The organism is Streptomyces sp. NPDC006339 (assembly GCF_040612775.1).
Lineage (GTDB): Bacteria > Actinomycetota > Actinomycetes > Streptomycetales > Streptomycetaceae > Streptomyces.
In genome coordinates, this window is record NZ_JBEXQW010000015.1 from 1 (window position 1) to 55,725 (window position 55,725).

At 74.6% G+C, this 55,725-nt stretch carries 49 protein-coding genes and 2 pseudogenes (1 of these 51 only partly in view); 30 read left to right on the forward strand and 21 right to left on the reverse strand.

Features of this window, described 5'->3' with window-relative positions:
• Positions 1-116: 116 nt before the first annotated feature.
• From ABZ135_RS14250 to ABZ135_RS14265, 4 genes and pseudogenes are all read left to right on the forward strand, one after another.
• Positions 117-356: pseudogene (locus ABZ135_RS14250) on the forward strand (VOC family protein); the annotation flags it as partial.
• A gap of 78 nt (positions 357-434) precedes the next feature.
• Complete coding sequence (locus ABZ135_RS14255; RefSeq protein WP_356695347.1) at positions 435-872, forward strand: GNAT family N-acetyltransferase; 438 nt, start codon at positions 435-437, stop codon at positions 870-872.
• Between the two features lie 198 nt (positions 873-1,070).
• Positions 1,071-2,411 (forward strand): hemolysin family protein, encoded by a 1,341-nt coding sequence (locus ABZ135_RS14260; RefSeq protein ID WP_356695349.1) that lies wholly within the window; start codon positions 1,071-1,073, stop codon positions 2,409-2,411.
• The gene (locus ABZ135_RS14265; RefSeq protein WP_356695351.1) at positions 2,408-3,427 is read left to right on the forward strand and encodes a hemolysin family protein; all 1,020 of its coding nucleotides are present in this window, start codon (positions 2,408-2,410) and stop codon (positions 3,425-3,427) included. The genes ABZ135_RS14260 and ABZ135_RS14265 overlap by 4 nt, the downstream gene beginning before the upstream one ends.
• Positions 3,428-3,650: 223 nt before the next feature.
• Here ABZ135_RS14265 and ABZ135_RS14270 read toward each other — a convergent pair whose 3' ends face one another.
• Positions 3,651-4,667 (reverse strand): maleylpyruvate isomerase family mycothiol-dependent enzyme, encoded by a 1,017-nt coding sequence (locus ABZ135_RS14270; RefSeq protein ID WP_356695353.1) that lies wholly within the window; start codon positions 4,665-4,667, stop codon positions 3,651-3,653.
• A gap of 62 nt (positions 4,668-4,729) precedes the next feature.
• On the opposite strand from ABZ135_RS14270, the gene ABZ135_RS14275 reads away from it, so the two are divergent.
• From ABZ135_RS14275 to mug, 3 genes are all read left to right on the forward strand, one after another.
• Entirely contained in the window at positions 4,730-5,518 is a 789-nt protein-coding gene (locus ABZ135_RS14275) for an SGNH/GDSL hydrolase family protein (protein ID WP_356695355.1), read from the forward strand.
• A 73-nt stretch (positions 5,519-5,591) separates the two neighbouring features.
• On the forward strand, positions 5,592-7,034 hold the full coding sequence (gene purB, locus ABZ135_RS14280) for an adenylosuccinate lyase (protein ID WP_356695357.1): 1,443 nt from the start codon (positions 5,592-5,594) through the stop codon (positions 7,032-7,034).
• Positions 7,031-7,624 carry a G/U mismatch-specific DNA glycosylase gene (mug, locus tag ABZ135_RS14285; RefSeq protein WP_356695647.1) on the forward strand — a complete coding sequence of 198 codons (594 nt, stop codon included), beginning with the start codon at positions 7,031-7,033 and terminating at the stop codon, positions 7,622-7,624. The genes purB and mug overlap by 4 nt, the downstream gene beginning before the upstream one ends.
• A gap of 3 nt (positions 7,625-7,627) precedes the next feature.
• On the opposite strand, the gene ABZ135_RS14290 is transcribed toward mug, so the two are convergent.
• Positions 7,628-7,996, reverse strand: coding sequence for a hypothetical protein (locus ABZ135_RS14290; protein ID WP_356695359.1), 369 nt, complete (start codon positions 7,994-7,996; stop codon positions 7,628-7,630).
• A gap of 163 nt (positions 7,997-8,159) precedes the next feature.
• On the opposite strand from ABZ135_RS14290, the gene ABZ135_RS14295 reads away from it, so the two are divergent.
• A complete protein-coding gene (locus ABZ135_RS14295; protein ID WP_356695361.1) occupies positions 8,160-9,317 on the forward strand; it encodes an ROK family transcriptional regulator in 1,158 nt (385 codons plus the stop codon).
• Between the two features lie 190 nt (positions 9,318-9,507).
• Here ABZ135_RS14295 and ABZ135_RS14300 read toward each other — a convergent pair whose 3' ends face one another.
• Both ABZ135_RS14300 and sigJ read right to left on the reverse strand, forming a co-directional pair.
• Positions 9,508-10,248, reverse strand: a complete 741-nt coding sequence (locus ABZ135_RS14300; RefSeq protein ID WP_356695363.1) for a GntR family transcriptional regulator — start codon at positions 10,246-10,248, stop codon at positions 9,508-9,510.
• A gap of 274 nt (positions 10,249-10,522) precedes the next feature.
• Complete coding sequence (sigJ, locus tag ABZ135_RS14305; protein WP_356695365.1) at positions 10,523-11,404, reverse strand: RNA polymerase sigma factor SigJ; 882 nt, start codon at positions 11,402-11,404, stop codon at positions 10,523-10,525.
• Between the two features lie 152 nt (positions 11,405-11,556).
• Here sigJ and ABZ135_RS14310 point away from each other — a divergent pair, with 152 nt between their 5' ends.
• Positions 11,557-12,495 carry an alpha/beta fold hydrolase gene (locus ABZ135_RS14310; RefSeq protein WP_356695367.1) on the forward strand — a complete coding sequence of 313 codons (939 nt, stop codon included), beginning with the start codon at positions 11,557-11,559 and terminating at the stop codon, positions 12,493-12,495.
• Between the two features lie 48 nt (positions 12,496-12,543).
• Here ABZ135_RS14310 and ABZ135_RS14315 read toward each other — a convergent pair.
• Positions 12,544-13,437, reverse strand: a pseudogene (locus ABZ135_RS14315) (EamA family transporter); the annotation flags it as partial.
• Positions 13,438-13,600: 163 nt separating this feature from the next.
• On the opposite strand from ABZ135_RS14315, the gene ABZ135_RS14320 reads away from it, so the two are divergent.
• The 5 genes from ABZ135_RS14320 (at position 13,601) to ABZ135_RS14340 (ending at position 22,723) form a co-directional block, all read left to right on the forward strand.
• Complete coding sequence (locus tag ABZ135_RS14320; protein ID WP_356695369.1) at positions 13,601-15,001, forward strand: PLP-dependent aminotransferase family protein; 1,401 nt, start codon at positions 13,601-13,603, stop codon at positions 14,999-15,001.
• A 369-nt stretch (positions 15,002-15,370) separates the two neighbouring features.
• Positions 15,371-16,966, forward strand: a complete 1,596-nt coding sequence (locus tag ABZ135_RS14325) for an alkaline phosphatase D family protein (protein ID WP_356695371.1) — start codon at positions 15,371-15,373, stop codon at positions 16,964-16,966.
• Between the two features lie 153 nt (positions 16,967-17,119).
• Positions 17,120-18,505 (forward strand): SWIM zinc finger family protein, encoded by a 1,386-nt coding sequence (locus ABZ135_RS14330; protein WP_356695373.1) that lies wholly within the window; start codon positions 17,120-17,122, stop codon positions 18,503-18,505.
• Positions 18,505-21,186, forward strand: coding sequence for a DUF6493 family protein (locus tag ABZ135_RS14335; RefSeq protein ID WP_356695375.1), 2,682 nt, complete (start codon positions 18,505-18,507; stop codon positions 21,184-21,186). Before ABZ135_RS14330 ends, ABZ135_RS14335 begins: the two co-directional genes overlap by 1 nt.
• A 76-nt stretch (positions 21,187-21,262) precedes the next feature.
• On the forward strand, positions 21,263-22,723 hold the full coding sequence (locus ABZ135_RS14340; protein ID WP_356695377.1) for a GNAT family N-acetyltransferase: 1,461 nt from the start codon (positions 21,263-21,265) through the stop codon (positions 22,721-22,723).
• Here the strand turns inward: ABZ135_RS14340 and ABZ135_RS14345 are convergent.
• Complete coding sequence (locus tag ABZ135_RS14345; protein WP_356695379.1) at positions 22,671-23,876, reverse strand: PLP-dependent transferase; 1,206 nt, start codon at positions 23,874-23,876, stop codon at positions 22,671-22,673. The two genes, ABZ135_RS14340 and ABZ135_RS14345, sit on opposite strands and share 53 nt — an antisense overlap.
• A gap of 60 nt (positions 23,877-23,936) precedes the next feature.
• On the opposite strand from ABZ135_RS14345, the gene ABZ135_RS14350 reads away from it, so the two are divergent.
• The 3 genes from ABZ135_RS14350 (at position 23,937) to ABZ135_RS14360 (ending at position 26,757) form a co-directional block, all read left to right on the forward strand.
• Positions 23,937-24,434, forward strand: coding sequence for an Lrp/AsnC family transcriptional regulator (locus ABZ135_RS14350; RefSeq protein WP_356695381.1), 498 nt, complete (start codon positions 23,937-23,939; stop codon positions 24,432-24,434).
• Positions 24,435-24,493: 59 nt separating this feature from the next.
• The gene (locus ABZ135_RS14355) at positions 24,494-26,224 is read left to right on the forward strand and encodes a DUF885 domain-containing protein (protein WP_356695383.1); all 1,731 of its coding nucleotides are present in this window, start codon (positions 24,494-24,496) and stop codon (positions 26,222-26,224) included.
• Between the two features lie 83 nt (positions 26,225-26,307).
• On the forward strand, positions 26,308-26,757 hold the full coding sequence (locus ABZ135_RS14360) for an Lrp/AsnC family transcriptional regulator (RefSeq protein ID WP_356695385.1): 450 nt from the start codon (positions 26,308-26,310) through the stop codon (positions 26,755-26,757).
• On the opposite strand, the gene ABZ135_RS14365 is transcribed toward ABZ135_RS14360, so the two are convergent.
• The 3 genes from ABZ135_RS14365 to ABZ135_RS14375 are packed head-to-tail and all read right to left on the reverse strand — an operon-like array spanning position 26,747 to position 31,659.
• Positions 26,747-29,809 carry an SMC family ATPase gene (locus ABZ135_RS14365; RefSeq protein WP_356695387.1) on the reverse strand — a complete coding sequence of 1,021 codons (3,063 nt, stop codon included), beginning with the start codon at positions 29,807-29,809 and terminating at the stop codon, positions 26,747-26,749. The genes ABZ135_RS14360 and ABZ135_RS14365 overlap by 11 nt on opposite strands.
• A complete protein-coding gene (locus tag ABZ135_RS14370) occupies positions 29,806-30,978 on the reverse strand; it encodes an exonuclease SbcCD subunit D (RefSeq protein WP_356695389.1) in 1,173 nt (390 codons plus the stop codon). The genes ABZ135_RS14365 and ABZ135_RS14370 overlap by 4 nt, the downstream gene beginning before the upstream one ends.
• Before the next feature lie 54 nt (positions 30,979-31,032).
• Positions 31,033-31,659 (reverse strand): YigZ family protein, encoded by a 627-nt coding sequence (locus tag ABZ135_RS14375; RefSeq protein WP_356695391.1) that lies wholly within the window; start codon positions 31,657-31,659, stop codon positions 31,033-31,035.
• Between the two features lie 136 nt (positions 31,660-31,795).
• Here ABZ135_RS14375 and ABZ135_RS14380 point away from each other — a divergent pair, with 136 nt between their 5' ends.
• Positions 31,796-32,224, forward strand: a complete 429-nt coding sequence (locus ABZ135_RS14380; RefSeq protein ID WP_356695393.1) for a CoA-binding protein — start codon at positions 31,796-31,798, stop codon at positions 32,222-32,224.
• An 80-nt stretch (positions 32,225-32,304) separates the two neighbouring features.
• On the opposite strand, the gene ABZ135_RS14385 is transcribed toward ABZ135_RS14380, so the two are convergent.
• Both ABZ135_RS14385 and ABZ135_RS14390 read right to left on the reverse strand, forming a co-directional pair.
• Positions 32,305-32,865 (reverse strand): YbaK/EbsC family protein, encoded by a 561-nt coding sequence (locus ABZ135_RS14385; RefSeq protein ID WP_356695395.1) that lies wholly within the window; start codon positions 32,863-32,865, stop codon positions 32,305-32,307.
• Between the two features lie 82 nt (positions 32,866-32,947).
• Entirely contained in the window at positions 32,948-33,520 is a 573-nt protein-coding gene (locus ABZ135_RS14390) for an XRE family transcriptional regulator (protein ID WP_356695397.1), read from the reverse strand.
• Between the two features lie 104 nt (positions 33,521-33,624).
• Between ABZ135_RS14390 and ABZ135_RS14395 the strand changes: the two genes are divergently transcribed.
• A complete protein-coding gene (locus tag ABZ135_RS14395) occupies positions 33,625-34,494 on the forward strand; it encodes a DMT family transporter (protein WP_356695649.1) in 870 nt (289 codons plus the stop codon).
• A gap of 120 nt (positions 34,495-34,614) precedes the next feature.
• Here ABZ135_RS14395 and ABZ135_RS14400 read toward each other — a convergent pair whose 3' ends face one another.
• Complete coding sequence (locus tag ABZ135_RS14400; protein WP_356695399.1) at positions 34,615-35,478, reverse strand: acyltransferase; 864 nt, start codon at positions 35,476-35,478, stop codon at positions 34,615-34,617.
• 150 nt (positions 35,479-35,628) lie between these two features.
• On the opposite strand from ABZ135_RS14400, the gene ABZ135_RS14405 reads away from it, so the two are divergent.
• Positions 35,629-36,192, forward strand: a complete 564-nt coding sequence (locus ABZ135_RS14405; protein WP_356695651.1) for a gamma carbonic anhydrase family protein — start codon at positions 35,629-35,631, stop codon at positions 36,190-36,192.
• 154 nt (positions 36,193-36,346) lie between these two features.
• On the opposite strand, the gene ABZ135_RS14410 is transcribed toward ABZ135_RS14405, so the two are convergent.
• From ABZ135_RS14410 to ABZ135_RS14420, 3 genes are all read right to left on the reverse strand, one after another.
• Positions 36,347-37,099 carry a DedA family protein gene (locus ABZ135_RS14410; RefSeq protein ID WP_356695401.1) on the reverse strand — a complete coding sequence of 251 codons (753 nt, stop codon included), beginning with the start codon at positions 37,097-37,099 and terminating at the stop codon, positions 36,347-36,349.
• Between the two features lie 47 nt (positions 37,100-37,146).
• Positions 37,147-39,699, reverse strand: coding sequence for a glycoside hydrolase family 3 C-terminal domain-containing protein (locus ABZ135_RS14415; RefSeq protein ID WP_356695403.1), 2,553 nt, complete (start codon positions 39,697-39,699; stop codon positions 37,147-37,149).
• A gap of 218 nt (positions 39,700-39,917) precedes the next feature.
• Positions 39,918-40,355, reverse strand: a complete 438-nt coding sequence (locus ABZ135_RS14420) for a DUF4442 domain-containing protein (RefSeq protein WP_356695653.1) — start codon at positions 40,353-40,355, stop codon at positions 39,918-39,920.
• Between the two features lie 109 nt (positions 40,356-40,464).
• On the opposite strand from ABZ135_RS14420, the gene ABZ135_RS14425 reads away from it, so the two are divergent.
• The 3 genes from ABZ135_RS14425 (at position 40,465) to ABZ135_RS14435 (ending at position 43,794) form a co-directional block, all read left to right on the forward strand.
• Positions 40,465-41,553, forward strand: coding sequence for a hypothetical protein (locus ABZ135_RS14425; protein WP_356695405.1), 1,089 nt, complete (start codon positions 40,465-40,467; stop codon positions 41,551-41,553).
• Positions 41,550-42,935: an MFS transporter gene (locus tag ABZ135_RS14430; RefSeq protein WP_356695655.1), complete on the forward strand. Its 1,386-nt coding sequence runs from the start codon at positions 41,550-41,552 to the stop codon at positions 42,933-42,935. The genes ABZ135_RS14425 and ABZ135_RS14430 overlap by 4 nt, the downstream gene beginning before the upstream one ends.
• Before the next feature lie 529 nt (positions 42,936-43,464).
• Positions 43,465-43,794, forward strand: a complete 330-nt coding sequence (locus ABZ135_RS14435) for an LUD domain-containing protein (protein ID WP_356695657.1) — start codon at positions 43,465-43,467, stop codon at positions 43,792-43,794.
• Positions 43,795-43,853: 59 nt separating this feature from the next.
• On the opposite strand, the gene ABZ135_RS14440 is transcribed toward ABZ135_RS14435, so the two are convergent.
• The 4 genes from ABZ135_RS14440 to tuf all read right to left on the reverse strand — a co-directional run bounded on the left by ABZ135_RS14440 (position 43,854) and on the right by tuf (position 47,975).
• A complete protein-coding gene (locus tag ABZ135_RS14440) occupies positions 43,854-44,786 on the reverse strand; it encodes a GNAT family N-acetyltransferase (protein ID WP_356695407.1) in 933 nt (310 codons plus the stop codon).
• A 101-nt stretch (positions 44,787-44,887) separates the two neighbouring features.
• Complete coding sequence (locus tag ABZ135_RS14445) at positions 44,888-45,733, reverse strand: fused MFS/spermidine synthase (protein ID WP_356695409.1); 846 nt, start codon at positions 45,731-45,733, stop codon at positions 44,888-44,890.
• 4 nt (positions 45,734-45,737) lie between these two features.
• The gene (locus tag ABZ135_RS14450) at positions 45,738-46,598 is read right to left on the reverse strand and encodes a patatin-like phospholipase family protein (RefSeq protein WP_356695411.1); all 861 of its coding nucleotides are present in this window, start codon (positions 46,596-46,598) and stop codon (positions 45,738-45,740) included.
• Positions 46,599-46,796: 198 nt separating this feature from the next.
• The gene (tuf, locus tag ABZ135_RS14455) at positions 46,797-47,975 is read right to left on the reverse strand and encodes an elongation factor Tu (protein ID WP_356695413.1); all 1,179 of its coding nucleotides are present in this window, start codon (positions 47,973-47,975) and stop codon (positions 46,797-46,799) included.
• Between the two features lie 338 nt (positions 47,976-48,313).
• Between tuf and ABZ135_RS14460 the strand changes: the two genes are divergently transcribed.
• Both ABZ135_RS14460 and ABZ135_RS14465 read left to right on the forward strand, forming a co-directional pair.
• Complete coding sequence (locus ABZ135_RS14460; protein WP_356695415.1) at positions 48,314-48,595, forward strand: DUF3027 domain-containing protein; 282 nt, start codon at positions 48,314-48,316, stop codon at positions 48,593-48,595.
• Between the two features lie 25 nt (positions 48,596-48,620).
• Positions 48,621-48,773, forward strand: a complete 153-nt coding sequence (locus ABZ135_RS14465) for a hypothetical protein (protein WP_356695417.1) — start codon at positions 48,621-48,623, stop codon at positions 48,771-48,773.
• 299 nt (positions 48,774-49,072) lie between these two features.
• On the opposite strand, the gene ABZ135_RS14470 is transcribed toward ABZ135_RS14465, so the two are convergent.
• Positions 49,073-49,795, reverse strand: coding sequence for a DNA alkylation repair protein (locus ABZ135_RS14470; protein WP_356695659.1), 723 nt, complete (start codon positions 49,793-49,795; stop codon positions 49,073-49,075).
• Positions 49,796-49,982: 187 nt separating this feature from the next.
• Between ABZ135_RS14470 and ABZ135_RS14475 the strand changes: the two genes are divergently transcribed.
• Entirely contained in the window at positions 49,983-50,771 is a 789-nt protein-coding gene (locus ABZ135_RS14475) for a VTT domain-containing protein (RefSeq protein WP_356695419.1), read from the forward strand.
• A gap of 49 nt (positions 50,772-50,820) precedes the next feature.
• On the opposite strand, the gene ABZ135_RS14480 is transcribed toward ABZ135_RS14475, so the two are convergent.
• On the reverse strand, positions 50,821-51,990 hold the full coding sequence (locus tag ABZ135_RS14480; protein ID WP_356695421.1) for a thiolase family protein: 1,170 nt from the start codon (positions 51,988-51,990) through the stop codon (positions 50,821-50,823).
• A 159-nt stretch (positions 51,991-52,149) separates the two neighbouring features.
• Here ABZ135_RS14480 and ABZ135_RS14485 point away from each other — a divergent pair, with 159 nt between their 5' ends.
• From ABZ135_RS14485 to lnt, 4 genes are all read left to right on the forward strand, one after another.
• The gene (locus ABZ135_RS14485; protein ID WP_356695423.1) at positions 52,150-52,611 is read left to right on the forward strand and encodes a helix-turn-helix domain-containing protein; all 462 of its coding nucleotides are present in this window, start codon (positions 52,150-52,152) and stop codon (positions 52,609-52,611) included.
• A gap of 103 nt (positions 52,612-52,714) precedes the next feature.
• Positions 52,715-53,590, forward strand: coding sequence for an undecaprenyl-diphosphate phosphatase (locus ABZ135_RS14490; RefSeq protein ID WP_356695425.1), 876 nt, complete (start codon positions 52,715-52,717; stop codon positions 53,588-53,590).
• Between the two features lie 83 nt (positions 53,591-53,673).
• Positions 53,674-54,111 (forward strand): nuclear transport factor 2 family protein, encoded by a 438-nt coding sequence (locus ABZ135_RS14495; protein ID WP_356695427.1) that lies wholly within the window; start codon positions 53,674-53,676, stop codon positions 54,109-54,111.
• A gap of 181 nt (positions 54,112-54,292) precedes the next feature.
• A protein-coding gene (gene lnt, locus ABZ135_RS14500) for an apolipoprotein N-acyltransferase (RefSeq protein WP_356695429.1) crosses the window boundary here: on the forward strand, positions 54,293-55,725 show its 5' portion. The gene runs 559 nt beyond the window's last position; 1,433 of the gene's 1,992 nt are visible here — the first part of the coding sequence; the start codon lies at positions 54,293-54,295; its stop codon lies off the right edge, out of view.

The following is a 55,725-nucleotide window of genomic DNA, read 5'->3' on the forward strand; positions in this document are numbered from 1 at the left end:
ACAACCAATAACAAAATAAACATCACACAACCCCCCCCCAAAACCCCCCCCCCCCCCCCGCCCGCCCGGGGGGGGGGGGGCCCCCCGCGGGGGGCCCCCCGCCCCCCCCCCCCCCCGACTGGTCGTACGTCGATCCGCCGGACTTCGTGCGGGTCGCCTTCCAGAAGGTGCCGGAGGGCAAGTCGGTGAAGAACCGGGTCCACCTGGACCTGGAGGTCGCCGATCCGGGCGCGGCGGCGGACGAGGCGCTGTCGCTGGGGGCGCGCCGGTCGGGCGGGATCGTGCGGGACGAGCAGGGCGCGTTCCAGGTGATGCTGGATCCCGAGGACAACGAGTTCTGCTTCGTGACCGGCTGAGACCCCGTCGACCGGGCGGTGTCCCGGCAGATGGAACGGGGTCGACGGACCGGCCGCGCGGGTGGTCGGATGGCGGGCATGGACGATCTTCGGATACGGGCCGCGGTGGCGGCCGACATCGACGCCGTGCTCGCCTTCTGGAGGACGGCGGCCGAGGGCACGAGCATCAGCGACGACCGCGCCGGCGTGGCGCGGCTCGTCGAGCGCGACCCGGAGGCGCTGCTGCTGGCGGAGCGGGCGGGCGCGCTGGTGGGGACGGTGATCGCCGGGTTCGACGGCTGGCGCTGTCATCTGTACCGGCTCGCCGTGCACCCGGAGCACCGGCGGCGCGGCATCGGCGGCGCGCTGCTCGCCGCGGCGGAGGAACGTTTCGTACGGCTCGGCGGGCGGCGCGCCGACGCGATGGTCCTCGACCGCAACGAGCTGGGGCGGGCCGCGTGGCGGGCGGCGGAGTACGGGCCCGACGAGGCGTGGACGCGCTGGGTGAAGCCGCTCGCGGCACCGCCGGTCTCCTGATCGTTTCGCTCCTTTGCCCCTCCTTTACTATGGATGGGCAGGAGTGAGGTGATCATCCGATCACCGTCCCGAAACCATCGAAAGGTGTGAGCGTCCGCCCATGGGCGAGCCTCCCAGTAGCCCCTCCCGAAGCCGACATCGCGCGGTCCTCCCTCCCCTGACTGATCATGGGACTGGTCGAGGGACGGAGGTGAACCGATGACCGAGGTACTGCTGCTCCTGGTGGCACTGCTGCTCTCGCTCGCCTGCGGCGCGTTCGTCGCGGCCGAGTTCTCGCTGACCACCGTCGAGCGCTCCGAGCTGGAGAAGGCGGCGGAGCGCGGCGAGCGCGGCGCGGCCGGCGCCCTCAAGGCGCGCAAGACGCTCACCTTCCAGCTCTCCGGCGCCCAGCTCGGCATCACCGTGACCAACCTGATCGTCGGCATGCTCTCCGAGCCGTCGATCGCCAAGCTGATCCGCGGCCCCCTCCAGGACCTCGGCCTTTCCTCCGGCGTCGCCTCCTCCGTGGCCCTGGTGATCGGCACCGCCCTGTCGACCGTCGTCCTGATGGTCGTCGGCGAACTGGTCCCCAAGAACTGGGCGATCTCCTCGCCGCTGGCGATGGCCAAGGTGGTCGGCACCCCGCAGCGGATCTTCACCGCCGCGTTCAAGCCGCTGATCAGCCATCTCAACAACACCGCCAACCGCATCCTGCACCGGCTCGGCATGGAGCCCACCGAGGAGCTGGCCTCCGCCCGCTCCCCGCAGGAGCTGGTCGCTCTGGCCCGGCACTCCGCGAAGGAGGGCGCGCTGGAGGCGGACACCGCCGAGCTGTTCGTCCGGACCCTCAACCTGGCGGAGCTGACGGCGGAGAACGTGATGACCCCGCGCGTCCAGGTCACCGCCCTCGAGGTGCTGGCCACCGCCGAGGACGTCGCCAACGCGACCCGCGCGACCGGCCTGAGCCGCTTCCCCGTCTACCGCGGCAGCCTCGACACGGTCGTCGGCATCGCCCACATCAAGGACGTGCTGGCGATACCGGCCGACGAGAGGCGCCTGCGCGGGATCGGCGACCTGCTGCGCGAGCCGCTGCTGGTCCCCGAGAGCCTGACCGTGGACAAGCTGCTCGACCGGCTGTCCGGCCGGCAGACCATGGCCGTCGTCATCGACGAGTACGGCGGCACGGCCGGCGTCGCCACCCTGGAGGACATCGTCGAGGAGGTCGTCGGCGAGGTGCGCGACGAGCACGATCCGCACGAGACCCCGGACCTGGCGCGGGCCGGTGAGGACGCCGACGGCCGCACCCTGTGGTCCGCGGACGGCGCGGCCCGCACCGACCAGCTCGAGACCGTCGGCCTGCGGGTGCCGGAGGGACCGTACGAGACCCTGGCCGGCGTGCTCGCCACCGAGCTCGGCCGGATCCCCGCGGTCGGTGACAGCGTGGACCTGGCCGGCTGGCGCCTCGACGTGGTGGACGCCTCCGGGCGGCGGGCGGCCCGCGTGCTGCTGCACGCGCCGCTCCCGCACGACGGTGACCAGGACCAGGAGGCCGGCCGATGACCGCGATCCAGTTGCTGATCGGCCTGGCGACCCTGGTCGTGAACGCCTTCTTCGTCGGCGCCGAGTTCGCCCTGATCTCCGTGCGCCGCAGCCAGATCGAACCGCTCGCCGAGTCCGGCGACCGCCGGGCGCGCAGCGTCATGTGGGGCCTGGAGCACGTGTCGGCGCTGCTGGCCGCCGCCCAGCTCGGCATCACGCTGTGCACCCTGGTCCTCGGCGTCGTGGCCGAGCCGGCCATCGCCCACCTGCTGGAGCCGGTCTTCGACGCCGTCGGCGTGCCGCACGGTCTGGTGCATCCGATCTCGTTCGTGATCGCCCTGACGGTCGCCACGTACCTGCACATGCTGCTCGGCGAGATGGTGCCGAAGAACATCGCGCTGGCCGAGCCGACCCGCTCGGCGCTGCTCCTCGGCCCGCCGCTGGTGGCGCTGGCCCGCGCGCTGCGCCCGGTGATCTTCACGATCAACGCCTTCGCCAACGGCATCCTCAAGCTGCTGCGGGTGGAGGTGAAGGGCGAGGTCGCCGCGACCTTCTCGGACGACGAGCTGGCCCGGATGGTCACCGACGCGGGCGACGCCGGTCTGCTCGACGACCGGGCGGCCGAGCGGCTCCACGACGCCCTGGAGCTGGGCCGGCGCCCGGTGCGGGATGTCGTGATGCCGGTGGAGAAGGTCGTGTACGTGGGCATGGACACGACCCCCGAGCAACTGGAGTCGCTCTCCGCGCGCTCCGGCTTCTCCCGCTTCCCGGTCGTCGACTCCGCCCGCCGGATCCTGGGCTACCTCCACGTGAAGGACGCCCTGGACGTCACCCCGCGCGACCTCCCGTTCCCGGTGTCGGCCATGCGGCCGATCGCCCGTGTGCGCGCGGCGACCCCGATGGACGACGTCCTGACGGCGATGCGCCGCAGCCGCACCCATCTGGCGGCCGTCCTCGACGAGGACGGCAAGCTGGCCGGCCTGGTGACGATGGAAGACGTGCTCCGGGAACTGGTGGGCCGCCCCGCGGCCCCGTGACGGGAGCGGTAGGTGGCGGGAGCGGGCCGGTGCGGCGCGTGGACCGGGGCGGAAGCGGGCCGGTGCGGTACCGGGGCCGGCACGGGGGCCGGTGCGGCTTCGGCCTGGGCGGCTGGGCCTGGGTCGTTCCCTGGGCGAACGCGTACGGGCGAGGCCCCGGGACGGAGACGTCCCGGGGCCTCGCCCCATCCCCGCCCGGCGCGGAGCCGGAGGCGGTGCCGGGTCAGAGCGCCGTCGCGGTCAGCCAGGCGTCCAGCAGCGTCCGGTCGCCGGTGTGGGCGTAGCGCGGGTCGTCGGCCGGGCGGCGGCCGTAGAGCAGGAGCAGCAGGTCGGCGGCGGTGCCGTCGACGGTCGTGGTCGCGTCGCCCTCGGCCCGGCGCTGCCAGGTGAAGCCGCCGCCGCCGAGGGTGACCGTCCAGGCGGCGCCGGTGTCGGTCGCGGTCAGCCGCAGGCTCGCGCCGTCCCGGCCCAGTCGGGCGACGCGCTCGGCGACCCAGGAGTAGTAGGGCACGTTCTCGAGCAGCTCGTCGATGCCGTCGGCCGCCGTGCCGGCCTCGACGGGGGCGGGCTCGCGGCCGAGGGCGAGCTCGGCGTCGGCGAGGTGGACTACCGCCTCGAAGAGCAGCCGGCGCGGGAAGAACCGCGCGTGCGGATCGGCGCCGAAGCACCACATCGGCGCGTCGGGGTCGGCGGCGCGCAGGGTGCGCAGGCTCAGCTCGGCGCTCTCCGCGAGCCGGTCGGCGTACGCGGCGGGGTCTCCGGGCGGGTCGAGCGGCCCGTCCGTGGGCTCCACGCGCTCGGTGGCCCGGGTGCGGACGAGGTACTCGATCCAGCGGTGGGTGGCGGCGTGGTGCTTCACCAGGTCGGCGAGGGTCCAGCCGGGGCAGGTCGGGACGGGGGTGGCGGGGTCGGCCTCGCGGACGAGGGCGACGAGGCGCTCGACGTACGACTCCACCAGATCGCAGTGGACGAGGTGGTCGTCCTCCGTGAGTCCGAAGCCCTCGGACACCTGGAGGAGCTCGTCGCGCCGGGGCCCGGGCGGCTCCCGCAGCGCGGCGTCGCGGAACAGCCGGTCGAGCGCGCGGCGATCGGCCGCCGGGAGCCGCCGCAGGATGTACGCGGTGCTCTCCAGCCACTTCACCCCGGTGTCCAGGTCCAGGACGTCGTCGTCCGCCGTCTCGACCGACGTCACCAGATCGGCCAGCGCCTCGGCCAGCGTGTTCAGCAACGCGTCGCTCATGGGTCTCCCCTCCCGGATCTCCGTCCGCGTACCCCCATACCGAACGGTATGATCGCGGGGTCATGGAGATCAATGCCACCTACACCAGTCTCGTCGCCCTGGGCGACAGCTTCACCGAGGGTATGTCGGATCCGAACCCCGACGGTTCCTACCGGGGCTGGGCCGATGTCCTCGCCGGCCGGCTCGCCGCCCGCACGCCCGGCTTCCGCTACGCCAACCTGGCCGTGCGCGGCAAGCTGATCGGCCAGATCGTCGAGGAGCAGGTGGACGCGGCGGCGGCGATGAAGGCCGACGTGGTGACCCTGGTCGGCGGACTCAACGACACCCTGCGCCCCTCGTGCGACATGGGACGGGTGAAGGCCCTGCTCGGCGAGGCCGTCGAGCGGCTCGCCCCCTCCTGCGGAACGCTGGTCCTCATGCGCAGCCCCGGCCGCAACGGCCCGGTGCTGGAGCGCTTCCGGCCGCGCATGGAGGAGCTCTTCGCGTACGTGGACGAGCTCGCCGCCCGCCGCGGCGCCCTGGTGGTCGACCTGTACGGCGCCCCGGTGCTCGGCGATCCGCGGCTGTGGGACGTGGACCGGCTGCACCTCACCGGGGAGGGGCACCGGCGGGTGGCCGAGGCGGTCTGGCAGACCCTGGGCCTGCCGGCCGAGGACGACTGGCGCGCCCCGCTCCCGCCGGGCGTGCCCCCGGCCTGGGCCGCCCGGCGGATCGCCGACGCCCGCTTCGCCCGGCAGCACCTGGTCCCCTGGATCGGCCGCCGCCTCACCGGCCGCTCGTCGGGTGACGGCCGCGCCCCGAAGCGACCGGAGCTGCTGCCGTACGAGCCGCTCGCGCGGGACGTGCGGTGACGCGCGTCTCGTAGCAAGCTCCAGCCCGGACCCTGGCGCTGGCCTGCAGAAATCGCCAGTAGAATCAGGTCACGTGACTGCTGCGACTGCGAAGCCCCGCATCCCCAACGTCCTGGCCGGCCGCTACGCCTCCGCGGAGCTCGCCGTCCTCTGGTCCCCCGAGCAGAAGGTGAAGCTGGAGCGCCGGCTGTGGCTCGCGGTGCTGCGTGCCCAGAAGGACCTCGGGATCGAGGTTCCCGACGCGGCCCTCGCCGACTACGAGCGGGTGCTGGACGAGGTCGACCTCGGTTCCATCGCCGAGCGCGAGAAGGTCACCCGGCACGATGTGAAGGCGCGGATCGAGGAGTTCAACGCCCTCGCCGGTCACGAGCACGTCCACAAGGGCATGACCTCGCGCGACCTCACCGAGAACGTCGAGCAGCTCCAGATCCGGCTCTCCCTGGAGCTCATGCGGGACCGCACGGTCGCCGTCCTCGCCCGCCTCGGCAAGCTCTCCGCCGAGTACGCGGAGCTGGTCATGGCCGGCCGCTCGCACAACGTCGCCGCCCAGGCCACCACCCTCGGCAAGCGCTTCGCGACGGCGGCCGACGAGCTGCTGGTCGCCTACACGCGCCTGGAGGACCTGCTCGGGCGCTACCCGCTGCGCGGCATCAAGGGCCCGGTGGGCACCGCCCAGGACATGCTCGACCTGCTCGGCGGCGACGCCTCGAAGCTGGCGGAGCTCGAACAGCGGATCGCCGGACACCTCGGCTTCGCGCACGCCTTCACCTCGGTCGGCCAGGTCTACCCGCGCTCCCTCGACTACGACGTCGTCACCACCCTGGTGCAGTTGGCCGCCGCCCCGTCGTCGATCGCCAAGACGATCCGCCTGATGGCGGGCCACGAGCTGGTCACCGAGGGCTTCAAGCCCGGCCAGGTCGGCTCCTCGGCGATGCCGCACAAGATGAACACCCGCTCCTGCGAGCGCGTCAACGGCCTCATGGTGATCCTGCGCGGCTACGCGTCGATGACCGGTGAGCTGGCGGGCGACCAGTGGAACGAGGGCGACGTCTCCTGCTCCGTGGTCCGCCGGGTGGCCCTGCCGGACGCCTTCTTCGCCCTGGACGGTCTGCTGGAGACCTTCCTCACCGTGCTCGACGAGTTCGGCGCCTTCCCGGCGGTCATCGCCCGTGAGCTCGACCGCTACCTGCCCTTCCTCGCCACCACCAAGGTCCTCATGGGCGCCGTCCGCGCCGGCGTGGGCCGCGAGCTGGCGCACGAGGCCATCAAGGAGAACGCGGTCGCCTCGGCGCTCGCCATGCGCGAGCAGGGTGCCGAGCGCAACGAGCTCCTCGACAAGCTGGCCGCGGACGAGCGCATTCCGCTGGACCGCGAGGAACTGGACGCGCTGATGGCGGACAAGCTGTCCTTCACCGGTGCCGCCGCCGACCAGGTCGCCGCCGTCGTCTCCCGTATCGAGGAGATCGTCAAGCAGCACCCGGAGGCCGCCGGCTACACCCCCGGGTCGATCCTCTGACCGGCACCACCCGGTTCTCCGCCGAGGAGCTCCAGGCCGCCCGTGACCGCCTCGTCCCCGATGTGGTCACGGGCGGCCTTTCGGTCCTCCTGTGCGGGATCAACCCGGGTCTGATGACGGCGGCGACCGGCCACCACTTCGCCCGCCCCGGCAACCGCTTCTGGCCGGTGCTCCACCTGTCCGGCCTCACCCCGCGGCGGCTCGCGCCGGCCGAGCAGTCCGAACTCCTCGCGTACGGCCTCGGCATCACCAATGTGGTGGCCAGGCCGACCGCGCGGGCCGACGAACTGACCGCCGAGGAGTACCGGGAGGGCGGACGGATCCTCACCGAGAAGGTGCGCGCACTCGGCCCGCGCTGGCTCGCGGTGGTCGGCGTCACCGCGTACCGCACGGCCTTCGGCGACAAGAAGGCCCGGGTCGGCCCGCAGGAGCGCACGATCGAGGGCCCGCACGGCGTCACCCGCATCTGGGTCCTCCCCAACCCGAGCGGACTGAACGCCCACTGGACGGCGCTGACCATGGCGGAGGAGTTCGCCCGTCTCCGCGAGGCGGCGGGCCTGCCGGACCGGCGCACCGCACCGGAGGCGTAGTGCTCAGGGCGGGTCGACGGCGGTGACGCAGACGAGGATCCGGTAGGCGTCCTCCGCCGACCGCACGAGTCCGAGCGCTATCCACCGGCCGTCCGCCCGCCAGAGCTCGACGTCGGGGACGGCCTCGCCGAGCAGGTCCCAGGGCGCGGGTATGCGCTCTCCGCGCTCGGCGCGCAGGGGCAGGCTGCCGAGGCCGAGGCGGTCCGGCGGGCCCCAGCGGGCCGCGAGCAGCTCGGCGAGGGCCGCCCGCTCCGCCTCCGTCTGCTCCTCGGAGGCGTCGGCGGCGGCTAACTCGGCCAGGTGGTGCCCGCCGTCGCGGAAGGGGCGTCCGCGCAGCAGATCGAGGGTGGCGACGTGCCGTGCCAAGGTCATGCGTTCCAGTAAAGCGGCCGGCACTGACAGTTGGTGCCCCGTCAGCTCCGCGGCCGGTGCCCGGGCCGCACGGGCGGTCACGGGGCCGCCGGGGGGCGGTCGCCGCCCACCGGTCCAACGAGTAACATCCGGCCAAAGATGCCACGAGCTGGGAGGACACACGGTGGGGCGGCTGACCGGCGGGGATCCGTCGCTGCTGCGGCGGATCAACTCCGCGGTGGTACTCCATGCGCTGCGGAGCTCCGACGCGCTCACGCTCACGGATCTGACCCGGATCACCGGCCTGTCCCGGCCGACGGTCGAGGGGGTGACCGAGGGTCTCATCGAGGGAGGTCTGGTCGTCGAGGCGGCGCCCGAGGAGGGCGAGACCCGACGGCAGGGCCGCCCGGCCCGCAGGTTCCGCTTCCGGGCCGAGGCGGGGCACCTGCTGGGGATCGAGATCGGTCCGCACCGGGTCGCCGCGCTGATCTCGGGCCTGGACGGGCGGATCATCGGTGCCGGTTCCCGCGACGTCGCGGAGACCGCTCCGGCGGACGAGCGCCTGGACCGGGTACGGGCCGTGGTGGCCGACGTGCTGCGCAGGACCGGCGTGCCGCGGGCGAACCTGCGGGCGGTCGGCGTCGGCACGCCCGGCATCGTGGAGGCGGACGGGACGGTCCGGCTGGGCACGGCGCTGCCGGGCTGGACGGGTCTGGCGCTCGGCGAACGGCTGCGGCGCTCGTTCCGCTGCCCGGTGATCGTGGAGAACGACGCCAACGCGGCGGCGGTCGCGGAGCACTGGAAGGGCGCGGCGACCGACTCCGACGACATCGTGTTCGTGCTCGCCGGCCTGAGCCCGGGTGCCGGTTCGCTGATCGGCGGGCGGCTGCACCGCGGTTACGGCGGTGCGGCGGGCGAGATCGGCGCGCTGCACCTGCTCGGCCGGGGCGTCACCCCGGAGCATCTGCTCTCGACGACGGACGAGCCGCTGCACCCGCTGGACGAGCAGGCGGTGGCGGAGGTCTTCGCACTGGCCCGGAGCGGTGACGAGCGGGCCCGGGCGGCGGTGGAGCGGTTCATCCAGCGGCTGGTGCACGACGTGGCGGCGCTGGTGCTGGCCCTCGACCCGGAGCTGGTGGTGATCGGCGGCTGGGCGGCCGGACTCGACGGCGTGCTCCAGCCGCTGCGCGACGAGCTGGCCCGGTTCTGTCTGCGGCCACCGCGGGTGGCGCTGTCGCTGCTCGGCGAGGCGGCGGTGGGCACGGGCGCGCTGCGGCTCGCGCTCGACCACGTGGAGGAGCAGTTGTTCGCGGTGGAGGGCACGGTGACGGCCCGCCGCTGAGGAACGGACCGGCCGGCGCGACGGCGCAGGGGCGCGACGGCGTACGGGGGGGTGCGGGGCGCGGCTGCGTGCGGGGCGCGTGTCCCGCGGACCGCGTGCTACGACCGTACGGCGGCGCACACGGCCGCCCCCGTCGTCGGGTCGGTGGCCGTGGCGGCCGCCGTGCGCGGGGGTGCGGAACTCCCGCCGGTCAGGAGGCCATCGCCAGGTCGCCGGAGTCGCCGAAGGTGAGCCGGCAGGTGTCGGCGCGGTAGGTGGCCACCGAGACGGCAGCGGTGCGGCCCTCGGAGAGATAGCGGGTGGTGACGACGAGGACCGGGGCGCCGGGCAGGCGGTCCAGCTCCTTGGCGTCGTCGGCGCGGGCGGAGCCCAGTTCGACCGAGCGGTCCTGGCCGTCGAGGGTGAGCCGCCGCAGTTCGCTCAGGACGGCCCGGGCGCGGGCCGGTCCGTCGGCGGCGTCTGTCCCGTCGAGACCGGGCACGGACTCGGCGGGCACGTAGAGCAGTTCGGCCGCGACGGGCTGTCCCTCGGTGACGCGGAGCCGGCGCACGATGTGCACGTGCTCGGTGGGGTCGATGTCGAGGAGGCGGGCGACGGCGGCGGGAGCCGTGTCGTCGGCGGAGTCGACGGACTGCCAGGTGTCCTCGCCGACGCCGGGCCAGGCGTGCTGGGTGGTGGAGACGTCGACGCCGACGCGCGGCGGCGCGACGGTGGTGCCGACGCCGCGGCGGCGCTGCAGGCGGCCTTCCAGCTCCAGTTGCTCCAGGGCCTGCCGGAGGGTGGCGCGGGCGACGCCGAACCGGGCGGCGAGCTCGCGCTCGTTGGGCAGGATCTCCCCCACCGCGAAGTCCGAGTCGAGCGCTTCGCCGATCACGGTCTTGAGGTGCCAGTACTTCGGCTCCGGCACTGTGTCCAGTTGCGTGGTCCCCACCCTGATCCTCCGCACATTCGCCGTGTCCCGCGGCGTTTTCCGCGCCCTTGTTTATTAAAGGTTCCTGCACTAACTCTGCGACGATAAGGCGCGGCACACCCTTGGTCAAGACCAATCCTGCGTCCGGCGCCCCTGAATGTGACCCTCTGCCCCGGATCGTTCACGCGACGTTCGCGGAGCGGCGGGCCGCGAGCGCGGACACGACGCCCCGCCCTCCGGGAGGAGGACGGGGCGTGGGCGTCGGCCGAGGGGCGCCGGGGGGGCGCGGGGGTCGTCAGTCGAGCCCGAGGCTGCGGAGCTTGTCGGGGTTGCGCAGGATGTAGACGCAGGCGATCCGTCCGTCGCGGACGTCGACCTGGAAGACGGAGTCCACCCTGCCTCCGGCGAGCACGACCACTGCCGGGCCGCCGTTGATCTCCTGGACGCGCAGGTCGTAGAGGTCGCGGGCGCCCTCGGAGACGGCGACCATGAAACGGCCGATCTTCTCGGCGTTCTCCAGGATCCGCAGCGGCGCCTTCGCCTTGCCGCCGCTGTCCCCGACCAGCCGGACGCCGGGTGCGAGCAGGGCGAGCAGGCCCTCCAGGTCGCCGCTCGCGGCGGCGGCGAGGAACCGCTCGGTGAGGTCCCGGCGTTGGGCGGGGTCGACGTCGTAGCGCGGGCGGCCCTCGTCGACGTGCTTGCGGGCCCGGCCGGCGAGCTGCCGGACGGCGGCCTCGCTGCGGTCGAGGGTGGTCGCGATCTCCGCGTAGGGGAAGCCGAACGCCTCCCGGAGCACGAACACCGCGCGCTCCAGCGGCGAGAGGGATTCGAGGACGACGAGGAGGGCGAGGGAGACGGAGTCGGCGAGCAGGACGCGTTCGGCGGTGTCGGGCACGGCGGGCCCGAAGTCGGTGACGATCGGCTCGGGCAGCCAGGGCCCCACGTACGACTCGCGGCGGGACCGGGCCTGGCGGAGCCGGTCGACGGCGAGCCGGGTGGTGATCCGCACGAGGAAGGCGCGGGGTTCCCGTACGTCGCCGCGGTCGTCCGCGGACCAGCGCAACCAGGCTTCCTGCACCACGTCCTCGGCGTCGGCGACGCGTCCGAGCATGCGGTAGGCGACGCCGGTGAGCAGGGGGCGGTGCTCTTCGAACACGGCGGTCGGGTCGGACGGCATCGCGGTCAGCGTCTCGGGCGGCACTCCCCCATCCCATCCGACACGGCGGTTCGTGTCCAGTTGCGACCGCACCTCTTGAACTCGACTCTACTCGCCGGTAATTCTTGCTGACAGGGTGTCTCGAAGCGTGTCTCACGACGACAGGAGCAGCCATGTCCGCACAGATCTCGTTCGCCGTGGAGTCCCCGGCCGGTCCCCGCACGGTCACCATGACGTACGAGCGGCGGGGCGCGGGCGCACCGCTCCTGCTGCTCCACGGGATAGGCCACCACTGGCAGGCATGGGAGCCGGTGCTCGACATCCTCGCCACCGAGCGGGACGTCGTCGCCGTCGACCTGCCCGGCTTCGGCGCCTCCCCGGCGCTGCCCCAACCGCTGGCCTACGACCTGGGCACGGTGGTGCCGGTCCTGGCCGCCTTCTGCACCGCCCTCGGCCTCGAACGGCCGCATGTGGCGGGCAATTCGCTCGGCGGGCTGCTCGCCCTGGAGCTCGGCCGGGAGAAGCTGGTGCGCTCGGTCACGGCCCTCTCCCCCGCCGGGTTCTGGTCGGAGGGCGAACGGCGGTACGCCTTCACGACGCTGCGCGCGATGCGGGGCGCCGCGCTCGCGATGCCGCTGCCGATGATCGAGCGGCTGTCCCGCAGCGCGGCCGGCCGCACCGCGCTGACCAGCACCATCTACGCGCGCCCTGCCCGGCGTTCACCCGAGGCGGCGGTCGCCGAGACGCTCGCCCTGCGCGGCGCGACCGGCTTCCACCAGACCCTGGCCGCCGGCCGGGCCGTGGTGTTCGCCGAGGACGTCCCCGCCGTGCCCGTGACGGTGGCCTGGGGCAGCCGGGACCGGCTCCTGCCGCGCCGTCAGGGCGTGCGCGCCAAGCACACGCTGCCGGGCGCCCGGCTGGTCCGCCTGCCCGGCTGCGGCCACGTTCCCATGAACGACGACCCCGCCCTCGTGGCCCGGGTGATCCTGGACGGCAGCGCCGGCCCCGACGGTGGCACGGGCGGCGCGGGCGTGGGCGCGGGCATCGACACCGACACCGGCACCGGCACCGGCACCGGCACCGGCACCGGCACCGGCGGCAGCATCGGCTGATCCGCGGCGGGCCCTCCGGCTGAACAGGCCCGTGCCGAGGGCCGCCCCGGCTCCCACCAGCAGTCCGCCCGCCGCCTGCGGCAGACCGAAGGAGCCGTGCGCGACCGCGACGGCGGTCAGTGCGGCCGCCACCGAGATCGCGCCGGTGAACAGGGTGGCCCGCTCCATGCCGATCCGCTGCACGCCCATGTAGAAGAGGACGAATCCCACGACGGTCGCCAGGGCCGCCTGCCACACCAGCGCGCCGGCCTCGACCGCGGTCGGCGTCCGCAGGACGGCGGTCCCGTCCACGAGGAGTCCGAGGACCGCCGACTCGACGGCCGCGACGCCGCACACCACCGCGGTCAGCAGCTTCGGACCGAGCGGGCGCAGCACCGGCACCGCGAGGACGGTGAAGCCGACCTCGCCCGCCAGGGCCGCCACCGACCAGCCGAGACCGGCCGCGTCGGTGCGGCCCCAGCCCTGCACGGTGAAGGCGCCCGCCGCGACCAGCACGGCCCCGTACAGCACCGGTCGGGTGGGCCGGCGGCCCTCGATCAGCGGCACCAGGACGGCGACCACGACGGGGGCGCAGCCCACCAGGACACCGGGGACGGCCGGTTCGGCGGTGCGCTCGGCGGCGAGGACGGCGAGGTTGAAGCCGACCATGCCGACGGCCGCGAGCAGCGCGAGCCGCAGCCACTGCCGGACGGTCAGGGCGCGGAGCGGACGGAGCCCGGCCCGGCCGAGCAGGGGCAGCAGGAGCAGGCAGGCGGCGCCGTAGCGCAGGGCCTGCCCGCCGGCGTACGGGTAGTCGCCGAGCAGGCTGTTGGCGGTGAAGGAGGCGCCGACGAGGGCGTAGGCGACGGTCACGAGGAGCGCGCCGCGCAGGGAGTTGGTGGTCATGCTCCCGACGCTAGGAACCGGGCGGCCTTCTTTTGAGGTCCACTTGGCCGACGTCATCGGGGACCACTTGGGCGGGGGTGCGCACAGGAGCGGACGAGCAGGACCCGGCACCCCGGACGGTCGTCTCAGGACCTAGGCTCGTGCCGACGGCTCGACGGCTCGACGGCTCGACGGCTCGACGGCTCGACGGTTCGAGGGCCGAGTGAGGGGGACCAGGGGCATGCGCGGTCATCCGGCGTGGGAGCTGTTGCTGCCCGCGGCGGCGGCGCCGGCGCGGCAGCGGGGCCGGTCGCTCCAGGAGGCGCTGCGGGACGCGGTGCGGACGGGGCGGCTCGTGGCCGGCACGCGGCTGCCGTCGACCCGGGAGCTCGCCGCCGACCTCGGGGTCTCCCGGGGCCTGGTGACCGAGGCGTACGAGCAGCTCACGGCCGAGGGGTATCTGCGCAGCGACCGGGGCTCGGGCACCTGGGTCGGCGAGGCGACGCGCGCCGCGGCGGCGCCGGGCGTACGGGATCTCGCGCCGCGCGCGCCCGGCGTGCGGGTGGACTTCCATCCGGGAACGCCCGACCTGTCCCTGTTCCCGAGGTCCGCCTGGGGCGCCGTCCAGCGCGCCGTCCTGTCGGAGCTCCCGCACCGCCAGCTCGGCTACCCCGATCCGCGCGGCCTGCCGGAGCTCCGATCGGCGCTCGCCGCGCTGCTCGCGCGCCGGCGCGGTGTGGTGGCCGATCCCGAGCGCCTGGTGGTGTGCTCGGGGGTGGCGCAGGCGGCGACGCTGCTCGGATTCGCTCTGCGCTCGCGCGGCTTCGGCACGGTGGGCATCGAGGATCCGGGCAGCCCCGAGCACGGCAGGCTGTTCGCCGCGACCGGCCTGGAGACGGTGTGGCTGCCCCTCGACGAGGAGGGGCTCGCGCCGGGTCCGCTGGCGGCGTCCGGGGTGCGGGCGGTGGTGGTCACGCCCTCGCACCAGTTCCCCACGGGCATCGCCTACGCGGCGCGGCGCCGGGCCGAACTGCTCGACTGGGCGCGCTCGGTGGACGGTTTCGTGCTCGAGGACGACTACGACGGCGACTTCCGCTACGACCGCGCTCCGGTCGGCGCCCTCCAGGGGCTCGACCCCGAGCGGGTCGCCTACGCCGGTTCGGTCAGCAAGTCCCTGGCGCCGGGGCTTCGCCTCGGCTGGCTGCTGGTGCCGGAGGACCTGCTCGACGAGGTCGTGGAACGCAAGCGGACCATGGACCTCGGCAACCCGGCCCTCGACCAGGCGGTGCTCGCCCGCTTCGTCTCGGGCGGCGGCTACGACCGGCAGTTGCGCCGCTGCCAGCGCGCCTACCGGGAGCGCCGGGACGCCCTGGTCGCGGCCCTGGAACGGCACTTCCCCGGCACGGAACTGAGCGGCATCGCCGCCGGGCTGCACATCATCGCGCGCGTGCCGCCGCGACACGGGCCCACGGCCCGCTTCCTGGAACGGGCGAGGGCCGCGGGTGTGGCCTTGCGCCCGCTGGAGGACTACGGCACGGCACGGCCCGACGACGACGCGGTCCGCCTGGTCATCGGCTACGCGCACCTGACGCCGGCGGAGATCGCGCGGGGCGTGCGACTGCTCGCGGAGGCGGAGGCGTAGGCGTTACCCGGCCTGGGGGCGTGCGCCCGCGTACGCGCACAGAGGCCCCGCGCACCGGGGGTACGGGCGCCCGCGCGCCGGGTGTACGGGTGGGGTGCGCCGGGCGTACGGGCTGGGTGCGCCGGGGGCATACGGGCGGGGCGCGCCGGGGGTACGGGTGGGGCGCGCCGGGGTGTACGGGCGGGGCGCGGGGCGTACGGCCGGGGGCGTACGGGCGGGGCGCGCCGGGCCGGTGTGCCGGATGGTGCGCCGGATCGCGGGCCGCCTCGGCCCGCCCGGTCCGTTGTTCACTCCGGGTTCGGTTCCCCGCCTTCCCCGGGCGCTAGGCATGGGGCGGTCCCGCCCGCCCACGCCTCGAAAGGCGCCTCCATGTCCCTTTCCGCCCCCGGTCCGTCCCCCGCCCGCCGTACCGTCCTGCGCGGTTCGCTCGCCGCCTCCGCCGCCGCCCTGACGGCCGGCGGGGGCGCGTTCGCCGGCCCGGCCTTCGCGCTCTCCGGGCGGCCCTCGGCCGCCTGGGGTGTGCAGACCGGGGACGTCACCGCGCACTCGGGTCTGGTGTGGGTCCGCTCGGACCGGCCGGCCCGGATGGTCGTGGAGACCTCGTCGACCGCGTCGTTCCGCCGGGTACGCCGCCACCACGGGCCGCTCCTCGGGCCCGGTTCGGACTTCACCGGCACCACCGCGCTGCGCGGGCTGCCGCCCGGCGAGCAGATCCACTACCGGGTCACGCTCGCCGATCCGGACGACCCGCGCCGTACCGGCGAGCCGGTCGTCGGCACGTTCCGCACGGCCCCCGCCCGGCGCCGGGACGGCGTCCGGTTCCTGTGGTCCGGTGACATCGCCGGACAGGGCTGGGGCATCAACCCGGACATCGGCGGTTTCCGCGCGTACGAGGAGATGCGGCGCCTCGACCCCGACTTCTTCCTGTGCAGCGGCGACACGATCTACGCGGACGGCGTCATCCAGCCCCGTGTGACGCTGCCGGACGGCCGGATCTGGCGGAACGTCACCACGCCCGAGAAGGCGAAGGTCGCCGAGACGCTGGACGAGTACCGCGGCAACTTCCGCTACAACCTGCTCGACCACAACGTGCGCGCCTTCAACGCCCAGGTGCCGTCGATCGTCCAGTGGGACGACCACGAGGTCCGCAACAACTGGTACCCGGGCCAGATCCTCGACGACCCGCGCTACACCGAGAAGGACGTCGACGTCCTCGCGGCCCGCGCCTCGCGCGCCTTCGCCGAGTACTTCCCGGTCTCCAGCCTGCACGCGCGCGGCGACGGCACGCGGACCGAGGGCCGGATGCACCGGGTGGTGCGCTACGGGCCGCTGCTGGACGTCTTCGTCCTCGACATGCGCTCGTACCGGAACGCCAACTCGCCGGGCCGGCAGGCCGACGACACCACCGGCATCCTGGGCGCCGAGCAGTTGGAGTGGCTGAAGCGGGAACTGGCCCGGTCGCGGGCGGTGTGGAAGGTGCTCGCCGCGGACATGCCGCTGGGGCTCGTGGTGCCCGACGGGTCGACCGACTTCGAGGCGATCGCGCAGGGCGACCCGGGTGCGCCGCTCGGCCGCGAGCTGCAGATCGCGGAGCTGCTGCGGTTCGTCAAGCACCGGCGGATCACCGGCACGGTGTGGCTCACCGCCGACGTCCACCACACCTCGGCGCAGCACTACGCGCCGGAGCGCGCCGCCTTCCAGGACTTCGCGCCGTTCTGGGAGTTCGTGTCGGGGCCGCTGGCCGCGGGCGCCTTCCCGGCGAGCCGGCTGGACGGCACCTTCGGTCCCGAGCGGGTCTTCGTGCGGGCGCCGGAGCGGGCCAACCTGTCGCCGATGGAGAGCCCGCAGTACTTCGGCGAGGTCGACATCGACGGCGACAGCGGGGAACTGACGGTCCGGCTGCGGGCCGGGGGCGGCACGGTGCTGTTCTCCAAGGTCCTGCAGCCGGGCCTCGTCGGGCAGTGACGACCGTCGCGTGAGGCCCGGCCCCGTGACGCCCGGCCCGTGACGACCGGCCCGTGACGACCGGCGCGTGACGCCTGGTCAGGGTGGGTGCGCGCGGGCGCCGGGAGGGCGTTCGCGGGCCGATTGTCAGTGCCGCGTCCTACGGTCGTTTCCATGACGCGATCCGTACAGGCGCTCGCCTACGCACGCCCGTCCGCGCTGGAGCCCGTGGGCTCCGGCCGGCTGCTCGGTCTGGAGACGTCCGGGGGGCTCACGCCGCACGGCGCCGAGGCCCGTCCCCGTTTCTTCTCCGGTTTCCTCACCTCGCCGCAGGTCGCCGCGCGCGGGCTGCTGGCCGTGGCCGACGTGGCGGCGGCCCGCTACCACCAGCGGATACGGCCGGGTTCCCTCGACCCGGTCGTGACCGGGAACGGCGACCGGCTGCGCTTCGAGTCCTTCTCGGGCTGCGGCGGGGTGTACGCGCGCCTCGACGTGCTGAGCGCCGGGCTCGACGGGGCGCGGACCGGGCACGGGACGACCAATGTGGACGTCAACAACCCGCTGCGGGAGGCGCTGTCGCGCCTGACGGGCGACGATCCGCTGCATCTGCGGGTCGGCCCCGAGGAGCTGGCGGTGACCACGCTCGACGGTCCGGTGGTGGAGAAGAAGGTGCCGCTGCCCGACCGCTGGCTGCGCGGTTTCGCCGAGGCGCAGGTCTCGTCCGCCGGGTTCGACCTGCGCGCGGAGCTGACGGCGGCGGAGGCGGTCCGGTTCCTGCGCTCGCTGCCGCGGACGCAGGCGCGGGGCCGGGGCCCGATGTGGGTGGTGCCGTCCGGGCGGACGCTGCGGCCGACCACGCGGCCGGTCGCGGGCGCGGTGTGCCTCGCGGGACCGGACCGGCTGGTGGCCCTGGAGCGGGTGCTGCGGCACGCGACGGCGCTGCGGGTGTACGGGCCGGTGCCGGACGGCGGGTCGGCGCCGAGCGCCTGGGAGGTGGAGCTGCCCGGGATGCGGCTCACGCTGACCCTGTCGCCGGATCCGGCGCGCGGTTTCTCCGGCGAGGGCGGTGTCCTGGAGGCGCTGGCCACGGAGGAGGCGGCGCAGGACGCGGAGCTGGTGTCGGTGCTGCTCGCCTGGGAGCCGCGGATCGACCTCGGTGACCTGGCCGAGCGGTCGGGGCTCCCGGTGGACCGGGTGCGGGCGGCGCTGATCCGTCTGGGCACGGCCGGGCGGGTGGGGTACGACGTGGCGGAGGCCGCGTACTTCCATCGCGAGCTGCCGTACGACGCGGATCGCGCCGAGCGGCACAATCCGCGCCTGGTCGCCGCCCGGGCGCTGCTCGCGGAGGGCGCGGTGGTCCTGGACGGGGCGCTCGCCTCGGTGGTGTCGGCGGAACGGCGCTATCAGGTGCGGGAGTCGGCGGACGGGCGGCTGAGCTGCACGTGCGCGTGGTGGGCGGAGTACCGGGGCCGGCGGGGCCCGTGCAAGCACGCGCTCGCGGTGCGGATGGCTCGGCGCGGCGCCCTGGTGGAGACGGCGGAGAGGGCGGGGGTCGCGTGATGACGGTGGACCAGGCGCAGGTGGAGCAGTGTCTCGACGCGGTCCGGCAGGGGCGGCACGGGGACGTGCCCGGGCTGCTCGGGCAGATGGACGCGGCCGGGCGCAAGGCGGCGCTGCCGGAGCTGAAGAGGCTGCGCAAGGAGGTCCGCGGCTGGGACTGGAAGCGGTGGGACGAGCGGGCCAGGGTGCAGAGCGCCCTGCGTCTCGCGGGCGCCGGCTGTCACACGGGTGCGGCGGCGGCCGCGGACTGGCTCGGCGGGCGTGACCTGCGGGACTGGAGCGGTCACAGCGGGCCGCTGCTGGGGGTGCTCGCGGACCGCGACCCCGCGTGGCTCACGGAGGTGGCCCGGCGGCTCGCCGAGCGGCCGGCCGTGGCGGAGGAGGAGTACGAGCTCGTGCACGGGCTGGTGCTGCTGACCGGCTGCCCCGCTCCCGCGACCGAGGGCTATGTCCGTGGCTGGACCAGGGCCGTGCACGGCCCGGACCTGGTCGACAGCCTTCGGGCCGACCCGCAGACGCCGGTCCTGGCGCCCCGGCTGCTCGATCTGACCGAGACACCGGACGTCCTCACCTGGTACGCCTCCGGCGCCGACACCTCCTTTCCCTGGCCGTCGGCGCTCGCGGCCCTCGCCGGGGAGGGCGTCCTGGACCGCGAGGTGCTGGTCGACGGCTGTGTGGCCCGGCTGCTGCGCGGTGGGCGGGCGCGTGATCTGCGGTTCCCGCTGGCCCTGCTCCAGGCGCTGGGCACGACGGACGAGGAGCGGCGCGGCCGGGTTCCCGACTGGCTCGGCATGGTGGCCGACGCCCCGTCGCCGGTGGCCGCGCACGCGCAGCAGGTCCTGGCCGAGCTGGCGCTCGACGGCGGCCTCGCGGTGCGGGATCTGGCGGAGATGTCCGGCTCGGTGCTGTTCCGCACGGAGAAGAAGCTGGTGCGGGCCCAGGTGACGCTGCTGGGGAAGGTGCTGCGGCGCGATCCGGGGGCGGCGGGGGAGCTGCTGCCGGTGGTCACGGACGCGTTCGGGCACGAGGACACGGCGATCCAGGAGCGGGCTCTGAAGCTGGTGGGCCGGCATCTGTCCGACGTGCCCGACGAGCGGGTGCGGGAGGAACTGGCGGGTGCGGCGGAGCTGTTGAGCCCGGTGCACCGGGCGGCCGCGGCGCAGGTGTTCGGCACGTCCGTGGCCGTCGCCGCCGGGCCGTACGAGGAGGTGCTGCCGCCGGTGCCGGAGCTCCGGCCGGTGGCGCCGGCGGCGGCGACGGTCGCCGAGCTGGTGGAGGAGCTGGTCGCGCTGGCGCGGCATCCTTACGAGTCCGTCGAGGACTTCGAACGGGCGCTTGACGGTGTCGTACGGCTTGCCCACCGGGACCGGGAGGCGCTGGCGGCGGCGGTGCGGGAGGCGTTCGCGGGGGCGTACTGGCTGGAGGGCCGGGACCATGTCTCCGAGGGGTCGGACGGCATCTTCACCGTGCTCGCCGCTCTGCTCGGCGCGGTGCGGGTGTCGGCGCTCGACCTTGCCCGCCGCCGCGCGACCGGTACGCCGTGCTGCGCGCACAAGGCCCTGACCAGGGCCGTCGACGCCCGGGTGTGGGAGGCGGCCTGGCTGGTCGCGACGGAGGGCCCGGTGCCGTTCCTGCTGGCCACGCCGACCCGTCACACCGGGGCGATCGACCCACCGGTGCTGGTCGAGCGGCTGCGGGCCTACCGGGACGCCGGGGTGGAACCGCTGCCGGTGGACCTCGCGCAGGCGCTGCTGCGGGTCCGCAAGGCCGATCCGTCGGCTGCGCGCGCCGCCACGGAGGCGGCGGAGCTCGGCACGTGGGCCGGGACGCGGCTGGCCGACTGGCTGACGGCGGACGAGTCGCTCTCGCCCGGCCTGCGGTTCCTGGCCCGCACCGGGGCCGACCGCCGGTCGGACCGGTGGTGGCTGGCAGACCGGCTGGTCCTCGCGGTGCGGGAGCGCCGGACGATCGGCAAGGAGTTTCCGCCGGCGTTCCAGTGGCTGGGCGGCTCGTCGGAGGAGACGCTGCGCGGCTGCAGCCGGTACCACTGGTCGGCCCTGCGGCCGCTGTGGCCCGGGGTGTTGCCGGACGACCGGGAGACGCTGGCCGCCTGGCTGCTGCCGTCGCTGGCGGCCGGTGCGGAGTGGGACGAGCGGGACGCGGCCTGGGGGCTGACGGCGCTGGCCGAGTCCGACGGTCCGGCCGGCCCGGCCGTCCATCTGGCGCTCGCCGTGGGGCTCGGCTGCCGGCACGCGGAGGACCGGCTGACGGCCGTGGACGCGCTGCTCGTCCTGGCCTCCCGGGGCGACCTGGATCCGGCGCTGCTCGCCGCGCGGCTCGCGGAGCTGGTGGCCGAGGGGACGGTGAAGCCGAACCGGCTGGCGGACGCGGCCCGTACGGCCGCCGCGACCGGGGCGTACGCGACGGTGCGGTCCGTGCTCCTGGGGCTGCTGCCCGCGCTGCTGACGGCGGAACAGCCGCCGCGCGGGACCGGGGAGCTGGTGGCGGTGGCCGCCGAGTGTGTGGAGCGGTCCGGCGGGTCCGGGAAGATACCGGGCCTCGCGGAGGCGGCGGCGCGGGCGGGTTCCTCGCAGCTCGTGGTCCAGGCCCGGCGGCTGCTGGCCGCACTCGGACACAACACCGATCGAGCACCGTCAGAAGCGGTCGAAATCGGTCACTAGGCTCCCAGATGGGCGCTTAACCCATCAGTCACAAAGCGTTCGTGATCACGCAACACCGCTGGGTCACAGTGAGGTCATGACCGATATGACGACCCCGCGGAACGCCCGTCGCCCCCACCACTGGCGGCACGACCTGATCGAGCTCGCCGCCCTGTTCACCGCCGTGGCGGTGGCCGACACGATCGCCAAGACCGTCGCCAAGGGCCCCGACGGCCCCTATCTGCTGGTGTTCTCGGCGATCGCGCTGGTGGCCACCGCCGCCTTCCACACGTGGTGGGCCCGCCGCCACAGTCATGCGCCGCCCGTCGACGATCCCGGCGGCAGCGGGAAGACCCCGCTGCCGCCGGCCGTCGTTCCCGACGCGGACCCCACCCCCGTGGGGGACAGCGCCGGGACGGCTCTGTGGCGGATGCGGACCACGGTCCGCGACACCCCGGGCAGCCTGGCGGCGCTGTGCACGGTGCTCGCCCGCCACGGCGTCGACATCCTGACCCTGCAGACCCATCCGCTGGCCGAGGGCACCGTCGACGAGTTCCTGCTGCGCACCCCCGCCGGGCTGCAGACGAGCACGCTCACGCGCGCGGTCGCCGCCGCCGGCGGCACCGACACCTGGACCGAGCGGGCCGACGCCCACGACCTCGTCGACACGCCGACCCGGGTGCTGGGGCTCGCGACCCGTACCGCGCTCGACGCGGCCGAACTGCCCCTCGCCCTGCGCCGGCTGCTCGGCCGGTGCACCCTCCACTCCGTGCCGCCGGTCTCCCTCACCGGCCGCCCCACCGGTGAACCGGCGCCGGTGGAAGGCGTCCTGGAGGAGACGGTGATGCGGCTGCGCGACCCGAACGGCGGCACCCTCGTCGTCGAGCGTCCCTATCTTCCGTTCACTCCGACCGAGTTCGCCCGGGCCCGCGCCCTGGTGGAACTCGACGCCCGGCTCGGTCCGCGCGTGCCGCGCCGGCGGGACGTGCTCACCCTGCCCGAGGGCAACGAGATCACCGTCCGCCGCGCCGACCAGCGCGACCTGGCCGCCGCGCGGGCCATGCACGACCGCTGCTCCTCACGCACCCTGGGGCTGCGCTACCACGGCCCCGTCGGCGACGCCGACCGCTATCTCGACCATCTCCTCAGCCCCCGCTACGGCCGCACCCTCGCCGTGCAGACGGCCTCCGGGAAGGTCGTCGCCCTCGGCCATCTGCTGTGGGACGGCGACGAGACCGAGGTCGCCCTCCTGGTGGAGGACGACTGGCAGCGGCGCGGCATCGGCTCCGAGCTCCTCGGCCGGCTGGTGGCGCTGGCCGAGGAGGCCGGCTGCGACAGCGTGTACGCGGTGACCCAGTCGTCCAACACCGGCATGGTGGCGGCCATGCGGGGGCTGAACCTGCCCCTCGACTACCAGATCGAGGAAGGCACCCTGGTCATCACCGCCCGGCTGCGCGACGCCCACGCGCACCGGGGCGCGGACACCGCCACGGGCTCGGACGCGGCTACGCCTGCGCGACCCGCTCCGGGCGCGGAGCCGCGGCGGGCCCGGCACTGAGCGCCTGGGTCAGGTCCCGCCACAGGTCCTCGACGTCCTCCAGGCCCACCGACATCCGCAGCAGCCGGTCGCTGATCCCGCCGGAGCGCCGGTCCGAGGCGTCCACGATGCGGTGGCTGATCGAGGCCGGGTGCTGGATGAGGGTGTCGACGCTGCCGAGGCTCACCGCCGGCGTGATGAGCCGGACGCCGGCGATCACGTCGTGCGGGTCCCCGTAGACCTCGAAGGAGATCATCGCGCCGCCGATCCGCGGATAGTGCACGCGCGCGATCCGCGGGTCGACGGCGAGGCGGCGGACCAGTTCGGCCGCGGTCGCCGACGCCGCCCGCACCCGTACCGGGAGCGTGGAGAGACCGCGCAGCAGCAGATAGCCGGCCAGCGGATGCAGCACCCCACCGGTCGCGAACCGCACCTGACGGAGCCCGCGGGCGAACTCCTCGTCACAGGCGACGACCCCGCCCATCACGTCGCCGTGGCCGCCGAGGTACTTGGTCGCGCTGTGCAGCACGATCCGCGCACCGAGCTCGGCGGGCCGCTGGAGCACCGGGGTGGCGAAGGTGTTGTCGACGAGCAGCGGCACCGAGCCGCAGGAGTGGGCGAGCGCCCGGATGTCGACCTCGGCGAGGGTGGGATTGGCGGGCGACTCCACCATGACCAGACCGGTGTCGGGACGGATCGCGTCCGCGACGCCGGCCGGGTAGGCCCAGGTGACCTCGGTGCCGAGCAGTCCGGCGTTCAGCAGGTGGTCGCTGCACCCGTACAGCGGCCGGACCGCCACCACGTGCCGCAGCCCCTGGCTCGCCCGGCTGAGCAGGACGGCGCTGAGCGCCGCCATGCCGCTGGCGAAGGCCACCGCGGAGTCGGTGCCCTCCAGGCGGGCCAGGGCCGTCTCGAAGCGCCCGGTGGTGGGGTTGTCGAGACGGGCGTAGACCGGCGGACCGTCCGGGCGGGCCCCGGTCGTGGCGAACTCGTCGATCCGGGCGGCCTCCGCCCGGATGTCGTACGAGGGGTAGGTGGTGGACAGGTCGAGCGGCGGGGCGTGCAGGCCCAGCTCGGCGAGGTCGTCACGGCCGGCGTGCACGGCTTCGGTGGCCAGCGCCCGGGTGCGGGCGGCGGAGGCGTCGGAGGCGAAGGCGTCCATGGAGGTGTCCATGGGGCGCACTGTGAACGAATACCGGGCCGTAGCGGGAAACCGCCGTGCTACGTTCGGCCAATGGCCGATTCTGTCGTACTGGACGCGGTCGATCTGCACATTCTTCGCCTCTTGCAGAACGACGCCCGGTCCACCTACCGCGAGCTCGCCGCCGAGGTCGGGGTGGCTCCGTCCACCTGTCTCGACCGGGTGGCCCGTCTCCGCCGCACCGGAGTGATCCTCGGACACCGGCTACAGCTAAATCCGGCCAAACTCGGCCGGGGCCTGGAGGCGCTGCTGCTCGTCCAGGTCCGGCCGCACCGGCGGGAGCTCATCGGACCCTTCGTGGAGCGGATCCGCGCCCTGCCGGAGTCCCGGGCCCTGTTCCATCTCACCGGACCCGACGACTACTTGGTGCACGTGGCCGTCGCGGACCCCGCCGACCTGCAACGACTGGTCCTCGACGAGTTCACCTCGCGCCGCGAGGTGGCACGGGTGGAGACCCGGTTGATCTTCCAGCAGTGGGAGTGCGGCCCCCTGCTCCCGCCCACGCCGAGCGCTCATTTGTCAGCCGACTGAGATCGGTTGAGAGCCGTCGAGGATGACGCGGGCACCGTGCGCGGGCCAGGATGAGACCCATGCCAGAGTCTTCCAGCACCGCACTTCCCCGCCAGGTCGCCGACGACTACGTCGACGCGCTCATCGAACTCGACCCGGTCACCGGTACGTTCCTGGGAGTCCGGGAGAGCGCGAGCCGTCTGCCCGACTTCTCGCCCGCCGGTCAGGAGGCCATGGCCGGCCTCGCCCGGCGCACCCTCGTCCTCCTCGACGAGGCCGAGCGGCAGCCGGGGGCGAAGGACGAGGCGGAGCGGCGCTGTGCCCGGCTGCTGCGGGAGCGGCTGACCGCCCAGCTCCTCGTGCACGAGGCGGACGAGGGCCTGTGCGCGGTGAGCAACCTCCGCTCCCCCGCGCACAGCGTGCGGCTCTCCTTCACCATGCTGCCCACCGCGACCGCGGCGGACTGGACGGCGGTGGCCGCGCGGCTGCGCGCGGTCCCGGCGGCTCTGGAGGGTTACCGGGCCGCGCTCGCGCTCGGTCTGGAGCGGGGCATGCGGGGCGGCCCCCGGGCCACGGCCACCTTCGTCGGCCAGCTCACGGAGTGGGCGGTCGCGGGCGGCGAGGGCCCCGACGGCACGGCCCGCGGCTGGTTCGAGGGCTTCGCCCGCGGCGTCGAGGACGCGGCCGGGGCGGAGGTCCCCGAGGAGCTGCGGACGGAGCTGGCGGCGGCGGGCGCGGGCGCCGACCGGGCCGTGGTGGAGCTGCGGGACTGGATGCGGGACGTGTACGCCCCGGCGGTGGCGGACGCCCCCGACACGGTGGGCCGCGAGCGCTACCGCCGCTGGTCGCGCTTCTTCAACGGCACCGACCTGGACCTCGACCAAGCGTACGCGTACGGCTGGTCCGAATACCACCGGCTCCTGGGCGAGATGCGGCGGGAGGCCGAGCGGATCCTGCCGGGTGCCGGGCCGTGGGAGGCGCTGGCGCACCTGGACGAGCACGGCACGCACATCGAGGGCGTGGACGAGGTGCGGGACTGGCTCCAGCGGCTGATGGACGAGGCGATCACGTCGCTGGACGGCACGCACTTCGAACTCGCCGAGCGGGTCCGGCGGGTGGAGTCCCGGATCGCCCCGCCCGGCGGCGCCGCCGCCCCGTACTACACCGGCCCGTCGGAGGACTTCTCGCGCCCCGGCCGCACCTGGCTGCCGGTCGACGGGCAGACCCGTTTCCCCGTGTACGACCTGGTGTCGACCTGGTACCACGAGGGCGTGCCGGGCCATCACCTGCAGATCGCGCAGTGGGTGCACGTGGCCGACCGGCTCTCCCGCTACCAGGCGACGATCGGCAAGGTCAGCGCCAACACCGAGGGCTGGGCGCTGTACGCGGAGCGGCTGATGGACGAGCTGGGCTTCCTCGGCGACCCGGAGCGGCGGCTCGGCTATCTGGACGGCCAGATGATGCGGGCCTGCCGGGTCATCGTCGACATCGGCATGCACCTGGGACTCGAGATCCCGGCGGACTCGCCGTTCCACCCCGGCGAGCGGTGGACGCCGGAACTGGCGCAGGAGTTCTTCCAGCGGCACAGCAGCCGCCCGCCGGCCTTCGTGGAGAGCGAGATGACCCGCTATCTCTCCGTCCCCGGCCAGGCGATCGGCTACAAGCTGGGCGAACGGGCGTGGCTGCTCGGCCGGGAGAAGGCGCGGGCCGCCCACGGCGACGCCTTCGACGCGAAGGCGTGGCACATGGCGGCGCTGTCCCTGGGGCCGCTGGGGCTCGACGACCTGGTGGACGAGATCTCGCGGCTCTGAGGGGCGGATTCCGCTTCGGTCCGCATCGTGGGAAAGCCCGGGAGAACTTGAACTCCCGGGCTTTTCCCTGCAAGGTCACGCCCATGACCAGCGGATACACCCCGGACGCCACGGACTGGCGGATCATCGAGGCCCTCCAGGAGCAGGGCCGGGCCAGCTTCGCCGAGCTCGCGCGGGCGGTGTCGATGTCGGCCTCGGCCGTCACCGAGCGGGTGCGCCGCCTGGAGGAGGCCGGGGTGATCGCCGGCTACACGGCCGTCATCGACCAGGAGCGGCTGGGGCTGCCGATCCTGGCCTTCGTCCGGCTGCGGTATCCGCACGGCAACTACAAGCCCTTCCACGACCTGGTCGCCACCACTCCGGAGGTGCTCGAGGCGCACCATGTCACCGGTGACGACTGCTTCGTCATGAAGGTCGCCGCCCGGTCCATGAAGCACCTGGAGCAGATCTCCGGGAAGGTCGGCGCGCTCGGTCCGGTCACCACCAGCGTGGTGTACTCCTCGCCGCTCCCCCGGCGCCCGATCAGCCGCTGAGCGCCTCTCCTCCGGTACGGAGCCGGACCGCGGAGCCGTGCCGCGCCTTGACGACCTCCAACTGGGCCGGGATGCGGCGGCGCAGGTCGCCGACGTGGCTGACGATGCCGACGCTGCGGTCGCGCTCGCGCAGCGAGTCGAGGACGTCCAGGACCTCGTCGAGGGTCTGGTCGTCGAGGCTGCCGAAGCCCTCGTCGATGAAGAGGGTGTCGAGGCGGACGCCGCCGGCCTCGTCGGTGACGACGTCGGCGAGGCCGAGGGCGAGGGCGAGCGAGGCGAAGAAGGTCTCGCCGCCGGAGAGGGTCGCGGTGTCCCGCTCGTTGCCCGTCCACGCGTCGACGACGTGCAGGCCGAGTCCGGCGCGGCGGCCGCCGCTGCGGGCGTCGGAGTGGACGAGCGTGTAGCGCCCCGAGGACATGCGCTGGAGGCGGGCGGTGGCCGCGGCTGCGACCTGTTCGAGGCGGGCGGCGAGCACGTACGACTCCAGGCGCATCTTGCGCTCGTTCTCCGCGGAGGTGCCGGCGGTGAGGCCGGCGAGCCGCGCCACCCGCTCGTACTGCTCGCGGAGCGGGCCGAGCCGGCGGACCTCGGTGTCGACCTGCCGGGAGAGCCGGTCCAGCGCGGCGGCCCGTTCCCGTACGGCGGCGAGCGCGGTGTCGGCCTCGCGCAGGGCCCGCTCGGCGGCGGTGTGCGCGGCCTCGGCGGCGGCGGGGTCGGCGGGCGGGAGCGCGGCGGCGGCCGCCGTGGCGGCCTCGGCGAGGCGGTCGGCGACGGCGGCGGCCTCGGCCTGCCAGGCGTCGACGCGGTGCTGGAGCTCGCGGCGCGCGGTCTCGTCGAGGAGCGCGGCGGCGGCCTCGGCGGGCGTGTCGAAGCCGGCCCTGAAGGCGGCGTCGGCGAGCCGGTCGTCCGCCTCCTTCAGCCCGCGCGCGGCGAGTTCGGCGTCCCGCACGGTCTCGGCGGCCTCGGTCAGCAGGGCGATCCGCCGCTCCAGGAGCGTGGCGTGCGCGGCGACGCTGCCGGACTCGCCGCGTGAGCCGGCCAGTTCCGCCTCCAGGGCGGCCTGCTCCTGCTCCAGCGTCTCCCGTCGCGACGTCCGTCCCGCCACCCGCCGCTCGGCCTCCCGCTGCGCGGCCACCCGCTCCTCGTACTCCCGCTCGGCCCGCGCCAACACCTCCCGCGCGGCGTGCGTCCCCGCGGCGAGCGCGTGAGCCTCGGCGTGCTCGCGGGCCAACGTGTCGACCTGCTGGGCGAGTTCGGCGACGGTGGGCTCGGCGACGGGCCCGTCCGCGACGTCGGCGGTCACCTGGGCGGCGCCCGCCAGGACTTCCTGGCGGGCGGCCTCGTGGGCCTCGGCGGTGGCGGCGACGGTGGTCTCGGCGTGGGTGCGGGTCTCGTCGGCGCGGGTGTAGGCGGCGTAGGCGGCGTCCTCGGCGGCGCGGTCGACGTGGTCGGCGGTGGTGCGGGCCGGGGCCGGGTGGTCGGCGGAGCCGCAGACCTGGCAGGGGGCGCCGGGCCGGAGGGCGGCGGCGAGTTCGGCCGCGATGCCGCGCAGGCGGCGGGACTTGACGTCGAGCCAGTGCTCGTGGGCCTCGTTGCGGCGCTCGCGGGCGGCGGTGAGCCGCTCCCGGGCGGTGGCGAGGTCGGCGGCCAGCTCGTCGCGGCGGCGGGCGGCGGCGAGCCGGCGACGGGCCGGTTCGAGGCGTCCGGCGAGCTGTTCGGCGCGGGCGGTGGCCTCCTGGGCGGCCTCGACGCGCTGCTGGAGCGCGGCCCGGTGCGGTTCCCAGCCGGCCAGCCAGGCGGTGGCGTCGAGGAGGAACTCCTCGTCGGCGCGGGCCTCGCGGTCGAGGGCGGCGCGCTCAGCGGCGATCTCGGCGCTGCGCCGCTCGGCCCGGCGGGCGGCCTCCAGGCCGCCGAGTTCCTCGCGGAGGCGGCGCTCCACGGCGGAGAGGTGTTCGGCGCCGGCCTCGGCGAGGTCGGGCGGCAGGACCGCCCGGGCACGGTCGCGGGCGGCGGTCGCGGTGCGGTGGGCGCGCTCGGCGTGCTCGCGCAGGCCCAGCGCGGGGGCGACCCGGTCGGCCTTGAGGGAGCGGTCCAGGGCCGTCTGCCACTGGTCGCGCAGCGGGCGCCGGGCGGTCAGCTCCTCCTGGCGGCGCAGGGCGTCGGCGTGCCGGGCCTGCCGGTCGGCGAGCTCGCGCTCGGCGTCGAGCGTGGCGCGGGCGGCCGCCTGCCGCCGCTCGGCGGCGACCAGCCGGAGGTGGGCGATGTCGAGGGCTTCGCGGGCGTCGGCGCGGGCGAGGGCGGCGCGGGTCTGGACGGCCTCGGCGAGCCCGGGCTCGCCGGGGCGCTGGTCGACGGGTGCGGCGCCGGAGGTGGTCGGCCCGGCGGCCTGGGCCATCCGGTGGGCGAGGGCGAGGAGCCGCTCGTCGCCCTCGCGGACTTGGCGTTCGGCGGCCTTGCGCAGCTCGGCGAGGCGGTCCTCGACGGCCGCGAAGCGGCGGGTGTCGAAGAGCCGGCCGAGGAGCTTGCCGCGGGCCTCGGCGTCGGCGCGCAGGAAGCGGGCGAAGTCGCCCTGGGGCAGCAGCACGACCTGGCAGAACTGGTCGCGGCTCATGCCGAGGAGCTGGGTGATCTCCTCGCCGATCTCCTGGTGGGAGCGGCTGAGCGCCCGCCATTCGCCGGTCTCGGTGTCGTACTCGCGCAGCCGGCTCTGGGCCTTCTCCGTGGTGAAGCCGCCGCCGCGCTTCTTGGGGCGCTGCTGGGCGGGGCGGCGGGTGATCTCCAGGCGCCGCTCGCCCACGGTGAGGTCGAGGGTGACCTCGGTGTACGTGCCGGGGACGGCGTGGTCGCTGCGCAGGGTGGTGCCGGGGCTCTGACGGGCGCCGGGGACGGCCCCGTAGAGGGCGAAGCAGACGGCGTCGAGGACGGAGGTCTTGCCGGCGCCGGTGGGGCCGTGGAGCAGGAAGAGGCCGGCCGACGACAGGGCGTCGAAGTCGATCTCCTGGGTGGCGCCGAAGGGCCCGAACGCGGTGATCGACAGGCGGTGGAGCCTCACCGTCCGCTCACCTCGCGCTCGGCGGCGTCCACCCGCACGTCGTCGAAGGCGCCGTACAGGACCGTGCGCTCGGCGTGGTCGGGTCCGGTGCCGCCGCGGACATGGGCCACGAAGTCCTCCGCGATCTGCTGATCGCTGCGGTCCCGGAGCCGGGTGGCGTAGGAGACGAGCGGGTCGTCGCCGGTGCGCTCGGGCTCGAAGACCAGGTTGAGGGTGTGCGGGAAGCGTTCGGTGAGCCGGGCCATGGGGTCGGCGGGCCGGACCGGGTCGGTGAGGGTGGCCTCGACCCACGCGTCCTCGTGGCGAGCGAGGGCGGGGTCGGCGAGCAGGTCGTCGAGCCGGCCGCGGATCCGGGCCAGCGGCCGGGGCACGGGGCAGTCGATCCGCTCGGCGGAGTCGAGGGCGCCGTCGGCTCCGAGCTCGATCAGCCACATGGACTTGCGGTGGTCGGCCTCGGAGAAGGAGTAGGCGAGGGGCGAGCCGGAGTAGCGGATCCGGGGGGTGACGGTCTGGCTGCCGTGGAGGTGGCCGAGGGCCACGTAGTCGACGCCGTCGAAGACCCCCGCGGGCACGGCGGCGACACCGCCGACGGTGATGTCCCGCTCGCTGTCGCTGGCTTCGCCGCCGGCGACGAAGGCGTGGGCGAGGACGACGGAGCGGGTGCCGGCGGGGCGGGTGGCGAGGTCGGCGCGGACGCGGTCCATGGCGGCGGCGAGCACGGCCTCGTGCCCGGCCTTCTCTGCGCCGAACCTCTCGCGCACCAGGGCCGGTTCGAGGTAGGGCAGGCCGTAGAGGGCGACGTCGCCGTGGGCGTCGGCGAGGACGACGGGGGTGCCGACCCCGGCCGGGTCGGTGCGCAGATGGATGCCGGCGCGCTCGATGAGACCCGCGGCGACGCCGAGCCGGCGGGCCGAGTCGTGGTTGCCGGAGATCATGACCGTGGGCACACCGGCGTCGGCGAGCCGGTGCAGGGCGGTGTCGAAGAGCTCGACGGCGGCGAGCGGCGGCACGGCCCGGTCGTAGACGTCGCCGGCCACCAGGACCGCGTCCACCTCCCGCTCGCGCACCGTCGCCACCAGGTGGTCGAGGAACGCGGCCTGGGCGTCGAGCAGCGCGACCCGGTGGAACGAGCGTCCCAGGTGCCAGTCCGACGTGTGCAGAAGCCTCATGATCCCTGAGGGTACCGGTGGGGTACGACAACGCCGGTGACCGTACGGGCCGGCTCAGCCATCCCCGTACGCCTCCCCGCCCAGCTCGAAGGTCGCCTCGCCGGCGGTGGCGTCGGCGAGCCAGGCCGTGAAGTCCGTCACGTCGGCGTCGGGGAGCCCGATCTCGATGGTGACGGCGGCCCCGTAGGTGACCTCGCGCACGGCGCGGCCGGTGGCCCGCAGGTCGTTCTGGAGCTTGCCGGCCCGCTGGTGGTCGACGGTGAGGGTGGCGAGCCGGTAGCGGCGGCGGGTGACGGTGCCGAGGGTGTCGAGCGCCTCGCCGACCACGCCGCCGTACGCGCGGATGAGGCCGCCCGCGCCGAGTTTCACGCCGCCGTAGTAGCGGGTGACGACGGCGGCGACGTAGCGCATCTCACGGCGCAGGAGCATCTGGAGCATGGGGACGCCCGCGGTGCCGCCGGGCTCGCCGTCGTCGGACGCCTTCTGGACGGAGGCGTCGGCCCCGACGACGTACGCGAAGCAGTTGTGGGTGGCGGTCGGGTGGGCGCGGCGGACGCGCGCGACGAACGCCTGCGCCTCCTCCTCGGTGGCGACGGGCGCGAGCGCGCAGAGGAAGCGCGAGCGGTTGATCTCGGTCTCGTGGACGCCCTCGGCGGCGAGCGTCAGGTACTGCTCCTGCATCACGCCAGCCTATGCGCCCGCGCGCCGCGCCCCGTACGGGACGGGATCGGGGACGGATCGGGGGCGGGGCGGGAAGGACCGGGGGCCGTGGGTCGTTCATCCCAGGGAACAGTCGATTCACGAAGGGCAGCGTCAGATGAGCGTGGAGACCAGGGCCGCCGAGGCCGAGTCGGAGACCGTCCGCCGGATCCTCACGGAGAGCGGCGACACATGGGCGATCGTGGGGCTCTCCAACAACCGGGCGCGGGCGGCCCACGGGGTCGCGGCCATCCTCCAGCGCTTCGGCAAGAAGATCGTGCCGGTGCACCCGAAGGCGGAGACGGTGCACGGGGAGCAGGGGTACGCGTCGCTGGCGGACATCCCGTTCCCCGTCGACGTGGTCGACGTGTTCGTCAACAGCGGCCTCGCGGGGGCCGTCGCGGACGAGGCGGTCGCGATCGGCGCCAAGGCGGTGTGGTTCCAGCTCGACGTGATCGACACCGAGGCGTACGCGCGCACCCGCGAGGCCGGTGTGGACATGGTCATGGACCGCTGCCCGGCCATCGAGATACCGAAGCTCGGCTGAGCCGGCCTACGGAGTCAGGCGGAAGCCGCCGATCCGGTGGTCGGCTCCGGGCCGGGCGAGGGCCCCGGCGCCGTCGGCCGTCATGCCTCGCCCCCCAGGCCCTCCAGGACGACGGCGCCGGGGAGCTCGGCGAACGCCTTGCCCGGCAGGATGAGCTTGCCGCGCCGGCGTCCGCTGCCGACGAGGACCCACTCGGTGTCGACGACGGTGGCGTCGACGAGGACCGGCCAGCCCTCGGGCAGGCCGAGGGGCGTGATGCCGCCGTATTCCATGCCGGTGTCTCCGGTCGCGGTCTCGATCGGGGCGAAGCGCACCTTGCGGGAGCCCAGCTCGCGGCGGACGACACCGTTGACGTCGACGCGGGTGCCGGAGCGGACGACGCAGGCGGCGAGGGTGGTGGTCTCGCCGCGCCGGCCGGCGACGATCACGCAGTTCGCCGACTCGTCGAGCAACCGCTGTCCGTAGTGCTCGACGAAGACGGCGGTGTCGGCGATGGCCGGGTCGGTGTCCACGTAGAGGATCCGGTCCGCCGGCACGCTTCCGCTCCAGGCCCGCACGGCGGCGGCGACGGGTGCGGTGAGCAGGTCGAGGCAGTCGGGGGCGGGCCGGGCGTCGTCGAAGTCTCCGATGGGTGCGCGCATGCGAGTCACGCTAACAAGCGGGCTGCCGGGGAGGGTTGACCGTCTCAGCGTACGGGCCGGGCGGGGCGCCGGGCCGGCCGGTTCAGCGTGCGGGCGGGACGGAGACCGCCATCGTCATCTCCACCGGCTCGTCACCCTCGTTGCGGTAGGCGTGCGGCACGTTGCTCTCGAAGACGGCGGAGGTGCCGGCCGGGACGGTGTGCTCCTCGCCCTCGACGACGAGGGTGAGCGTCCCGGAGACGACGTGGAGCAGTTCGGTGGTCCCGTCGGGATGCGGGTCCGAGGCGCTGCCGTCGCCGGGCATGAGGGTCCAGTGCCACAGCTCCAGGGGGCCGCGTGCCTCGGTGCCGGCGAGGAGCGTGGTGTGGCTGCCGGTGGAGGTGGACCACATGCGGACGGCCTGCTCCGGCGGGACGAGGCGGACCTGGGGGCCCTGGTCGTAGTCGAGGAGGGTGGTGATCGAGACGCCGAGCGCGTCGGCGAGCTTGACCGTGGTGCCGACGCTGGGATTGGTGCGGGCCTGTTCGATCTGGATGATCATGCCGCGGCTGACCCCGGCCCGGGCGGCGAGCGCGTCCAGCGTGAAGCCGCGTTCGTTGCGCCAGCGCTTCAGGTTGCGGGCGAGCGACTGGGTGAGCTGATCGAGGTCCGACACTTTCCGTCCAATATTTTGAATGACAGAGTTCAACAGGCTGTACTACCGTGTGGTGCACCCGATTGTTCACTGCACTGTACTGCGAGGCCCTCCCCATGACGGCACTGACGGCGTTGTTCGCCCTGGCCACCAGTCTCCTCTGGGGCCTCGCCGACTTCGGCGGCGGGCTGCTCACGCGCCGTTTCCCGGCCCTGACCGTGGTCGTGGTCTCGCAGGCGATCGCCGTCGTCGTCCTCGGCACCCTCGTGCTGGCCACCGGCGCCCTCGGCGAGGCCGGCCCCCGGCTCTGGTACGCGGTCGCGGCCGGCGCCGTCGGCCCCGCGGCGATGCTCGCCTTCTACAAGGCCCTCGCGCTCGGCCCGATGGGCGTGGTCTCCCCGCTCGGCTCCCTCGGCGTCGTCGTCCCGGTCGGCGTCGGCCTGCTCCTGGGCGACCGGCCGGGACTGCTCCAGTTCGCCGGGATCGTGGTGGCGATCGCGGGCGTGGTCCTGGCGGGCGGCCCGGAGCTGCGGGGCGCGCCGGTGCAGCGGCAGGCAGTGCTGCTCACCCTGGTCGCCGCCTTCGGATTCGGCGCCGTGATGGCCCTGATCGCGGAGGCGTCCACGACGCTGACCGGCCTCTTCCTCGCCCTGTTCGTGCAGCGCGTGACCAATGTGGCCGTGGGCGGCGGCGCCCTGTGGCTCTCCGTCCGACGCGGCGGGCGGGCGCTGCCGGAGGGCGGCGGCGGTCTGCGGGCGGTCGCGGCGGCGGTGCCGGCCCTGGCCTTCGTCGGCCTCGCGGACGTCGCCGCCAACGGCACGTACGCGCTCGCCGCCCAGCGCGGCCCGGTGACGATCGCCGCGGTCCTCGCCAGCCTCTACCCGGTGGTGACGGCCCTGGCGGCCCGCGGGGTGCTCAAGGAACGCCTGCGGTCGGTGCAGGCGGCGGGCGCGGGGCTCGCGTTGGTGGGCACGGTCCTGCTGGCCACGGGCTGACCGCAGGCACCGGCCGCTTGACCGCCCGCGCGTCCGCGCCCTTCTGCACGCCACGGGCCGACCGCAGGCACCCCGCGCGCGTAGGGACCGTTCCGCTCGGCCGCCCGCGCGTCCGCGCCCTCAGGCCGTCGGCTCCGACAGCTTCCCCTGCTCCCCCGCCCTCGCCCTCGCCCGCTCGGCCGGCCCGTCAAGCATCCCGGGCTTCCCGGGCTTCCCGAGCTGTTCGAGCCGCTCCAGCGTCTCGAGTTCCTCGGCGTCGAGCCCGGCCAGCGCGGCGAGCTGCTCGGGGGTGATGCCGTCCGGGATCGGCTGGGGCGCGGGCGTACGCAGGGGCGGTTGCCAGCCCCGCTCCGGGTCGTAGGAGCGGACCACCTTCGCGGGCGCGCCCGCCACCACGGCGTGGTCGGGCACCTCACCACGTACGACGGCCCCGGCGGCCACCACGACGTTCCGGCCGAGCCGGGCGCCGGGCAGGATCACCGCGCCGGTGCCGAGCCAGCAGCCCGGTCCGATGACGACCGGCGCCGAGCGCGGCCACTGCCGACCGACGGGGACGTCCGGGTCGTCGTAACTGTGGTTGGTGGAGGTGATGTAGACGTACGGGCCGCAGTAGGTGTCCGAGCCGATGGTGATCGGCGCGTCCGCGATGACGTGGCTGCCCCGGCCGAGGACGACCCCGTCGCCGAGGGTCAGCACGGTGTCCGCCCCGAGGTCGAGGTCGGGCAGCATGCCGGCGGTGAGCGTGACCTGTTCGGCGATGATGCAGCACGCGCCGATCTCGATCCACGGCTCGCCGAAGACGGTGCCCTGGGGAAAGGCGAGCCGGGTGCCCTCGCCGATCCCGCGGAAGCGCAGCCGCCCCGGGTGCTCGGCGGTCACGGCGCCCGCCTGCTGGATCCGGCGCCAGCCGCTCTGCAGGGCGCGGGCGACGACACGGCGCCGCCAGGCGGTCAGCGATGAGAACGTGTTTCTGTTCCGGGGCACCCGGACACCGTAGTCGGCGGTGTCATGGCTGATCAGTGCGATGCCCTGTGATGTCCGTCATGGGGCCGGACTAGTGTTCCGCCCGAGGCGCGACCGATGATCCGAGCGAGCAGGAGCGAGAACATGGCAGAGGTGCCGGAGGTGGCCGGGATGTCCGGGACGGCCGGGGTGCCGGGGGCGGCCGGGGTGCCCGGGGCCTTGATCAGGGGCGTGGGCGGCAAGGAGCCGAAGGTCGATCCGACGGCCTTCACGGCGCCGACCTCGGTGGTCCTCGGCGAGGTGACGCTCGGGCCGCGCGCCAGCGTCTGGTACCACGCGGTGCTGCGGGCGGACTGCGGGCCGATCGAGATCGGCGAGGACGCCAACGTCCAGGACAACTGCACGGTCCACGTCGACCCGGGCTTCCCGGTGTCGATCGGGGCGCGCGTGACGGTCGGCCACAACGCGACCGTCCACGGCTGTGTGATCGAGGACGACGTGCTGGTCGGCATGGGCGCCACGATCCTCAACGGCGCCCGGATCGGCGCCGGTTCGCTGGTGGCCGCCCAGGCCCTCGTCCCGCAGGGCATGGAGGTGCCGCCGGGCTCCCTGGTCGCGGGCGTGCCCGCGAAGGTGCGGCGTCCGCTGACCGAGGAGGAGCAGGCGGGCATCCGCCTCAACGCCGAGATGTATCTGCACCTGGCGAAGGGCCACGCGGAGGCGTTCGGGGAGTAGGCCGGGGGCGCGTGCCCGCGGCCTCGGCCGCCGCCGCGCCCGACTCCCGCCCGGGGCCCGGCGACCGGGCGGCCCCCTCGGCCGCCCCGCCCGACGGGCCCCGGGCGGCCCACTCGTCCCCGCCCGTCCCGTCCGGGCCGTCCCCGACCGGCCCTTACTCGGCCGCGGCCCTCGCCGGCACGGCGACCGGCACGCCCTCGCCGACCGGCGCACCCTCGGCGACCGTCGCGCCCTCCGCGACCGGCACGTCCCCGCCGCCCGGCGCATCCTCGCCGGCCGGCGCCGCCTCGGCGGAAGCGGTCGCCGCGGCCTTCTTGGCGCGGTTCTTCAGGATCAGCATCGAGGCGAGGCCGACGAGGACCGCGAGCACCAGGCCGAGCCAGGAGAAGCGCTTGAGCCATGCCTCGGCGACGATGCCCACCGAGTAGATGACGGCCGTGGTGCCGCCCGCCCAGAGGATGCCGCCGAAGACGTTGGCGAGGGCGAACTTCCAGTACGGCATGCGGAGCACGCCCGCGAGCGGCCCGGCGAAGATCCGCAGCAGGGCGACGAAGCGGCCGAAGAAGACCGCCCACATGCCCCACTTCTGGAAGGAGCGCTCGGCGAGGGCGATGTTGGCCTCGCCGAAGTGCTTGGGGAACCGCTTCCCGAGCTTCGCGAGCAGCGGCCGGCCGCCCTTGCGGCCGATCGCGTACCCGATCGAGTCGCCGATGATCGCGCCGGCGGTGGCGCAGGCGCCGAGGACGTACGGGTTGATGTCGCCGTGCTGGGAGGCCAGCAGGGCCGAGCTGACGAGGACGATCTCGCCGGGCAGCGGGATGCCCAGGCTCTCCAGGCCGATCACCACCCCGACCAGCGCGTAGACGGCGACCGCGGGGATCGTCTCCAGCCACTCCTGGACGTGCACGGGTTACCTCTCCCGAATCGGCGACCGAACCCCGGCAGCCTACCCGGTCAGCGGGACCCGATCTCGGCCCCGACCTCGGCCCCGGCAGCGGCCCCGACGACGGCCTCGGCCCGCAGCGGCAGCACGCGGGAGGAGGCCCCGGCCCACACATGGCGGCGGCCGGTGCCCAGGACCCAGCGCTGCCGGGCCTCGTCCCAGGAGGAGAGGGTGCGGGCGGCCACCCGGATCGTGACGCGGCGGCGTTCGCCGGGGGCGAGCCGGAGCCGCCGGTAGCCCGCGAGGAGCCGGTGCGGCTGGTCGATGCCGAGGGCGGCGAGGTCCGGCGAGGGGCCGACGTACACCTGCGCCACCTCGATGCCGGTGCGCCGTCCGGTGTTGACGACGGTGAAGCCGACGTGCAGGCCGTCGCCGACGGGGACGGCGCCCAGCCGCTCGTACGCGAAGGTGGTGTACGACAGGCCGTGGCCGAACGGAAAGAGCGGAGTAACGCCCTCGGCGTCGTACCAGCGGTGGCCGACGTGGATGCCCTCGCTGTACTCCTCGACGCCGTTCACGCCGGGGTAGCGGCGGGGATCGCCGGCGGTGGGGTGGGCGTCCTCGGTGAGCGGGAAGGTCTGGGTGAGCCGGCCCCCGGGGTCGACGTCGCCGAAGAGGACGGCCGCGGTGGCGGGGCCGCCCTCCTGGCCCGGGTAGTACATCTGGAGCACGGCGGCGGTGTCGGCCAGCCAGGGCATGGTGACGGCCGACGAGGTGTTGAGGACGACGGTCGTACGCGGGTTGGCGGCGGTCACGGCCCGGATGAGGGCCTCCTGGCGGCCGGGCAGGGCGAGGCTGGTGCGGTCGCGGCCCTCGGTGGCGTCCTCGTAGGCGAAGAGGACGGTGCTGTGGGCGGCACGGGCGGCGGCGACGGCCTCGGCGACGTCGGCGGACCGGGTGGCGCCGTTGGCGGCCCGCAGCCGGAAGCGCTGCCCTTCGGCGCCGCCCTGCGCGGTGACGGTGATCCGGTGCGGACCGGCCGAGAGGCGGCGGTCGGCGCGGCGCACGGTCAGTCCGTCGGCGGCCCGACCGCCGATGCCGCCGGTGTAGTACGTGGCGACGCCGGCCCCGAAGAGGTCCTCGCCGTCGAGGGTGACGGTGGGCCGCCGGCCGCCGTAGTGGACGAAGAAGCTCCAGTCGTCGTCGGCCGTGGTGGTGAGGGTGCCCTCGTAGGTCCAGATCCCGTCGGCGGCGACGTCCACCGGGTCGAGGGGGCGGGCAGGTTCGGTGCGCGCCCCGGCGTCGGCGAGGGCCCTGCCCTGGACGTCCTCGCCGAGGGCGTACGTGACGGTGGCCCGATCGCCGGCCCGGGCGCGCAGGGCGTCGAGCGGGCTGGTGGCGGCGTCCGGGACGACATGGGCGCTGCCGCCGCCGCTGACGAAGGGCACGGAGCCGGTGGGGCCGATGACGGCGATCGAGCGGGCGGCCCGGCCGGTGAGCGGCAGCGCGCCGCCCTCGTTGCGGAGGAGGGTCGCGCCGGCGGTGGCCACGCGCAGCGCGAGGCGGGCGCCGGCCCGGGCGTCGCGCTCGGGCCGGGCGGCGGTCTGCTCGTCGAGGAGGCCGAAGCGTTCGCGTACGGAGAGGATGCGGCGTACGGCGGTGTCGACGACGGCCTCGTCGATCCGGCCCTCGCGCACGGCGCGGCGGAGGGCGGCGCCGTAGTGCGCGCCGCCGGGCATCTCCATGTCGCAGCCGGCGGTGAGGGCGGGCCCGGTGGAGTGGACGGCGCCCCAGTCGCTCATGACCCAGCCGTCGAAGCCCCACCGGTCCCGGAGGATGTCGGTGAGCAGGGTGCGGTTCTCGGTGGCGTAGGCGCCGTCGACCTTGTTGTACGCGGCCATGACGGTGCCGACGCCGGCGGCGACGGCGGCTTCGAAGCCGCGGAGCTCGGTCTCGTGGAGGGTCTGTCGGCCGGCCCGGACGTCGACGAATCTCCGGTCGCGTTCCTGGTTGTTGAGGGCGAGGTGCTTGACGGTGGCGATCAGTCCCTCGGCCTGGATGCCGCGGATCTCCTCGGCGACGAGGTCGGCGGAGAGCAGGGGGTCCTCGGAGAAGGTCTCGAAGTTCCGCCCCGCGTAGGGGGTGCGGATGAGGTTGACCATCGGGGACAGCAGCACGTCCTGGCCGAGGGCGCGGCCCTCGTGGCCGATGACGCGCCCGTAGGCGCGGGCGAGGCCGGGGTCGAAGGCGGCGGCGAGCATCACGGGCGCGGGGAGCGCGGTGGCGGTCGCGCGGACCCGGACTCCGGCGGGCCCGTCGGCGAGCCGCAGCGGGGGGATGCCGAGTCGTGGCACTCCGGGCACGTAACCGGCCTGCCCGAGCCCTTCGGGGTCGGTGGCGCCGTGCAGCAGGGCGGTCTTCTCGTCGAGGGTGAGCCGGGCGAGGAGGTCGGCGACCCGCTCACCGGCTGCGGGGGCGGAGTGGGCCCGCGCCGTGCCGACGGGGACGGCGGAGAGGGCGGTCGCGCCGGCGAGGGCGAGGAGCAGCCGGCGCCGGGAGACCCGGCGCGGCTCAGGAGCGGTGGCGGGCTGTTCCCGCGGGTCCGGGGTGGATGCGTGGGGCACGGCGGCGCTCCTTCGAACCGGCACGATTCCTGCGATCATGCGTTGACCGCACTATGCGTGACGGTTCGTCCGATTCGTCGCCGCCGTGCCGAAAACCCCACCGGGACGCCGCCCGAGGCGGATCCTGGCCGCCCCCCGGGCCCGGCCGGGATCCGCCGGCCCCGAGGGTCGGCCCGAGGGGCCGATCCCCGAGGCGGGGCCGATTCCCGAGGCGGGGTTCAGGAGTTCGGGCGCAGGGTCCAGACCACCGTCATCTCGCCGGTGACGGCGCCGTCCTCGCGGGTGATGTCGACGCGGACGGGGAACTCGGGGCGCCGGCCCGCGTCGAGTTCGGCGACGACCTCGGCGGCCGGGCGGCCCAGGGTGGCGGTGGCCGTGACGACGCCCATGGCGAGCTTCTTGTAGCCGATCTCGGCCTTGACGGCGAGGGGCACGGCCCGGCCGAGCTGGTCGCCGAAGGCGGCCAGGACGATGGCGCCGCTGGCGGACTCGGCGAGGGTGAACATGGCGCCGGCGTGCGGTCCGCCCACGTGGTTGTGGTAGTCCGGCTGGTCCGGCAGGCGCACGACGGCGCGCTCGGCGGTGGTCTCCAGGAACTCGAGGTTCAGGGTCCTGGCCATGGGCACCGTGGCGGCGAGCATCTCGCCGACGGTCATCTGGTCTGCGCTCATGGGCCGCGATGTTACCCGCGAGTAGCAGTCTTCGCCATCCCCGCACGGGGGCGGCCGTAGCCCGCCACCGGCCGCACCTCTATCGTTACTGGCCATGTGGCCAGGACAGCAGCCGCCCGGGGGCGAGCAGAACCCGCAGGACCAGAATCAGAACCCGTACGCACAGCCGGGCGCGCAGCCCGGCGGGTACGGCCAGCCGAACCCGTACACCCAGCCGGGCGCACAGCCCGCCGGGTACGGGCAGCCGAACCCGTACCAGCAGCAACCGGGGACACCGCCCGGCGGCTACGGCCAGCCCAACCCGTACCAGCAGCCGACCGTGCCGCAGTACGCGGTGCCCGGCCCGGTGCAGCCGGGCGGCGGTGACGGCGGGAAGAAGAAGCAGACCACCCTGGTGGCGATCGTCGCCGCCGTGGCCGTGCTGGCCGCCGCCGGTGTCGCCGGTTACCTGGTCCTCGACAAGGGCGACAAGGAGGACCAGGCGGACGACCCGAAGCCGGCGCAGTCGACGTCCGCGACGCCGGCCGCCCCGGCCTCGCCGTCGATCGACAACCCGCGCGACGGGGCCGGCCACCAGCCGACGATCCCGGGCTGGAAGGTCGTCTACAACCCGAAGTACGGCACGCTCTTCGACGTACCGCCGGACTGGGAGCTCTCCAAGCCCGGTGTCGTCACGTACTTCGAGGACGAGAAGAAGGGCGACGGCTCCCCCGTCGTCACCATGTCCGCGCCCGCCCACCTGAAGAGCAACTGGTGCGCGGTGGACACCGACCAGAACGGCAGCGAGGAGACCTGGGGCCTGAGCTCGGCCGGCACCAAGGGCGGCCAGGGCGCCAAGGACACCGCCGAGGCGGCCTACAACGAGGCCGGCAACTGGGTCTGGGCGGGCTATGCCCAGCACATGCCCAAGGGCACCATCAAGATCACCAAGGCCGTGCCGTTCACCACCACGGCCGGTCTCCAGGGCAGCATGGCCACGGCCGTCGCCCCCGGCATCAAGAAGCGCAACAAGTGCGAGTCGGACGGCAAGTCCGTCGCCTTCTCCTTCAAGAACGCCAAGGGTGACTTCTCCTCCTTCGTCCTGTACGCCGCCAAGGGCGTGAAGGACGAGCTCCCGGACGCCACCATCAAGCAGATCGTCTCCACCGTGCGCCTCGCCCCCGAAGCGCCGGGGTCGTCCTGACCCGCGTACGCGCCCGGATACCCGCTTGGGCCGGGCGCAACTACGTCCTGCTGACCGCCGCCGCGATCGTCACCAACCTGGGCACCCACGGCGCCCTGATCGCGGCGGCGTTCGCCGTCATCCAGTCCGGCGGTGACGGCGGCGACGTCGGCCTCGTCGCGATGGCCCGCACCCTGCCGCTCGTGCTCTTCCTGCTCATCGGGGGCGCGATCGCCGACCGGGTGCCCCGGCACCGGGTGATGGTCGCCGCCAACGCCCTCAACTTCGTCTCACAGGCGGTCTTCGCCGTGCTCGTCCTCTCCGGCGAGGCGCGGCTGTGGCACATGATGCTGCTCACCGCGCTGTGCGGCACCGGGCAGGCGTTCTTCAGCCCGGCCGCCGAGGGCATGCTGATGTCCAGCGTCAGCGGTGAGCAGGCCAGCCGTGCCTTCGCCCTCTTCCGGATGGCCATGTCGGGCGCCGGCATCGGCGGGGCCGCGCTGGGCGGCGCCATGATCGCCGCCGTCGGGCCCGGCTGGGTCCTCGCGATCGACGCGGCCGCCTTCGCCGTCGCCGGCGCGCTGCGGGCCTTCCTCGACGTCCGGCACATCCCCGAACGGGCGCCGGGCGGCGGGCTCCTCGCCGATCTGCGCGAGGGATGGGCCGAGGTCGCGGGCCGGCCCTGGCTCTGGTCGATCGTCGCCCAGTTCTCCGTCGTGGTGGCGCTGGTGGGCGCGGCCGAGTCGGTGTACGGACCGCTGGTCGCCCGGGACGAGCTGGGCGGCGCCCGCCCCTGGGGCCTGGCGCTCGCCGCGTTCGGCGTCGGCACCCTGGCCGGCGCGGTGCTGATGATGCGGTGGAAGCCGCGCCGGCTGCTGCTCGTGGGCACCCTGGGCGTCTTCCCGATCGCCTTGCCCTCGGCGGCGCTCGCCGTGCCGCTCGACGTGGTCGGGCTCTCGGCGGCGATGTTCGTCAGCGGGGTCGCGATCGAGGTGTTCGGCGTCTCCTGGATGACGGCGCTGCACCAGGAGATCCCGGAGGAGAAGCTGTCCCGGGTCACCGCCTACGACTGGTTCGGCTCCACGGCCATGGTCCCGCTCTCCACGGCGCTCGCCGGCCCCGCGGAGAGCGCCTTCGGCCGGAGCAACGCGCTGTGGGGGTCGGCCGCGGTCATCGTGGTCGTCACGGCCCTGGTGCTCCTCGTGCCGGACGTACGGAACCTGACCCGCCGTACGAAGCAGGTGGCGGGCGGGACGGGGACGGGGACGGTCCCGGGCTCGGGGACGGTCCCGGCCTCGGGGACGGTCCCGGGTTCGGGTACGGCGGCCGGACCTGCCGGGACGGCCGGAGCGTCCGGGACGGCCGAAGCGTCCGGGGCCGCCTCGGAGTCCGGGGCGCGGTAGTCGGGAGGCGGGGGACGGGAGCGGTCCCCCTCCCTCCGCCTCGACGCGCCGCCTCACATTCCGGCGCCCTGCGGAGTCGTAAGGGCGTCGCACCGGTGAGGGCGGCAACCGGACAGCCGGACCGAGAGGGGACTTCGATGAACGATTTCCAGGACGTTGCGGACCGCGTCGAGACCGAGGCGCTGCGCGGGGAGTTCACCGACGCGGCGATGATGCGGGACCACGGTGCGACCGGCCCGGCTCCGGCCGCGTCCTCCTTCACCGAACCCGCGTCGGCCGAACGACTGGAGCGGGTGGCCGCCACGCTGCGGGCCAACGGCTTCGCCGCCGAGGTCCTCGACGACGCCGCGCAGGCGCGCGCCCGCGTCAAGGATCTGATCCCCGAGGGCGCCGTCGTGCTCACCGGAGCCAGCGAGACCCTGCGGCTGTCCGGCATCGACGAGGACCTCAACGCGGGCGGTCGGTACGACGCCGTCAGGCCGCGCGTCCTCGCCATGGACGCGCCACCGCCGCCGACGAGATCCGCAGGCTGGTCGCCGGTCCCGCCTACGTGGTCAACAGCGTGGCCGCGGTCACCGAGACCGGCTCGCTCGTCCTCGCCTCGGGCAGCGGCAGCCAGCTCCCCGCCAACGCGGGCGGCGCCGCCCACGCGGTCTGGGTCGTCGGCGCGCAGAAGGTGGTGCCCGACCTGAGCACGGCGCTGCGCCGCGTCGAGGAGCACGCCCTCCCGCTGGAGAACGTCCGCGCCCGGGCCGCGTACGGGAGGCCCAGCGCCGTCAACAGCCTGCTCGTCCTCCACGCGGAACCCCGCCCCGGGCGCGGCACCGTGCTCCTCCTGCGGGAGGCCATCGGGTTCTGACCGACTCGGCCCGACTCGGCCCGGCCCGGGCCGGCCCGGGGTCCGTTCGGCGTCCGCGCTCAGGACCGGCAGCGGTCCCTGATCTCCGGGCGGGGCCGGAAACCGGCGGAGGTATAGGCGGCGACGGCGGCGACGTTGGCGCTCGGGGTGCAGACCAGGACGCTGGACGAGCCGAGACTCCGGAGCGTGGCGGCCGCGGCGAGGGACATGGTCCTGCCGTGGCCCCGCCGGCGGTGGTCCCGGTGCACGCTCATCGGTTCGAGCAGGCCGGGCCTGCCGGGACCGGCCGACCAGACGGTCACCGTCGCCACCGCGTCGTGCCGGTCGTCCCGGTCGTCGTAGGCGATCAGACACCGGGCTTCGGTGTACGGGAGTCCGGCCGCCATCGCGTGCCAGCGCTCCTCCGTGAACGTCGACCCCTCGAAGCCCGCCCGGTGGACGGCGGCGACCTCGTGGGCCCGTTCCGGCCCGGCCACCTCGATCCGTAGGCCGTTCCGTACGCCGTTCCGTGGGCCGGTCCGTTCGCCGGTCTGTACGTTCGGGGCCTCCACCGGGTCCTCCACCGGATCCGTGAGGTCGCGGCGCAGCGGTGTCCACGGCTCGTCGAGGCCCCAGCCCTCCTCGGCCAGCAGATCCCGGACCAGCGCGCCCGCCGGTGCCTCGACGTTCACCCGGCCCGCGGGCAGCACGCCGCGCTCCGGCTCGGTCGCGTCCTCCACCAGCCGCCGTGCGAGCTCCTCGTCGCGCCGGGCGTCCGGCGCGGTCGTCAGCCGCAGCAGTCGGGGGCCGTCCAGCAGCCCGACGGCGAGGATCCGTCCGTCCCGGCGCCATGTCCGGACGGCCGCGGCCGTCGCTTCGGCACCCGAGCGCCAGAACCAGCCGAGGTCTCCCGGATGGAGCTGCATCGGGGCCGCGTCGTCCTGCCACGCCCGCAGCGCGTCCACGGCCTCGCGCAGTCCCTCGGGTCCGGGCATCTCCAGCATCGTCGCCATGGCCCCGATCACACACCACCGCGCCGCCGGTCCGCACCTGGTTTCCGAGGGGGACCGGTGCGCGGTCGGCCGGCGGGTCAGTCGGTGGGTCAGCCGGCGGGTCAGCCGATGCCGAAGCCGCCGCTCGGGGGGAAGGGGGACGGAACCGCGTCGGTGTCGTGCACCGGGCGGGCGGCGGCGGTGAGACGGGTCAGGTCCTCGCCCCGTTCCACGCGCGCGGGGAACGGGTCCGCGGCAGTGCGGCGGGTGAGCCCCGCGGTGTCGATCTCGCCGTCGGAGGCGATCAGGACGGTGTTGCCGAAGCGGCGGCCGCGCAGGACCGACGGTTCGGCGATCAGCGCCAGCTCGGGGAACACGGCGGCGAAGGTGGCGAGTTGGGAGCCGAGGAAGGCGAAGGGGGCTCCGTCGGCGAGGTTCGCCGCGTAGACGCCGCCCGGACGCAGCACCCTGCGGGCCTGTCGGGCGTACTCGATCGAGGTGAGGTGGGCGGGCACGCGGGAGCCGCCGAAGACGTCGGCGATCAGCAGGTCGGCGGAGGCGTCGGGCGCGCTCTCCAGCCAGGCGCGGGCGTCCGCGCCGTGCACGGTGATCCCGGAGCCGGCCGGGAGCGGCAGGTGTTCGGCGACGAGGGCGAGCAGCTCCCGGTCCGCCTCGACGGCCTGCTGCCGGGAGCCGGGCCGGGTGGCGGCGACGTAGCGGGGCAGGGTGAGCGCCCCGCCGCCCAGGTGCACGACGTCGAGCGGGGCGCCCTCCTCAGCGGCGAGGTCGACGACGTGGGCGAGCCGCCGGGCGTACTCGAACTCCAGGTGCGTCGGGTCGTCGAGGTCGACGTACGACTGGGGCGCGCCGTCGACGGTGAGCAGCCAGCCCCGCTCGGTGTCCACGTCGGGCATGAGCCGGGCGGTGCCCCGGTCGACGTCACGGATGACGGGAATGTGCTCGTTCACGCCCTCATTGTGCCCACAGCTCCGCGACGGCCCGGGCGTGGGCGGCGGCCTGGGCCCGTCCGGCGCGGGCGGCCGGGACGCGGAGGGCCGGGTCGAGCGAGCCCCGGCCGAAGACCTGCCGGGACTCCGCGTCCGGTGTGATGACCTCGACCCGCGCGCCTGCGGCGGCGAGGTCGGCGCCCTGCCGGGCCGGGGAGAGGATGACCTTGTTGCCGGCGGCGCTGGGCGCGACGACGACGATCCGCTCGTAGCCCGCGGCGAGATGGGCGTTGGCGGTGGAGTGCACTCCGCCGTCGATCCAGCGGCGCCCGGCGCACTCGACGACCGGCCACGCGCCGGGGATGGCGCAACTGGCGGTCACGGCGTCGGCGAGCGGGATGCCGGTGTCCGCGTCGAGGGCGGCGAGTTCACCGGTGTCGGCGTTGACGGCGGTGATGAGCAGCCGCGGCCGCTCGGGCCAGTCGACGGCGGGCCCGAGCCGGCCGGCGACGACCTCACGGCGGACCTCCGGAGCGACGGTCCGGGCGGAGCTCGCGAGCCGGCCGAGCTTGCGCCCGTACGCCTCGGGGGTGCGCGAGCCGAGGACGGCGAGCGTGTACCTCAGGATGCCGCCGATCCCGAAGCGGGCGGGGAGTTCGCCGTCGGGTGCGGTGAGCTGGCTCTCGTAGAGCGCGTCGAGGGTGAACGCCCCGGACGCGACCTGCGCGCCGACGACCGCGCCGGCGGAGCTGCCGACGATGAGGTCGGCGGTCGTCAGATCCGTCCCCGCCTCGGCGAGCCCCTGCAGAACCCCGATCTCCCACCCGGCCCCGGCCATCCCGCCGGCGCCCAGTACCAGTGCCGTACGCCTCGCTGTCTCCGTCATGATCCAAGTCTGGCGGAGAGGGTCGGCCGAGCCACGGGCAGGGGTCGTGATCGGGGTCCGCGCCGGGAGCGGGGCCTCCGGCGGGGGCGGACCTGCGGCGGACACCGCCAGGGCCCCCGGGCCGGAGGCCCGGATTCCGGCACCGCGCCACGCGCTGTGGCAGAGGCGCGTCAACGCGACGCCGTCACAGCACCTCCGTCACAGCACCTCCGTCACCGTGCCCGCGCCGATCGTGCGTCCGCCCTCGCGGATGGCGAAGCCGAGTCCGGGCTCGAGGGGGACGGGGCGGTCGAGGGTGATGGTCATGGGGACCGTGGCGCCGGGGTGGGCGGCGAGGTGGGGGCCGAGGTCGATCGTGCCGGCGATGTCGGCCGTGCGGAGGTGGAACTGCGGTCGGTAGCCGGTGGTGACCGGGGTGGCGCGGCCGCCTTCGCGGGCGGAGAGGACATGGACCCGCGCCGTGAAGCGGCTGCGCGGCACGACGCTGCCGGGCAGGGCCACCACGTCGCCGCGGCGGACCGCGCCGCGCGGGACTCCGCGGAGCAGCAGGGCCACGTTGTCGCCGGCCTGGCCGGACTCCATCGGCCGGCCGAAGGTCTCGACCCCGGTGACGACCGTCTCCGTGCCGGCGCCGAGCACGGCCACCCGGTCGCCGACGCGGACGGTGCCGCGTTCGACGGCGCCGGTGACGACCGTGCCCCGGCCGGTGATGGTGAGCACGCTCTCGACGGGCATCAGGAACGGCGCCTCCACGTACCGCTCGGGCACCGGCACATACGTGTCGATCGCGTCGAGCAACGCCTCCACGGACGCGGTCCAGCGCGGGTCGCCCTCCAGCGCGCGCAGGCCGGAGACGCGCACCACGGGCAGGCCGTCGCCGCCGTAGCCGTGCGCGGTCAGCAGCTCCCGCACCTCCAGCTCGACCAGGTCGGTCAGCTCGTCGTCGGCGCCGTCCGCCTTGTTGAGGGCGACGACGACGTGGTCGACGCCGACCTGCCGGGCGAGCAGGACGTGCTCGGCGGTCTGCGGCATGATCCCGTCGAGCGCGGAGACGACGAGGATCGCCCCGTCGAGCTGGGCGGCCCCGGTGACCATGTTCTTGATGTAGTCGGCGTGCCCGGGCATGTCGACGTGGGCGTAGTGGCGGGTGTCGGTCTCGTACTCGACGTGCGCGGCGTTGATGGTGATGCCGCGGCGGGCCTCCTCGGGGGCCCGGTCGATCCGGTCGAAGGGCACGTAGGTGGTGGGTCCGCCGGTGGAGCGCTCGCTGAGGACCTTGGTGATGGCGGCGGTGAGGGTGGTCTTGCCGTGGTCGACGTGGCCCATCGTGCCGATGTTGAGGTGCGGCTTGGTGCGCGCGTACGCCTGCTTGGGCATGGCTGAATCGCTCGTTTCGGTGTGCGAAGCGTGTGCGGGGACCCCCGGGCCGGACCGACCCTCCCCCTGTGGGGTCCGCCGGACGGTCCGGGAAGGGTCAGCTTCGGTCGCCGCCGCACACGAGAACGGCAGCCTTCGGCGCGGCCGTGTCCGCGACTGCGGACGGCGCTGCGAGGAAGACGTACCGGTACATGCCCCCGATCATGGCCGCGCCCCGCCTCGGCGTCGACCGAATTACGGGGCGCTCAGAGACACCTGAAGCGCGCAACAATTCGAGTTCGCTGCGCTGAATCCGTCTGTAGCCTGTCGATCGGTTCGAGAGAGTGGGGGATCGGCTGGTGTCCGGCAGGCCGTGGACAGGTGATGACCGTGGACACAACGACGAGGTTCACGAGCGATGGCTGCGGCTGCAGAACAGGCCGACCACAGCGCCCGAATATCAGGACGATTGGTACGACGAACAGTGCGGCGGGTGCCGGTTCTGGGTCGCGCTGAGCGGCGAGCTGGGACGCGACTGGGGAGCCTGCACCCATGCCGAGTCGCCGTTCGACGGCCGGATGCGCTTCGAGCACGACGGTTGCACCTCCTTCGAGGGCAGGGCAGACGGCTCGTTCGGCTGACGGCAGCGGTGCAGGCGGCCTCCAGATGGGCCAGGAGGGCGAGCATCTGCCTGCCGAGCGCGTCCTCGACCAGCGCGGGCTGGTGGGCCCAGTCGGCCCGGAAGACCTCGCGGAGCCGGTCGACTTCGGCCTCGATCCCGCGCTGGCGGCCGGCCCGTTTGAGCGCGGCTGGAGCTGATGTGTGTTTGTGGTGGTCACGAGCTCGTGCGGAACTACGCAGCGACCTGATCCCAGGACTCGGCACGAAAGCCGGTCCGCCACCTCAGTAACTGTTCGTGGCACCAGCGCACCGCACGGGCCTCGGTCTGACTGGGAGCTCTGCACGCGCCGGTGGTGGCAGTCAGGGAGGTACCGAGAGGCGCGCGGTCTGGCACGAGGTCTCTGGACCTGATCACATCGAGTCGTCCACTCGGCACCCGCCTGGACGCCACCACCACGAGTACCAAAGCCCTCGCACCGCTCTCTCCGATCCCGTTCTCAAGACGGGACGAGGTTCTTGAGGGCCTCGCGCACCGAGAGCGGGGAGAGGCGGGAGGTGTTCCGGGTGACGAAGGCGCGGACCTCGGTGGGGGCGGTCTTGGCGTATTCGCGCAGGCTCCAGCCGATCGCCTTGCGGAGGAAGAAGTCCGGGTCGTCGGCGCGCAGCAGGCAGTAGGAGAAGAGACGCTCGGCGTCGGTGGCGTCCTTGAAGCGGAGTTGGTGGAGCAGGGCGGTGCGGGCCACCCACAGGTCGTCGTCGGCGATCCACTCGTCCATGCGGGCGGCGAGGGCCGGGTCGGCGGCGACGAGGCCGCCGACGACGTGGGCGGCGAGGTGATCGACCGTGTCCCACCAGGAGACGGTGGTGACGAGGTGGCGGGCGACCGGCAGGAAGGCGGAGGAGCAGCGCTTCACGTGGCGGCGCAGGTAGTCGACCGCGAAGTAGTGGTACTCGCGCTCGGGCAGCGCGAAGCAGCGCAGCGCGACGGCCGTGCAGTCGGTCTCGTCGGGGGCGGGGAGGCCGTCGAGGACGGTACGGGACAGGGCGCGGCGCTCGGGGGTGCGCAGTCCGAGGAAGGGGGCCACGCCCTTCATGTACGCGACCATCTCCTGGGCGCGGAACGGGTTCCCGGCGGCGGGGTAGACCTCCGTGAGCCGGGCGAGGACCGTGTCGGCGAGCGCGCTGGGCGGGACGACGGGCGTCCGGCCCGAGTCGGCCACCGGCGCCCCCGTCCCGCTGATCTCCGGCCCACTCGGCGCGGGCGCAGTCTTGGCGGGCGCACTCGTCGCGGGATCGCCCGTCACCGGGGCTCGCCTCACGTGCTCACTCGTCACCGGCTCACTGTAGGCGCGGGCCGCATGACGCACATTACGGCGATCACACACGGGTGTCGGTTACTCTCCCCGGATGCTCCTCTCGCCCAAGGCCCGGCTGGCGTGCCTCGCCCTGATCCTGCTCTCCGCGGGCGTGTCGGTGGTGCTCTTCGAGCCGCAGCGGCTGCTGTCGTCGGGCTGGCCGCCGCAGGTGAGCGGAGCGGGCGCGGTGCTGGTGTTCGGCCTCGCGTACGGGGTGTGCACGGCGGCCCTGGTGCCGCGGCCGATCCTCAACCTGGCGGCGGGCGCGCTGTTCGGTGCCCAGGCCGGTTTCGCCGCCGCTCTCGGCGGGACGGTCCTGGGTGCGGGCCTGTCGTTCGCGCTGGGCCGCGCGCTCGGGCAGGAGGCGCTGCGCCCGTACGTCCGGGGGCGGTGGCTGCGGGCGGCGGACGGCCAGTTGAGCCGGCACGGGTTCCGCTCGATGCTGGCGATCCGGCTGTTCCCCGGTATGCCGTTCGCGGTGGCCAACTACGCGGCCGCCGTCTCCCGGATGCGGTATGTGCCCTTCCTGGCGGCGACCGGACTCGGCTCCGTGCCGAACACCCTCGCCTACGTCATCGCGGGCAGCCAGGCCACCTCGCCCACCTCTCCCGCGTTCCTGGTCTCCGCGGGCTTCATCGTGCTGTCGGCCTCGGTGGCCGCGGTGGTGGGCTGGCGCAAGCGGCACCGCCTGACCGCGGCCGTGACACCGGCCGAGGCGGAGACGGAGACGGTGGCAGCGATGCCGCGGGAGCCGGTGCCGGCGGGAGCGACGGCCACGGCAGGCGCCGGGGCCACGACGGGAGCCGGGGCCGCGGCGGGCCCCGCCTCCCGCGAGGGCTGACGCCCCTCCCGACCGCCCACCGCCCCCCTTCCCCCGCCGGCCCGGGGCCTCACATCGCTTCGACGATCATCGCGTTCGCGAGTCCGCCGGCCTCGCACATCGCCTGCAGCCCGTAGCGGCCGCCCCGGGCGCGCAGCGCGTGCACCAGCGTCGTCGTCAGGCGGGTGCCGCTCGCGCCCAGCGGGTGGCCGAGGGCGATCGCGCCGCCGTGGACGTTCACCCGCGCCGGGTCGGCGCCGGTCTCCTGCTGCCAGGCCAGGACCACGCTCGCGAAAGCCTCGTTGATCTCGAAGAGGTCGATGTCGGCGAGCGAGAGGCCCGCGCGGCGCAGCACCTTCTCGGTGGCGGGGATGACACCGGTGAGCATGAGCAGCGGGTCGGAGCCGGTGACGGCGAAGGAGTGGAGCCGGGCCAACGGGCGCAGGCCGAGGGTGCGGGCGGTCTCGGCGGCCATGACGAGGACGGCGGAGGCGCCGTCGTTGATGGGGCTGCTGTTGCCGGCGGTGACCGACCAGTCGATCTGCGGGAAGCGTTCGGCGAAGGCGGGGTCCTGGAAGGCGGGCCGGAGCCCGGCGAGCACCTCGGGAGTGGTCGAGGGCCGTACCGACTCGTCGCGGCGGACGTCCCCGTACGGGACGACCTGGTCGTCGAAGAGTCCGGCCGCCCAGCTCCGCGCGGCCTTGGCGTGCGAGTCGGCGGCGAACTCGTCCATCGCCGCGCGGCCGATGGACCACTTGGCGGCGATCAGCTCGGCGCTGATGCCCTGCGGCACCAGGCCCTCCGGATAACGCTCGGCGACACCCGGGCCGAAGGGGTCGGCGCCGGGCGGCACGTTGGACCACATGGGCACGCGGCTCATGGACTCGACGCCGCAGGCCACGGCGATGTCGTACGCGCCCGACAGCACGCCCTGCGCGGCGAAGTGGACGGCCTGCTGCGAGGAGCCGCACTGGCGGTCGACGGTGGTGGCGGGCACGGACTCGGGCAGGCCCGCGCCGAGCCAGGCGTAGCGGGTGGTGTTCATGGCCTGCTCGCCGACCTGGTCGACGGTGCCGCCGATGACGTCGTCGACGAGAGCGGGGTCGATCCCGGTGCGGTCGATCAGGGCGCGCAGGGTGTGGGAGAGCAGGGCGACGGGGTGGACGTCGGAGAGGGCCCCGCCGGGCTTGCCCTTTCCTATCGGCGTACGGACGGCTTCGACGATGACGGCGTCACGCATGACACGGCTCCCGAGGGGTCGGCGAACGAAGAGTGTTGTGGGGTGTGGGTGGTCAGTTTTCGCGCGTGGGTTGGAAAACTGGATTCGCACTCACCGGTAACATAGCCCAGTGGGTTGGATTTTCAAACCATCCACTCCGGTCTGGCTTAGGCTTGGCCCATGAAGGCCGCTCCCCGCCCCTGCTCGATCGCCGACACCCTCGCGCTCGTCGGCGAGAAGTACTCCCTCCTCGTCCTGCGCGAGGTCTCCCTCGGCGTCCACCGCTTCGACCGGATCGCCCGCAACACCGGCGCGCCGCGCGACATCCTCACGGCCCGCCTCAAGCGCCTGGTCGAGGCCGGGATCCTGGAGAAGGTGGCGTACAGCGAGCGGCCCCCGCGCTACGAGTACCGGGCCACGCCCGCCGGGCGGGAGCTCGGACCCGTCCTCATGACCCTGATGGCCTGGGGCGACCGCCATCTCCACCCCGACGACCGGCCGGTGGTGCTCGAACACCGCTGCGGCGCGGTGCTCAGCCCGCGCGTGGTCTGCGCGAGCTGCGGCGAGGAGGCGGACCGCGCGAGCCTCACGACCCATGTGCGGGCGCCCGGCTGGACGACGACGGGGCCCGTGGAGGACTGAACCGCCGGGCCCGGAGCCCTGGGAACGGTCTCGTCACTTCGGGACGGTACGCTGCGCACCGACCTTCTGACCGCACACGTACATACGGGACGGCCCTGGCCCCATGAGTTGGTTCGAATCATTCATCCTCGGACTCGTCCAGGGGCTGACGGAGTTCCTCCCCATCTCGTCCAGCGCGCATCTGCGGCTCACCGCCGCCTTCGCCGGCTGGCACGACCCCGGCGCCGCGTTCACGGCCATCACCCAGATCGGCACCGAGACCGCCGTCCTCATCTACTTCCGCAAGGACATCGCGCGGATCGTCTCCGCCTGGTTCCGCTCGCTCTTCGACCGGTCGATGCGCGGGGACCACGACGCCCAGATGGGCTGGCTGGTCATCGTCGGGTCCATCCCGATCGGTGTCCTCGGCGTCACGCTCAAGGACCAGATCGAGGGCCCGTTCCGCGATCTGCGGCTGATCGCGACCACCCTCATCGTCATGGGCATCGTCCTCGGCATCGCCGACCGGCTGGCCGCCCGCGACGAGATCGGCGGCCGGCACCGCGCCATCCGCGAGCGCAAGTCCCTCAAGGAACTCGGCGTGCGCGACGGCCTCATCTTCGGCATCTGCCAGGCGATGGCCCTGATCCCCGGCGTCTCCCGCTCCGGCGCGACCATCTCCGGCGGCCTGCTCATGGGCTACACCCGCGAGGCCGCCGCCCGTTACTCCTTCCTGCTCGCCATCCCGGCCGTGCTCGCCTCGGGCGTCTACGAGCTCAAGGACGCGGGTGAGGGCGGCCACGTCTCGTGGGGACCGACGATCTTCGCCACCGTCATCGCCTTCGGCGTCGGCTACGCGGTCATCGCCTGGTTCATGAAGTTCATCACCACCAAGAGCTTCATGCCCTTCGTGATCTACCGGGTCATCCTGGGCATCGTCCTCTTCGTCCTGGTCGGCACGGACGTCCTCAGCCCCCACGCGGGCGAGTCGGCGGGCTGACGGCCGCCCCGCCCGGCGGAATCCGGGCGGCGGGCCGCGCACGCCCTCTTGGCCCCGCTCCCCCGCTGCCCGACACTGAGCCGATGACACAGCGCGTGGACCTCGCGAGCGTGATGGACCGGCTCGCCATCGACGACGTGGTCACCGGTTACGCCGTGGCCGTGGACGATTCCGACTGGGCCGGGTACCGGGCGCTGTTCACGCCCGACGGGCGCGCCGACTACCGCGGCTCGGGCGGGATCGAGGGCGCCGCGCCCGAGGTCGCCGACTGGCTCGCCGAGACGATGCGGCTCTTTCCCGTACGGCAGCACCTCATCGTCAACCGGAGGGTGCGCCTCCAGGACCTCGGGGGCTATCCCGGCGACGACGCGACCGTGCGCGCCGACTATGTGAACCCCATGCGGTTCGCGTCGGGCGAGGACTTCGTGTCCGGCGGGCGCTACACGTTCACGCTGCGGCGGGCGGACGGCGGCTGGCTGCTGCGCTCGGTGGTGGTCGAGGAGAAGTGGCGCCGGACCTGAACGGACCTGGACGGATCTGGACAGACCTGGACGGATCTGGACGGATCTGGGGACCCGCGAGGGCGAGGGCCCGGCGGGCCGCGCGACCGGCTCCGGCTTGCCGGTGACCGCCTGACCGTCGAGCCTGAGCGCCGTCGGGGCCGGGCGCGCGCACACTGGAGGCGACACCTGGAGGCAGGGTATGCGGACTCCGTTCGCCCGGCGCTCGGCACCGGCGGGCCGTACGGCCGCGGCCGGGCAGGGACCGGGCGCCACCACCACCGGCGGCGGCACGCCCCCCGACGGACCCACGACCGGCTCCGCCCCCCGCGTCGCCCCCGCGCGGAGCCGGCTGCCCGGCCTCGGCCGCTCCGCGCTGGCCGTCGTCCTGGGCGCGCTGCCCGCGCTCGCCTTCCCCGCCCCCGGCCTGTGGTGGTGGGCCTACCTCGCCCTCGTCCCGTGGCTGCTCCTCATCGCCAGGGCCCCGAGCGCGCGCCGGGCCGGACTGGACGGCTGGTGCGGCGGCATCGGCGTCATGCTGGCCGTGCACCACTGGCTGATGCCGAGCCTCCATGTCTTCATGCTGCTGCTCGCCGCGCTGCTCGGACTGCTCTGGCTGCCCTGGGGGCGGCTCGTGCACGCCCTGCTGGGCGGCCCGCCGTCCGCACGCCGGGCGGCCGCCGCGCTCCTCGCGGTCCCCTCGGGCTGGCTGCTGATCGAGCTGGTCCGCTCCTGGGAGGGCCTGGGCGGGCCGTGGGGGCTGCTCGGGGCCAGCCAGTGGCAGGTGCCGGCGGCCCTGCGGCTCGCCTCGATCGGCGGAATCTGGCTGGTGAGCCTGCTGGTCGTGGCGGTGAACACGGCCGTCGCACTGCTCGTGACCGCCGCACCCCTGCGCCGCACGGCGCCCCGGGGCCCCACGGCCCCGGTAAGCCGACCGATCCCGGCGGACCCCGCGGCACCGGTGAGCCCCACCGCACCGGCGGACACCACGACACCGATGAGCCGACCGGCCCCGGCGGACAGCACGGCCCCGGTGAGCCGACCGACCCCGGCGGACCCCGCCCCTGCGGACCGTCCCACACCGGTGAGCCGCCCGACCCCGCCGGACCCCAGGGCCCCGGCGGACCCCTCGACACCGACGGCCCACCCCACACCCCTGCACCGCACCGCGCTGGTCGGTCTGGTCGGGCTGCTGGGCTGTGCCCTCCTCCTGGGGCTCGGGTGGTGGGGCACCGCGCCGCCCCGTACGGCGGGCACGGTACGGGTCGCGGTCGTCCAGCCCGGTGTGCTCGATCCGCCGGGCGGCGCCGAGCGGCGCTTCGCCCGGGGCGAGGAGCTGACCAGGACGCTCGCCGGGCAGCGGCTGGACCTGGTGGTCTGGGGCGAGAGCAGCGTCGGCGCCGATCTGCGGGCGCGGCCCGACCTGGCCGCCCGTCTGACGGCGCTCTCGCGGGCCGTGGACGCGCCGGTGCTGGTCAACGTGGACGCGCGCCGATCCGACCGTCCGGGGATCTTCAAGAGCGCGATCCTCGTCGACGAAGGCGGGCCGACCGGCGACCGCTACGACAAGATGCGCCTGGTGCCGTTCGGCGAGTACATCCCGGCGCGGGCCGTGCTCGGCTGGGTGACCTCGGT

Bases quoted from the DNA above. Each gene is read 5' to 3' on its own strand.
- ABZ135_RS14320 (WP_356695369.1), top strand. From the start codon at position 13,601: ATGCGCGGTCATCCGGCGTGGGAGCTGTTGCTGCCCGCGGCGGCGGCG.
- ABZ135_RS14265 (WP_356695351.1), top strand. From the start codon at position 2,408: ATGACCGCGATCCAGTTGCTGATCGGCCTGGCGACCCTGGTCGTGAAC.
- ABZ135_RS14450 (WP_356695411.1), bottom strand. From the start codon at position 46,598: ATGACGGAGACAGCGAGGCGTACGGCACTGGTACTGGGCGCCGGCGGG.
- ABZ135_RS14275 (WP_356695355.1), top strand. From the start codon at position 4,730: ATGGAGATCAATGCCACCTACACCAGTCTCGTCGCCCTGGGCGACAGC.
- ABZ135_RS14380 (WP_356695393.1), top strand. From the start codon at position 31,796: ATGAGCGTGGAGACCAGGGCCGCCGAGGCCGAGTCGGAGACCGTCCGC.
- ABZ135_RS14495 (WP_356695427.1), top strand. From the start codon at position 53,674: ATGACACAGCGCGTGGACCTCGCGAGCGTGATGGACCGGCTCGCCATC.
- ABZ135_RS14310 (WP_356695367.1), top strand. From the start codon at position 11,557: ATGTCCGCACAGATCTCGTTCGCCGTGGAGTCCCCGGCCGGTCCCCGC.
- ABZ135_RS14270 (WP_356695353.1), bottom strand. From the start codon at position 4,667: ATGAGCGACGCGTTGCTGAACACGCTGGCCGAGGCGCTGGCCGATCTG.
- tuf (WP_356695413.1), bottom strand. From the start codon at position 47,975: ATGCCCAAGCAGGCGTACGCGCGCACCAAGCCGCACCTCAACATCGGC.
- ABZ135_RS14370 (WP_356695389.1), bottom strand. From the start codon at position 30,978: ATGAGGCTTCTGCACACGTCGGACTGGCACCTGGGACGCTCGTTCCAC.
- ABZ135_RS14350 (WP_356695381.1), top strand. From the start codon at position 23,937: ATGGCCGATTCTGTCGTACTGGACGCGGTCGATCTGCACATTCTTCGC.
- ABZ135_RS14325 (WP_356695371.1), top strand. From the start codon at position 15,371: ATGTCCCTTTCCGCCCCCGGTCCGTCCCCCGCCCGCCGTACCGTCCTG.
- ABZ135_RS14440 (WP_356695407.1), bottom strand. From the start codon at position 44,786: ATGGCGACGATGCTGGAGATGCCCGGACCCGAGGGACTGCGCGAGGCC.
- ABZ135_RS14465 (WP_356695417.1), top strand. From the start codon at position 48,621: ATGGGCCAGGAGGGCGAGCATCTGCCTGCCGAGCGCGTCCTCGACCAG.
- ABZ135_RS14345 (WP_356695379.1), bottom strand. From the start codon at position 23,876: ATGGACACCTCCATGGACGCCTTCGCCTCCGACGCCTCCGCCGCCCGC.
- ABZ135_RS14405 (WP_356695651.1), top strand. From the start codon at position 35,629: ATGTCCGGGACGGCCGGGGTGCCGGGGGCGGCCGGGGTGCCCGGGGCC.
- ABZ135_RS14330 (WP_356695373.1), top strand. From the start codon at position 17,120: ATGACGCGATCCGTACAGGCGCTCGCCTACGCACGCCCGTCCGCGCTG.
- ABZ135_RS14485 (WP_356695423.1), top strand. From the start codon at position 52,150: ATGAAGGCCGCTCCCCGCCCCTGCTCGATCGCCGACACCCTCGCGCTC.
- ABZ135_RS14385 (WP_356695395.1), bottom strand. From the start codon at position 32,865: ATGCGCGCACCCATCGGAGACTTCGACGACGCCCGGCCCGCCCCCGAC.
- ABZ135_RS14375 (WP_356695391.1), bottom strand. From the start codon at position 31,659: ATGCAGGAGCAGTACCTGACGCTCGCCGCCGAGGGCGTCCACGAGACC.
- ABZ135_RS14480 (WP_356695421.1), bottom strand. From the start codon at position 51,990: ATGCGTGACGCCGTCATCGTCGAAGCCGTCCGTACGCCGATAGGAAAG.
- ABZ135_RS14290 (WP_356695359.1), bottom strand. From the start codon at position 7,996: ATGACCTTGGCACGGCACGTCGCCACCCTCGATCTGCTGCGCGGACGC.
- ABZ135_RS14340 (WP_356695377.1), top strand. From the start codon at position 21,263: ATGACCGATATGACGACCCCGCGGAACGCCCGTCGCCCCCACCACTGG.
- ABZ135_RS14475 (WP_356695419.1), top strand. From the start codon at position 49,983: ATGCTCCTCTCGCCCAAGGCCCGGCTGGCGTGCCTCGCCCTGATCCTG.
- ABZ135_RS14360 (WP_356695385.1), top strand. From the start codon at position 26,308: ATGACCAGCGGATACACCCCGGACGCCACGGACTGGCGGATCATCGAG.
- ABZ135_RS14490 (WP_356695425.1), top strand. From the start codon at position 52,715: ATGAGTTGGTTCGAATCATTCATCCTCGGACTCGTCCAGGGGCTGACG.
- ABZ135_RS14425 (WP_356695405.1), top strand. From the start codon at position 40,465: ATGTGGCCAGGACAGCAGCCGCCCGGGGGCGAGCAGAACCCGCAGGAC.
- ABZ135_RS14260 (WP_356695349.1), top strand. From the start codon at position 1,071: ATGACCGAGGTACTGCTGCTCCTGGTGGCACTGCTGCTCTCGCTCGCC.
- sigJ (WP_356695365.1), bottom strand. From the start codon at position 11,404: ATGCCGTCCGACCCGACCGCCGTGTTCGAAGAGCACCGCCCCCTGCTC.
- ABZ135_RS14255 (WP_356695347.1), top strand. From the start codon at position 435: ATGGACGATCTTCGGATACGGGCCGCGGTGGCGGCCGACATCGACGCC.
- ABZ135_RS14355 (WP_356695383.1), top strand. From the start codon at position 24,494: ATGCCAGAGTCTTCCAGCACCGCACTTCCCCGCCAGGTCGCCGACGAC.
- ABZ135_RS14335 (WP_356695375.1), top strand. From the start codon at position 18,505: ATGACGGTGGACCAGGCGCAGGTGGAGCAGTGTCTCGACGCGGTCCGG.
- ABZ135_RS14420 (WP_356695653.1), bottom strand. From the start codon at position 40,355: ATGACCGTCGGCGAGATGCTCGCCGCCACGGTGCCCATGGCCAGGACC.